Below are 55430 nucleotides of genomic sequence, written 5' to 3'. Positions count from 1 at the left end.
CAGGTGCATGCCGAGCAGGCCGAGCTTGCCGAACTCGCGGGCCAGTTCGCGGGCCGGAACCTGGCCGTCCTCGTACCAGCCGGCGACGTGCGGGCGTACCCGGTCGGCCACGAGCCGGCGCACGACGGCGCGGATCTGCCGCTCCTCCTCGCTGAGCGACGCGTCGATGTCGAGCAGGTCGAGAGGAGTCATGGCGTCACCTTAACCAAGGCTCAGGGAGGCGTCACTCGCCCTGGTCACCGAGCACGAGCACCCGCGCGTGGATCTGGTTGCGCTGCTGGAGCGCCGCGCGCAGCGCCCGGTGCAGGCCGTCCTCCAGGTAGAGGCCGCCGTTCCACTGGACGACGTGCGGAAAGAGGTCGCCGTAGAAGGTGGAGTCCTCCGCGAGCAGCTTGTCCAGCGCGAGTTCGCGCTTGGTGGTGATGAGCTGGTCAAGCCGCAGCGGGCGCGGCGGAATCTCGGCCCACTGCTTCAGCGTGAGGTTGTGCTCCGGGTAGGGACGCCCGTCCCGGACCGCCCTGAAGATCACGGCGTGCTCTCCTCCCCAGGCCAGGCTGACAATGTGGATGTCAGCCTAACCGCTCAGGTCCACCGTCCCCGCCGCACCACATCCTGCACCGGACGCCGCCCCCGGCGCAGCGACGGTGACCGGTGGTCGACGGCTCGGTAACCTACTGTGATCGCACCGATCGGGTGCAGTTCCGGCGGTACCCCGAACGCCTCCCGGTACGCCCCGACGCGCTGCGGCGGGATGCCGAAGAAGCAGGCGCCCAGCCCTTCGTCCACGGCGGTGAGCAGCATCAGCAGGGCCGCGAAACCGGTGTCCACGTACCAGTAGGGCACCGGCCAGCGCTCCTCGGCGCGGTCCGACCAGCCCTTGTCCGCCTCGGCGTAGCGGTCCAGGTAGGCGTCGCGGTTGGCGTGCGGCACCACGATCAGCGGGGCCCGGCGCATTCCGGCCAGCCAGCGTTCCCGGCCGCCGCCACCCGGTGTGGTCGCGGTCCAGAACCGTTCCCGGTCCTCGGGTTCCTCCAGCACCAGGAAGCCCCAGCCCTGGGAGAACCCGGCCGACGGTGCCCGGACGGCGTGGTCGAGCAGCCGGTCCACCACCTCCGGCGGCACCGGCCGGTCGGGGTCGTAGTTGCGCACCATCCGGCGGCGCCGGACGACCTCGGCGAACTCCACGCTCAGACCTCCGGGCGGACGCCCCAGGCGCCCCGCCAGGTCTGCCCCGGCTCCAGCATGATCAGATCCTTGCCGGAGCGGAACGCGTCGGGCGGGCAGGTCATCGGCTCCACCGCCACGGACCGGCGGTGCCGTTCCCCGCCGAGCGTGTCGCCGGTGAACACCTGCCACCAGCCGAACTCGCGGTCCGCCCAGATCCGCAGCCCGGACGAGCCGTCCGGCGCGCTGAGCACCACCGCCGAGCCGCCGTCGGCGTCCCGCTCGACGTCACCGAACGCGGTGTCGAGCACCAGGTCGCCGATCGGGCGCGGGCTGGTGAAGTCGAACTCGGAGCCGGTCACCTCGGCGGCGGCGACCGGCAGCAGGCGGCTGTCCACCAGCACCCGCCGCCGGGCCGGCAGGTGCAGCCGCAGCTCGTCCACGCCGACCTTCGGCAGTTGCAGGTAGGGGTGCACGGAGAAGCCGAACGGCGCCGGCTCGTCGGAGAGGTTCGTCGCCTCGTGCTCGGCCCGCAGGCCGTCCGGGCCGACGCTCCACCGGGCCCGCAGCCGCAGCGCCCACGGGTAGCCGGGGCTCGGCGGCAGGTCGTAGCCGATGGTCACGCTGTCCGCCGACTGCTCGATCGGCTGCCACCGCACCCAGTTCACCAGGCCGTGCAGGGCGTTGTGCCGCTCCGGCTCGGTGAGGTCGAGCTGCAACGACCGCTCCCCGACCGTGTAGACGCCGTCCCGGATGCGGTTCGGCCAGGGCGCCAGCACCTGCCCGGCCGAGCCGGGGCAGACCTCGTCCTCGGCGTACCCGTCGAGGTGGTCCACGCCGTCGTAGCGGTAGGCCCGCAGCCCGCCGCCCACCTCGACCACGACGGCCTCGTGGCCGTCGGCCGCGATGGTCCACTGTGTACCGGAAGGCGGCTGCACGTCGATCCCCATGTCGGCGACCCTACCGTCAGCGGCGCTCCTCGGCGGGGGTGGTCGAGCGATAGCGCAGCAGCGCCGGGAACGCCACCACCAGCACCACCGCGAGTACGGCGGCGGCCAGGCCGCCACCGACCATGGCGAAGCCGGTGCCGAAACCGGCGGCCGTCGCGCCGGCGCGCAGATCGCCCAGGCGCGGGCCACCGGCCACCACCACCGTGTTCACGCCCTGGAGGCGGCCACGCATCCGGTCCGGCGCGTAGACCAGCAGCATCGACTGGCGCAGCGTGGCGCTGACCAGGTCGGCGGCGCCGGCGACGCCCAGCAGCACCACTGCCACCCACAACTGCCCGGCCAGCCCGGCGAGCGCGATCGCCACGCCCCAGCCGACCACCGCCACGGTGAGCGCGAGGCCCTGGCGGCGGACCCGGCCGATCCACCCGGAGGTCAGGCCGCCCAGCATCGCGCCGATGGCGATGGAGCTGTAGAGCCAGCCCACCGCCGAGGCGCCGCCGAAGCGTTCCTGCGCCAGCTCCGGGAACAGCGCCCGCGGCATGGCCAGGATCATCGCGATCAGGTCGATGGCGAAGGAGAGCAGCAGCACCCGCGTGGTCGCCAGATAGCGGAAGCCGTCGACGATGCTGGCGAACCCGGCCTTGCGGACGCCGCCGTCCGGGTCCGGCGCGGGCGGCATCGCGGGCAGGCGCAGCGTGGCCCAGAGCGACGCGGTGAACAGCAGCGCGTCCGCCGCGTACGCGATGGGCAGCGCCACCCCGACCTGCCAGGCGGCGAAGATCAGACCCGCGGCGAGCGGGCCGAAGACGGCGGCGGCGGTGAACGTGGTGAAGTTCAGCGTGGTGGCCGCCGGGACCAGCTCGGCCGGCACGAGCCGGGGCAGGATCGCGCTGCGGGCCGGTGAGGTGATCGCGAAGGCCGTCGACTGGAGGCCGACCAGCAGCAGGAGCAGCAGCGGGCTGCGCGCGCCGGCCAGCGACTGCACCAGCAGCCCGAGCGTCGAGGCCCAGAGCACGCAGCCGCCGACGAGCAGCACCCGGCGGCGGTCCCGGGCGTCGGCGACCGCGCCGCCCCACAGCCCGAAGATCAGCAGCGGTACGAAGCCGGCGATGCCGAGCAGGCCGACCCAGAACGAGCCGCCGGTCAGGTCGAACATCTCGACCGGCACCGCCACGGCGGTGAACTGGAAGCCGAACATGGCGATCGCGTTGCCGGTCCAGACCCGCCGGTACGCGGGCACCCGCAGCGGGCGCAGGTCGATCGCCCAGCGGCTCGCGCCCCGCCGCCGGGCCGACGTGACGTCGGTCACGGCGCGAGCCGCTCGACGACGAACACCCCGTCCCCGGTACGCCGGAAGCGCAGCCGGTCGTGCAGCCGGCTGGCCCGGCCCTGCCAGAACTCGACAGTCTCCGGACGGACCCGGAACCCGCCCCAGTACGGCGGCGCGGGGATCGGGTCCACGTCGGCGAACCGCTCGGCCGCCGCCCGGTACGCCGCGTCGAGCGCGGCCCGGTCCGGCACCACCGTCGACTGGGCGCTGGCCCACGCCCCGAGCTGCGAGCCGCGCGGCCGGCCGGCGAAGTACGCCTCGGTCTCGGCGCGGCCCACCTGCTCGACCCGGCCGGTCACGATCACCTGCCGCTGCATCGGGAACCAGGGGAACACCAGGCTGGCCCACGGGTTCCCGGCCACCTCGGTGCCCTTGCGCGAGCCGTGGTTGGTGTAGAAGACGAAGCCCTCCGGGTCGTACCCCTTGAGCAGCACGGTGCGCCCGCTGGGCCGGCCCCGGTCGTCGGCGGTGCCGAGCACCATCGCGTTCGGCTCCGGCAGCGGATGGGCCACCGCGTCGGCGAACCAGCGGGCGAACTGGGTGTGCCAGTCCGGCGCCAGATCCGTCTCGGTCAGGCCCAGGTCGGCGGCGTACTCGTTACGCATACCGGCCGGGGCGGGTGTGTCGCCTGTCACTGTGGTAGTCCCTCTCCCGGGCGTGCCGGCGTCCCCCGACGCTGGCCAGGCCCCGGTACCCAGTCTTCTCCCTCTCTCACCGACGTCCAGCGGCGGGGATGTCGCGTGGCGCACAGTGGCTGTGGGTCGCGCAGCTTGTTACCCAGCGGGCAAGATGTTCCGAACCACATCCCTGAAGGGTCGCCTGAGCTGCGGGGCTCGATCAGCCCGCCCGGGCGCGCCGAGCCGAAGCCAGGAGACGACATGTCCGATTTCAAACCGGGCCTGGAGGGCGTCGTAGCCTTCGAGACCGAGATCGCCGAACCCGACCGCGCGGGGGGTTCACTGCGCTACCGGGGCGTGGACATCGAGGACCTGATCGGCCAGGTCTCGTTCGGCAACGTCTGGGCGCTGCTGGTGGACGGCCGGTTCGGCCCGGGCCTGCCGCCGGCCGAGCCGTTCCCGGTGCCGGTGCACTCCGGTGACATCCGCGTCGACGTGCAGTCCGCGGTCGCCATGCTGGCCCCGTACTGGGGGCTCAACCAGCTTCTCGACATCTCCGACGAGCAGGCCCGAGAGGACCTGGCCCGGGTGTCGGTCACCGCGCTGTCCTTCGTCGCCCAGTCGGCGCGCGGCCTGGGCCTGCCGGCCGTGCCGCAGAAGGAGATCGACAAGGCGGAGACCATCGTCGAGCGGTTCATGAAGCGCTGGCGGGGTGAGCCCGACCCGCGGCACGTCAAGGCCGTCGACGCGTACTTCATCTCGGCCGCCGAGCACGGCCTGAACGCCTCCACCTTCACCGCCCGGATCGTCGCCTCCACCGGCGCGGACGCCGCGGCCTGCATCTCCTCCGGAATCGGCGCGCTCTCCGGCCCGCTGCACGGCGGCGCCCCGTCCCGGGTGCTCAGCATGCTGGAGGCGGTCGAGCGCAGCGGCGACGCCGACGGGTACGTCAAGGGCGTCCTGGACCGGGGCGAGCGCCTGATGGGCTTCGGCCACCGGGTCTACCGGGCCGAGGACCCGCGCGCCCGCGTGCTGCGGCGTACCGCCAAGGAGCTGGGCGCGCCGCGCTTCGAGGTCGCCGAGGCGCTGGAGAAGGCCGCGCTGGCCGAACTCCAGGCCCGCCGTCCGGACCGCGTCCTCGCTACCAACGTCGAGTTCTGGTCGGCCGTGGTGCTGGACTTCGCCGAGGTGCCGGCGCACATGTTCACCTCGATGTTCACCTGCGCCCGGATGGGCGGCTGGTCCGCGCACATCCTGGAGCAGAAGAAGCTCCAGCGGCTGGTCCGGCCGTCGGCCACGTACGTCGGCCACGGCCCGCGCAAGCCCCAGCAGGTCGAGGGCTGGGACGCCATCCCGCACGGCGTCTGACGTCTCGCTCGGGCCCCGCTCCCACCCTCGGTGGAGCGGGGCTCCGGCATTTCCGGGACCGGCACGCCGCGCGTGTGGCGGACGCCTCACCGACCGGGGTGGGACAGCCCGCCGGACGCGCCCGGGCAGGTGCGAGGATGGCCGTGGCAGTGTCGCCGGAACGGGCTCGGACGCCGCCCGCCGCCACGCGGCAGGACATCGTCCGCGCCTGCCAGCTCACCTCTCGCCCATGCGGAAGGATCTTCAAGACCGTGGCTGACGCACCGACCATCCGGATTCCCGACGAGATCAGGCCCGCCGACGGACGATTCGGCTGCGGCCCGTCCAAGGTCCGTCCGGCCGCGGTCTCCGCCCTCTCCGACGTCGCCACCAGCTACCTGGGCACGTCGCACCGGCAGAAGACGGTCCGCGACCAGGTGGCCCGGCTGCGCCGCGGCCTGGCCGAGTTCTTCTCCCTGCCCGAGGGGTACGAGGTGGTGCTCGGCAACGGCGGCACCACCGCGTTCTGGGAGGTCGCCACGTTCGGCCTGATCCGTGACCGGGCCCAGTTCGCCAGCTTCGGCGAGTTCGGCGCCAAGTTCGCCAAGTCGGTCAAGGACGCGCCGTTCCTGGGTGAGCCGACCGTCCGCAAGTCCGACGCGGGCAGCGCCCCGGCGCTCGTGGCCGAGGCCGGCGTGGACGTCTACGCCACCCCGCACAACGAGACCTCCACCGGCGTCGCGGTGCCGATCAGCCGGGTCGCGGGCGCCGACGAGGGCTCGCTGCTGCTGGTCGACGCCACCTCCGGCGCGGGCGGGCTGGACGTGGACGTCGCCCAGACCGACGTCTACTACTTCGCCCCGCAGAAGTGCTTCGGCTCCGACGGCGGGCTCTGGCTGGCCCTGATGTCGCCGGCCGCGCTGGCCCGGGCCACCGAGGTCAAGGAGTCGGGCCGCTACATCCCGGCCTTCCTCGACCTGGTCACCGCGATCGACAACTCGCGGCTGGAGCAGACGTACAACACCCCGGCGCTGGCGACCATCTTCCTGGCCGCGGAGCAGACCGACTGGATGAACTCCCAGGGCGGGCTGGCCTGGGCGGCCAAGCGCACCGCCGAGAGCGCCGGCATCGTGTACGGCTGGGCCGAGCGCTCGTCGTTCGCCACGCCGTTCGTGTCCGACCCGGCGCTGCGGTCCAACGTGGTCGCCACCGTCGACTTCGCCGACGGGGTGGACGCGACGGCGATCGCCAAGGCGCTGCGCGCCAACGGCATCGTCGACACCGAGCCGTACCGCAAGCTGGGCCGCAACCAGCTTCGGGTGGCGCTGTTCCCGGCCGTCGAGCCGGCCGACGTCGAGGCGCTCACCGCGTCCATCGACTACGTGGTCGAGCGACTCTGACCACTTGGTCACGGTGCGTGGCCGTCGGGGCTCCGGCGGCCACCCACCGTGATCATTACCGCAGCTCAGTCACGACATGCCGGGGTGTCGCAGTCCCCATCGGCGGGTAGATGAGCGTACGGTGGTGCGAGACGCCCGGGTGGCCGGCTCCCGTGGCGTGACGGCCAGCGAAGCGGGACGGAGGCAAGCCCATGCGCCCAGTACGCTTCGTCGCCCTCTCCGAGGACGGCCAGGCCCTGGTGCTCGCCGACGAGGTGGGGCGCCTGCTGGCGCTGCCCATCGACGAACGGATCGCGTCGGCGCTGCACGCCGAGCCGGGCGCCCCGCCGCTCGCGGTGGTGCCGAGCGCCACCGACCCGACGCCGTCGCTGTCCCCACGGGACATCCAGGCCCGGATCCGGTCCGGCGAGTCCGCGGAGGACGTCGCCCGCATCGCCGGTGTGCCCGTCGACCGGGTGCTGCGCTACGCCGGCCCGGTGCTCCAGGAGCGGGCCATGCTCGCCCAGCACGCCCGCCGCACCCGGCTCAAGGGCGCGGAGAAGCCGACCCCGCTGGCCGAGGTCGTCAACGGCCGGCTGGCCCAGCACGGCATCGACACCGAGAAGATCTCGTGGGACGCCTACCGCCGCGACGACGGCACCTGGCGGATCATCGCGACCTGGCCGTCCGGCAAGGCCACCGCGCAGGCGGTGTGGGATCTGGACAAGACCCGGCAGCACGTCGCCCCGCACGACGACATGGCGCAATACCTGTGCGCCGAGCGGCCCACGCCGATCCTCGGCCAGGAGCCGGCTCCGGAGCGGGGCGGTCACGCGCTGCCCGGCCCGTCGCGCGGTGAGCCGAGCCGGGGTGGGCACGGCCTGCCGGCCGCCTCCGACCACGCCCGTCCGGGGCGTGACCCGATCCGCGCCGGCCGGGACGCGCTGCTCGCCTCGCTGGACCGTCCGCTCGGCGGCACGTCCGGGCGGGGTCTCGACACCCGCTCCCCAGCCGCGCTGGCCGGTCAGGAGGCGCCCCGTCAGCGGGCCGTCGCCGGTGGTGCCGCCGCGCTGCTCGGTGGTGGGCAGGGTTCGGCCTTCGACGACGACTCGGACGCGCCGAAGGAGATCCCCGCCGTACCCTCGCTCGCCGTGCTGCGGCCCCGCCGCACCGGCGCCGCGACGGCGACCGGCGGTGCGGCCGCCGAGTCCACCGAGGCCGGCGGCAAGCCGCGCAAGCGGCTGCCGAGCTGGGACGACGTGCTGTTCGGCACCGGCCCGGCGGCCCGCGAATCATCCTGATCCATCGCTCCACCCTGGCTCGTTGAGAGGGCACTCGAAGTGCCGGCGTGCCAGGGTGGAGTCATGGAGTACACGAACCTGGGACGCACCGGTCTGTCCGTGAGCCGCCTCTGCCTCGGCACGATGAACTTCGGTCCGCAGACCGACGAGCCGGACAGCTTCGCCATCATGGACCGGGCGCTCGAACACGGGATCAACTTCTTCGACACCGCGAACGTCTACGGCTGGAAGCTCGGTGAGGGCGTCACCGAGCAGATCGTCGGCCGCTGGTTCGCGCAGGGCGGCGGGCGCCGCGACAAGGTCGTCCTCGCCACCAAGGTGTACGGCAAGATGGGCGAGTGGCCCAACGAACAGGGCCTGAGCGCCCGGCACATCATCCGGGCCTGTGAGGACTCGCTGCGCCGGCTCCAGACCGACACGATCGACCTCTACCAGATGCACCACATCTCCCGGACCACGCCGTGGGAGGAGATCTGGCAGGCGATGGAGACGCTCGTCGCCCAGGGCAAGGTGCTCTACGTCGGCTCGTCCAACTTCGCCGGCTGGCACATCGCGCAGGCGCAGGCCGCGGCCGGCAAGCGCAACTTCCTCGGCCTCGTCTCCGAGCAGTGCATCTACAACCTGCTGACCCGGTACGTCGAACTGGAGGTCGTGCCGGCCGCCCAGCACTACGGGCTGGGCATCATTCCCTGGTCGCCGCTGCACGGCGGGCTGCTCTCCGGCATCATCCGCAAGATGGCCGACGGCAGCGCGGCGCGCGGCACCACCGGCCGCTCGGCGGACGCCCTGGCCGAGCACCGGAACACCATCGAGGCGTACGAGAAGCTCTGCGCCGACCTGGGTCACGACCCGGCGGATGTGGCGCTGGCGTGGCTGCTGTCCCGGCCGGGCGTGACCGCCCCGATCGTCGGCCCCCGCACGATGGATCAGCTGGACCGCAACCTGGGCGCCCTCGACGTCCACCTGGACGAGCCCACCCTCACGCGCCTGGACGAGCTGTTCCCGCCCGTGGGCAACGGCGGCCCCGGCCCCGAGGCCTGGGCCTGGTAACCCCCGCCCTGCCCGGCCCCTCGCCCCCACCCCCACCCTCGCCCCCACCCCCGCGCCCGCGCCCGCGCCCGCGATCTTGCAGTTTGCGCCTCGGCTCTAGGCGGTTTTGGGCTTTTCGCCCGGGCCGAAACTGCAAGATCGCGGGCGAGGGGGCGCGGGGGCGAGGGGGCGCGAGGGCGCGGGTGAGGGCGGAGGGCGGAGGGGCGGCTAGAGGGGCCAGGTGGTGAGTCGGGTGTGGCGGGTGGGTGGGCCTGGATTGCTGTGGACCAGGGTCAGGCGGTCGGCGGGCCACTCCGGGCCGGTGTAGTCGCCCAGGGTCGCCAGGTCGGCGCGGAGGTCGGCCTCGGGCACCCGGTCACCGGGACGGGCGATGGTCAGGTGTGGCCGGAACGGCTTGTCGTCGCAGGGCAGCCCGGCCCCGCGCAGCCGGTCGCGGATCGACCGGGCGAGCGCGTCGAGCGCGTCGACCTCGCCGCGGACGTCGACCCAGAGCACGGTGGACCGGCCCTGACCGAAACTGCCGCCACCGGCGAGGCGCAGTCGCGGGGAACGAGCCGGCCGGGCGGCCGAGGCGAGCGCCCGCTCCACATCGGGCAGCCGGACGTCCGGCACCTCGCCGAGGAAGGCGAGCGTGAGGTGCAGGTTCGCCGGGTCGGCGAGCCGGGCGTGGCGGGCGGACGCGACCCGCAGGCCCTTGATCCGGGCGGTCAGGTCCGCGACGGCCACGGCAGGCGGGTAGATCGCCGCGAAGAGACGCACCCGGTCAGCGGTGCCGCTGGTGGTGCGCGGCGCGGGCGGCCGGCAGCGTCAGCCCGGCGGCGTGCAGCAGCCCTTCGACGCGTACCCGTTCGATCTCCCGGTCGACGCCGTCCAGTTCGGCCAGGTGCTCGGCGATGCCGAGCGCGTGGCAGGCGGCGCGCAGCCGTTCGTCGTACGCCTCGATGACGGCGCCGTGCCACACCACGCTGCGGTCGGCGGCGGCGAGCCGGTGGCCGCCGAGCCGACGCAGGTCGGTGGCGAGTTGTTCCAGCGGACGGCGGCCGTCCTTGTCGAACTCGGTGAGGTCGATGTCGCGGGTCAGCGCCTCGGCCTCGATGGCCCGGTCGAGTCGCGCGATGGTACGGCGTTCCCGGCGCTGCTCCCGCCACTCGGCCCATCCGCAGGCGACCCGATCGATGATCTCGTCGGCGCAGAACAGCAGCGCGAACAGGACAGGCAGGCAGCAGACGGCGAGGATCGCCAGCGCCAGCAGCAGCCCCTGCCCCACTTCCACACATCGACGCTAAGCCCTGCCGCACCGGCCCGCCACCCGTTTGGGTAATCGGGCCGGTACGACCGGCTATCGGGGCTACTTGGCTCCGGGCGACACCACGTAGAAGCGGGGCATCGGCAGCACCCGCATCCGCAGCCGGGCGCCGGAGCGGCGCAGCTGCCAGGCGAGCGCCAGCAGCGCGGCGGTGAGCGAGATCAGGCCGCCGGCCCAGATGCTCGCGCCCGCGCCGTACGTCTCGGCGACCCAGCCGATCAGCGGCGCGCCGACCGGGTTGGTGCCCAGGAACACCAGCACCCACAGCGCCATCACCCGTCCCCGGAAGGACGCGTCGACACCGAGCTGCACGCGCTGGTTGGCGGCCTGGGCGAAGTAGATCATGAAGAACCCGGCGGGCAGCAGCAGCGTCACGACCAGCCAGTACGCCGGGGCGAGCCCGACCAGCGTGCCGAAGACGGCGCAGCCGATCGCGGCGCCGAGCACGAGCCAGACCGAGGGCCGGCTGCGCCGTCCGGTGCCGGCCAGCGCACCGACCAGCGCACCGACCGCGAGGGCGGTGCTGAACAGGCCGAACGAGGCGGCGCCGGTGTTGAACACGGTCTTCGCGAGCGCGGCGAGGGTGAGCTGGAAGTTGAACAGGCTCATCCCGATCACCGACATGAGAACCATCGGCAGCAGGATGTCGGGCCGCCGCGCCACGTACCGGAGGCCGTCGACCACCCGGGCCTGGTCCCGCTCGCCGACCGGCGGCAGTTCCTTGCGGTGCAGCTCGTCGGTGCGCATCCGGACCACGTTGACCAGCGGGGCGATCGAGCTGAGCGCGGTGACCAGGAAGACCGGGCCGACGTCGACGACGGCGATGGCGAGGCCGGCGACGGCCGGGCCGACGATCCGGGCGGAGTTGAACACGGCCGCGTTGAGCGAGAGCGCGTTCGGCAGCAGCGGCATGCCGACCAGTTCGGAGACGAACGCCTGCCGGACCGGTGTCTCGACCGCGTTGGAGACGCCGAGCAGGGCGGCGAACGTGAAGACGTGCCAGAGCTGCACCAGGCCGGTGAGGACCAGGATGCTCATGGCCAGCGCGAGCACGGTCCAGAACGCGTTGGCGACGAAGAGCAGCATCCGCTTGTCGTAGCGGTCGGCGAGCCGGCCGGACAGCAGCGTGAGCAGGAGTACGGGGGTGAACTGCAACGCGGTGACCACGCCGAGCGCGGTCGCGGAGTTGTCGCTGAGCTCGAGGACGAGCCAGTCCTGGGCGATGAACATCATCCAGACACCGATCAGTTTGATCAGCTGTCCGGTGGCGAAGAGCCGGTAGTTACGGACTCGTAGGGACTGGAACATCGTGCTCAGCTTGGCCTGCACTCTAGGTGCGCCTCCTCGCGTCGGTACGCTTCATCCACAACTGACGAAGCGAACCGCGGGCGGCGGTGTCAGGCGCGAGCGATGCCCTGGAGGATGTCCGCGGCCCGCCGTAGCGTTTCGCGTTCGTCCTCGGTCAGCGCGGCCAGCCGGGTGGCCAGCCACTCGTTACGGGCCCGCTCGAACTGGTCGAGTACGGCCCTTCCCCCTTCGGTCGCCGCCAGGATGACCTGCCGTCCGTCGGTCGGATGGGGAGTGCGCTGCACGAGGCCGCGCTCCTCCAACTTCGCGACGATCTTCGTCATCGTGGGCGGCTGCACCCGTTCGACATCAGCCAGTTCCCGCGGCGTGAGGGCGCCCGCCAGATTGAGGCTGGTGAGCGCCGACAGCTGGGTGACCGTGAGGTCGCCGACCGGCCGGGCCTGTCGGACCCGCCGGTTGAGCCGGGTGATCGCATCTCGCAGCTGAGGAGCCAGCTGCGCCGGTGGCACGCGTTTCGCCGTCACCGTCCGCTCCGTCACACTAGTTAGCTTAACTAATGAGCCTGGCTAACGACATGCGTTATGACCAGGCTCACCAGCGTCAGAGCACCACGGACTCGATCGGCCCGCGCAGGAAGTACAGGATGAACAGCGCGGCGACCGCGTACAGGAGCGGGTGGACCTCCCGGGCCTTACCCTTGGCCACCTTCAGCAGCACGAAGCTGATCACGCCGGCCCCGATGCCGTTCGAGATCGAGTAGGTGAACGGCATCAGCGCGATGGTGAGGAACGCCGGGATGGCGATCTCGTAGTCGGTCCAGTCGATCGTGCGGACCGCCGTCATCATCAGGAAGCCGACCACCACCAGCGCCGTCGAGGCGGCCTCGAACGGCACGATCAGCGACAGCGGCGCCAGGAACATGGCGAGCAGGAACAACGCGCCGGTGACCAGGTTGGCCACACCGGTCCGGGCACCCTCCGCGACACCCGCGGCGCTCTCGATGTACGACGTGTTGCTGGACACCGAGGCCGCGCCACCCGCGGCGGCGGCGATCGAGTCGACGAGCAGGATCTCCTTGGCCTTCGGCGGGGTGCCCGTCTCGTCGAGCATGTCCCCTTCCTGGCCGATCGCGACCATCGTGCCCATGGTGTCGAAGAAGTCGGTGATCAGCAGCGTGAAGATGAACATCAGCGGCACCAGCCAGCCGACCCGGCTCCACGAGTTCAGCACGTTGAACTGGCCCAGCAACGACAGGTCGGGCAGGTCCACGATCTGCTTGGGCAACTCGGGCACGTTCAGCGCCCAGCCCTTCGGGTTCGGCTTGCCGTCGACGAACGACGGGCCGACGTTGGCGACCGCCTCGACCACGATGGCCAGCACGGTGGAGGCCAGGATGCCGATCAGGATCGCGCCCCGGACCCGGCGTACCACCAGGACCAGCGTGACCAGCAGGCCGACCACGAAGACGAGCATCGGCCAGCTGACGATCTTGCCGTTGATGCCCAGCCCGACCGGCACGGTGGAGTTCGCCGCGTCCGGCACGCGCCGGACGAAACCGGCGTCGACCAGGCCGATGATGGTCAGGAACAGACCGATACCGACGCCGATCGCGGTCTTGAGCTGCGTCGGCACCGAGCGGAACACCGCGGTACGCAACCCGGTGAGCACCAGGATGCCGATCAGCACACCCTCGATGACCACCAGTCCCATCGCGTCCGCCCAGGTCATCTGCGGCGCGATCTCGTAGGCGACGAGCGCGTTCACGCCCAGGCCGGCCGCGAGCGCGATCGGGAACCGGGCCACCACGCCCATCAGGATGGTCATCAGGCCGGCGACGAGTGCGGTCGCCGCGGCGAGCGCCGGAATGGCCAGCGAACGGCCGTCACCGTCCTTCCCGCTGCCGAGGATCAGCGGGTTCAACACCACGATGTACGCCATCGTGAAGAACGTGGCGAAGCCGCCTCGCAGCTCCCGGCTCAGCGTCGACCCGCGCGCCGAGATCAGGAAGAAGCGGTCGAAGGCGTTTCGTGGATGCGCGGGATCGGGCGGCGTGCCGTCATCCGGCGGCGGAGCAATGGACATCGGTTCCTCATCTAGGTCATCGGCCGGGTTTTGTCGCGCGCATCGTCCCAGATCACCTGGCGGACAGGGAAGAACGATCACGTACGCTGGGCCGGTGTCACAGGAGCAACAGCCGCGGCCGGAGCCGCTCGACCCGCCGATGGTGCCGTTCGCCGTCGCAGGGCTGATCGCCTGGGCGGTGGCCGGCTTGGTGCTACTGGTCTTCTTCCGGGACTGGCTCACCGAATCCGGGCGTCAGAACTGGCTCTGGACCTGCCTGGCCGGTTTCCTGTGGGGCTTTCCCGGCCTCGCGGTGATGATGCGGCACGACGCAAACCGGCGTCGCCGACGCGCGGCTGCCGCGCAGCGACAGCGCTGACCCGTCAGGGGTGGCCGTACGGCTCCGCCGGCTCGGCCGCCTCCACCGAACCCGGGGCCCGGCTCACGGTCATCGCCTCGACCGCGCTGTCGTCGTAGACGGTGGGCAGCTCGTCGACGGGCGTCTCGGCCGACTCGATCATCGTTTCCGAGTGCGCGCCGCACCCGTGGTCGGCGCTCACCACGCGGCCGTCGTCCGGGGCGTAGAAGTTGCCGCAGGCGCCGAACGCCAGGCGCAGCGAACCGGCGAGCGGCAGGTAGAAACCGCAGGTGCCACAGCGGGCGGCGGCCGGCGCGGCGACCGAGATCGCGGCGTCCGGGCCGTGGTCGCCGTCGTACCAGCGCTGGGCGGCCTCGGCGCGGCCCTCCCGGGACAGCACCCGGGGCCGGCCCAGGCCCAGCTCCCAGGCGGTCTCCTCCACTGCGGGGTCGTCGGAGAGCAGGTAGCCGGGGGCCAGCCGCTCGTCGTCGGCCGGGGTGGGCAGCAGGTCACCCGGGCCCAGGTCGCCCGGCTTGAGCCGCTCCTGCCAGGGCAGCCAGCCGGGAGCGAGCAGCGCGTCCGGGCCGGGCAGCAGCACCGTCTCGCAGATGGTGACGTGCCGGCTGCGCGGCACCCGGGTCACCGTGACGGCCCAGCGCCAGCCGCGGTAACCGGCCATCCGGCATTCGAAGTAGTGGGTGACGACCCGGTCGCCCTCGGCGACCGCCTGGAGATGATCGCCGATGTCGGTGGACTCCACCTCGGTGATCGCGTCGCGGGCCACCTCGACGGCGGCGGCGCAGACCTGGTCGAGCCGGGGAGCGCGGGCGGAGGCGGGCCTGGTCACCGGACCATTGTTCCCCATGCCCGTCCACGGGCGACAGGCACTCCCCGGAGTCATTCTCTCCGGGTGATGCGGCACACGCGGATCGGATGGGCGAGGATGGGACGCATGGCGCTGTCCTCCCGCTCCGGCCGCTCCTTCCTCGGGCGGACCGTCGGCACCGGCATCCGCGCCACCCGGCTGCTGCTGCGGGGCTCGCTGCACGGCGGGCGCTGGATGACCCGGCGGGCCGGCACCGCCCGGGCCCGCAGCGCGGGTAACGAGGTGGGCATGGTCCGCCTGTTCGACCTGCACGCGCTCTCCTGCGCCGGTGACACGCTCATCGCGATCGGCCTGGCCGGGACGATCTTCTTCGACGTGCCGCTGGGCGAGGCGCGCAACAAGGTGGCCCTCTACCTGCTGGTGACCATGGTCCCGTTCGCCATGCTCGCCCCGGTGGTCGGCCCGCTGCTCGACCACTTCCGCCACGGCCGGCGGTACGCGCTGGCCACCACCATGCTCGGCCGGGCGTTCCTGGCCTGGCTGATCTCCGACTACATCGGCGGGTTCGGGCTCTACCCGGCGGCGTTCGGCGTGCTCGCGCTCTCCCGGGCGTACGGGGTGGCCCGCTCGGCGGCGGTCCCCCGGCTGCTCCCCGAAGGGCTGGGGCTGTCCCAGGTCGGGGCACGCGCGAGCGTCTACGGCACGGTGGCCGGTGCGCTCGTCGCGCCGATCGGGCTGGCCGCGTTCTGGTTCGGGCCGCAGTGGCCGCTGCGGGTCGCCTCGGTGATCTTCCTGATCGGCATGGTGATCTCGTTGCGGCTGCCGCCGAAGGCCGACTCCGAGCCGCCGGAGCGGATGCCGCACCCGCTGCGCGCGATGCGCCGCCGCGACGGCGAACGCCCGCTGGGCCGGGGCCGCCCCAGCGGGCGGCTGGTGATCGCCACGCTGATCGGCGCGGCGGCGCTACGCGGGCTCTACGGCTTCCTGCTGCTGTTCCTGGCCTTCGCGATCAAGGCCGGTGACCTGACAACCGACTTCTTCGGCCGCGACCTCGGCGCCCAGGGCGCGCTGGGCCTGGTCGGCGGCGCGCTGGCGGTCGGCACGTTCCTGGCCACCGCGCTCGGCACCCGTCTGCGCATCCACCGGCCGACAGCGCTCCAGTCCAGCGGCACGATCGTGGTGGCCGGTGTGGCGGTGCTCGCCGCGCTGAAGTTCTCGCTGCCCATGGTGGCGCTGCTCTGCCTGGTGGCCGCGATGATGAGCGGGATCGCCAAGCTCGCGGTGGACGCCTCGATCCAGGAGCGCATCCCGGAGCGGCTGCGCGCCAGCTCGTTCGCGCACTCGGAGACCGCGCTGATGCTCGCGTTCGTGGCCGGGGGCGGGCTCGGGCTGGTGCCGTTCACCGGCCTGATCGGCGTGAGCGTCGCCGCCACGGTCGCCGCGCTGGTGGCCGTACGCGGCGTGCTGGTCGCCGGCAAGCTGCGCGGTGAGCACCTGGCCGGCCGGCCGCTCGGCGACGAGGAGCTGGCGGCGGAACAGGCCACCCGGGCCGACGAACCGGCCGTCACCTCGTTCGACGACCCGGCGCCCACGTCACCGGCGCCCCAGCGTTCCGGGCCGGCGGACGACGACGGGCTGGCCCCGCCCGGCTTCCACATCTACCGGCCGTCCTCCTCGGTGGGCGGGCCGGGCGGCGTCGAGGACACCGAGCGGCGCGACCCCCGGGGGCCGGTGGCGTGACCGGTCTGCTCGTGGTCACGGCCGTGCCGGCCGAGGCCGAGGCGATCCGCGCCGGCCTCACCGCATCGACCGCACCGGCGCCGCCGGACGTGACAGTGCCGCCGGATGTGACGGTGCTGCCGGTCGGGGTCGGCCCGGCCGTCGCCGGGGCCGCCACGGCACGGCTGCTGGCGCTGGCCGAGGCGGCCGGGCGGCCGTACCGGGCGGTGGTCAGCGCCGGCATCGCCGGAGGGTTCGCCGGCCGGGTCGCGGTGGGCGGCACGGTGCTCGCCGATCGCAGCGTCGCCGCCGACCTCGGTGCCGAGTCACCGGCCGGTTTCATCCCGGTCGAGGACCTGGGCATGCCGCCCGAGCTGCTGGGCGGCGGCCGGACCGTGCTCGCCGATCCGGCCCTGCTGGCCCGTCTGCGCGCCGCGCTGCCGGGGGCCACGGTCGGCACGGTGCTCACCGTCAGCACGGTGACCGGCACCGCCGCCAGCACGGCGGCCCTCGCCGAACGGCACCCGGACGCGGTGGCCGAGGCCATGGAGGGGTACGGCGTGGCGGTCGCCGCCGCCCAGGCCGGCGTGCCCTTCGCCGAGCTGCGGACGGTCTCCAACCCGATCGGCCCGCGCGACCGGAGCGCGTGGCGGATGCGGGAGGCGTTCGCCGCGCTCACCGCCGCCGCTGCCGCCCTCCACTGATCTCGTCCACCTGTGGACAACCCTGTGGACAACTCGCCGGGCTGGGGACGGCGGCCTCAGATCGTGATGACGACCTTGGCTCGCGCGTGCTCGCCTTCGAGGTAGCGGATGGCGTCGGGCACCTCGTGCAGCGGATAGGTGCGGTCGACGACCGGCGTGAGGCGGCCGGCTTCGGCGTGCTCGCGGAGCGCGTCGAGGTGCGCCCGGCCGGGTGAGGTGGCGAGGACGACGACGCGTTGCCGGACGAACGGTGCCGTCAGCCGTCCGCGGGCGAGCAGCCCGATCGGGCCGAGCAGGCTGCCGCCGCGGTAGACGCCGCCGCCGGAGAGCACGAGCGTTCCGGTCGGCGTCAGCGCGCGCCGCAACGCCGTGAGGGAACGGTTGCCGACCAGGTCGAACACCACGTCGTGGCGGCGGTCGTCACGGGTGAAGTCGTCGCGGGTGTAGTCGACCACCTGGTCGGCGCCGAGTGAACGGACCAGCGCGACGTTGCGGGTGCGGCACACGCCGGTCACCGTCGCGCCGAGCGCCTTCGCGAGCTGGACGGCGAGCGTGCCGACACCGCCCGACGCCCCGTTGATCAGGACGCGGTGACCGGGCCGGACCTGTCCGGCGTCGCGGAGCCCCTGGAGCGCGGTGACGCCCGCCAGCGGCAGGGCTGCCGCCTGCGCCGGCGTCAGGTTCGCCGGCCGCGGCGCGACCAGGTGCTCGGGTACGCGCACGTACTCGGCGAACGCGCCGTCGGCCTCGCCGAGGTCACCGAAGACGGCGTCGCCGGGGCGTACCTGCCGCACCTGGGCGCCGACGGCCTCGACCCGGCCGGCGAAGTCGCGGCCACGGACGCGGGCCCGGGGCCGCCCGAGGCCGAACGCCAGCCGTGACAGCCGGGGGTCGCCGCGCATGGCATGCCAGTCCCACGCGTTCAACGCGGCGGCCTCGACCCGGACGAGGAGGTCGCCGGGGCCGGGCTCGGGCGTCTCGACGTCGGCCAGCGCGAGTGTCTCCGGAGGGCCGTACCGGTCCTGCACGATCGCCTTCATGTCCCTGCTCCCTCCCAGGTGTACGGCGTATACCGCGATGAGACCAGGCTAGGTGTACGGCGTACACCCGTCAAGACGGTTACTGTGTCAACGGCCACCGGGAGGGACTGGGGACGACATGGCTGAGCAGGTGGAGACGGTGCGCCGGACGCCGCTGACCAGGGACCGCGTCCTGCGTGCCGCCGTCGCGCTCGCCGACCAGACCGGGATCGAGTCGCTCAGCATGCGCAACCTCGCGCAGGACCTGGGCGTCGTGCCGATGGCCCTCTACAAGCACGTCGCCAACAAGGACGAACTGCTCGACGGCATGATCGACATCGTGGTCGGGGAGATCGACCCACCCGTGGCCGGCGACTGGAAACAGGCGATCCGCCGGCGCGTCCTGTCGGCGCGGCGGGTGCTGCTCCGCCACCCCTGGGCGTCGCTGGCGATCGAGTCCCGGACCACCGCCACACCGGCCGTGCTCGCCTACCTCGACTCCACAGTCGGCGCGTTGCGGGCGGGCGGATTCTCCGCCGACCTGGCCCACCACGTCATGCACGCGCTGGGCAGCCGGGTGCTGGGCTTCAGCCAGGAACTGTTCGACGCCTCCCGGCAGGCCGGCCGGTCCGGCGCGACGGTGCCCGAGGCGCCCGCCGATCTGCCGCCGGAGGCGGCCGCCCGGTTCCCGAACCTCGCGGCCATCGCCACCGCGGCGTCCCACGACGGCGACTCGGTCGTCGGGCCCGGCTGCGACGACCAGTTCGAGTTCGAGTTCGCGCTGGACCTGCTGCTGGACGGCATCGAGCGGCTGCACCGGGACGGCTGGACGTCACACCGGACGGGGTGACGGGTCAGCCGGGCGCCGGGGTTACGGTGGGACCGTGGCGCTCTCCCTGGCGATCTCCCCCTGCCCCAACGACACGTTCGTCTTCGACGCCCTGGTGCACGGCCGGGTGCCGGGCGCGCCGCCGGTCGAGGTGACCTACGCCGACGTCGACGTCACCAACACCGCCGCCGAGCGGGGGGCGTTCGACCTGGTGAAGGTCAGCTACGCCGCGCTGCCGTGGCTGCTCGACGACTACCACCTGCTGCCCTGCGGCGGCGCGCTCGGCCGGGGCTGCGGCCCGCTGGTGCTGACCCGGGGTGACCGGACCGACCTGTCCGGCGCGACGGTGGCGGTGCCCGGCGAGCGGACCACCGCGTACCTGCTGTTCCGCCTCTGGGCGGCCGACCAGGCCCCGGCGCGCATCGAGGTGGTGCCGTTCCACGAGATCATGCCGGGCGTGGCCGCCGGCCGGTACGACGCGGGCCTGGTCATCCACGAGGCGCGCTTCACCTACCCGCGGCACGGGCTGACCGCGCTGGTCGACCTGGGCGAGTGGTGGGAGGGCGACACCGGGCTGCCGATCCCGCTCGGCGCGATCCTGGCCCGCCGGGGCGCTGTCGACCCGGTCGAGGCCACCGCCTGGATCCGCGAGTCGGTACGCCAGGCGTGGGCCGACCCGGAGGCCAGCCGGGAGTACGTCCTCGCGCACGCGCAGGAGATGGAGCCCGACGTGGTGGACCGGCACATCGGCCTCTACGTCAACGAGTTCACCGCCGACCTGGGAGAGGCCGGCTTCGCCGCCGTGGAGGCGCTGCTGGGCCGGGCCGCCGACGCCGGGCTCGTCCCTCAGACCTCCAGCTCGCGCGCCACCGCGTGGACCAGCTGAGCGATCTTCTGGGCGGTCTTCCGATCCGGGAAGCGCCCCCGGCGCAGGTCCGGCTGGACCTTCGCCTCCAGCACCTTGATCATGTCTTCCACCAGGCCGTGGAGTTCCTCGGCCGGCCGGCGGCGCAGCTCCGCCACGGACGGCGGCGCCTCCAGCAGCTTGACCCCCATCGCCTGGGCGCCCCGACGGCTGTCGACCACGCTGAAATCGACCCGCTGGCCACCCTTCAGGTCGGCGACACCCGCCGGTAGCGCGCCCTTCGGCAGGAACACGTCGCCACCCTCGTCACTGGTGACGAACCCGTACCCCTTGGCGGCGTCGTACCACTTCACTCGACCCGTCGGCACCTGTTGAACCCCGCTCCACTCGAACCGTCTACCCCTCCAAGGCTAGCCCGATGATCCGGTCCAGCGCCGCCGGGAATTCGACGAGATCATCAAGCACCACACGGGCACCGGCCTCGGTCAGTTCGGCGGCGGAGCACGGGCCGGTCGCCACTGCCACGCCCGGGATTCCCGCAGCCCGCGCGGCGGCCATGTCCGCCACGTGGTCGCCCACGTAGAGCGTCGCGCCGTGCTCGCGCAACGCGACCGCCTTCTGCTCGGCGAACACGTCCCCGGCCAGCTCGTCCACGGGTAGCCCGAGGTGGTCCAGGTGCAGCTTCGCCAGCCGGCCGATCTTCGCGGTCACCACCATCGTCCGACCGCCGCGCGCCTGCACCGCGCGCAGCGCGGCCTCCGCACCCGGCATCGGCACGGTCGGGGTGATCGCGTACGCCGGATACAGCTCCCGGTAGACAGTCACCGCCTCCTCGACCCGCTCCGGCGGGAACCAGTGCGCCAGCTCGGTACGCAGCGGTGGGCCCAGCCGGGAGACGGCCAGTTCCCCGTCGACGTGCACGCCCGTGCGCGCGGTGAGCGCCCGGAACGCGGCGGCGATCCCGGGGCGGGAGTCGACCAGGGTCATGTCGAGGTCGAAGCCGACCATCAGCGGAGACATGCCGAGAACCTACCCAGCGGGCTAGCGTGGTACGACGATGACCACCTCACTCGCCGACCACCTGCGGGCCCTCCCCGACGAGTCGCTTGCCGCCCTGCTCCAGCTGCGGCCGGACCTCGTCGTGCCGGTGCCGGCCGACGTGTCCGCCCTCGCCCTGCGCGCCCAGTCCCGGGTCTCCGTGGCCCGGGCGCTCGACGGGCTGGACCAGTTCACCCTCCAGATCCTCGACGCCGCCCGGCTCACCCGGGGGCCCGAGGGCGCCACCTCCACCGACCAGATCCTGGCCATGGCCACCGCCGGGCCGCAGCCGCCCGCACCGACAGCGGTCCGCGCCGCCGTCGACCGGCTCCGGGCCCGGTTCCTGCTGTACGGCCCCGAGCACGACCTGTGCGTGGCCGGCGGCATCGACGAGGTGTCCCCGTACCCGGCGGGGCTGGGCCGACCGGCGGCGGAGCTGGACCCGCGCGCGGCGGCACTCTGCGCGGACCCGGCGAAGCTGCGGCGGACGCTGCTGTCCGCGCCGCCCTCGGCCCGGGCGGTCCTGGACCGGCTCGCCGCCGGGCCGCCGGTCGGGACCGTGGCCCCCGGTGCGCTGGAGGCCCCCGCCACCGGCGCCGAGGACGTGCTCCCGCCCGACCTGGTCAACGGCGGCGCGCCGACCGGCTCCCCGATCCGCTGGCTGGTCGAGCACCGGCTCCTGGTCCGGATGTCCGGCGGCCGCAACGGCACCGTCGAACTGCCCCGCGAGGTGGGGCTGGTGCTGCGCCGCGACGCCGGCCCGCTCGGCCCGCTGCGCACCAGCCCGCCGGTGGTGTCCGGCCCGCCGCGCGAGGTCAAGTCCGTCGACTCGGCCGGAGCCGGGCAGACCATGGAAATGGTCCGGCACACCGAGGCGATGCTCGAGGCGCTGACCGCGGAACCGGCGCCGGTCCTGCGCTCCGGCGGCGTCGGCGTACGCGACCTGCGGCGGCTCGCCCGTGGCCTCGGCCTGGACGAGCCGACCACCGCGCTGCTGTTCGAGGTGGCGTACGCGGCCGGGCTGACCGGCGAGATGGAACTGACCGGCGCGGCCACCACCCGGTACGGCGGCGACCAGCAGATCCTGCCCACCGGCGGGTACGAGGTGTGGCGCGCGGTGTCGCTGGCCCAGCGATGGGAGCAGCTCGCCCGCGCCTGGATGTCGATGCCCCGCCAGGCCGGTCTGATCGGGCAGCGCGACGACCGGGACCGGCCCATCTCGGTGCTCTCCGCCGAGGCGGAACGGGCCGGCGCGCCGGCCGCCCGGCGTGCGGTGCTGGCCGTGCTGGCCGACCTGCCGCCCGGTACCGCGCCGACCACCGACGAGGTGCTGGAACTGCTGGACTGGCGCGCGCCCCGGCGGGCCCGGGGGCGGGAGGCGGCGCACCGGGAGGTGCTCGCCGAGGCCGCCACGCTCGGCGTGACCGGGCTCGGCGCGCTCACCACGTACGGGCGGCTGCTGCTCGCCGAGCTGACCGAGGCCGACGAGCGCGGTGACGACCCGCTCGGGCTGCGCTCCGACGCCGAGTCGGGCGACGCGTCGACGACCGTACGGGCGCTGGACGGGCTGCTGCCCGCCCCGGTCGACCACGTGCTGGTGCAGGCCGACCTGACGGTGGTGGTGCCCGGCCCGCCCGACCCGGCGCTCGCCGCCGAACTGGACGTGGTGGCCGAGCACGAGTCGGCGGGCGGAGCCAGCGTGCACCGGGTCACCACGGCGAGCATCCGGCGGGCGCTCGACGCCGGCTACACCGCCGACGACCTGCACGCGCTGTTCCGCCGCCGGTCGCGTACCCCGGTGCCGCAGGGCCTGACCTATCTGGTCGACGACGTGGCCCGCAAGCACGGCGGGCTGCGTGTCGGAGCGGCCGGGGCGTACGTGCGCAGCGACGACGAGGCACTGCTCACCGAGGTGCAGGCGGACCGGCGACTGGAGCCGCTGGCGTTCCGCCGGCTCGCGCCCACGGTGCTGGTCACCCCGTACCAGGTCAACCGGATGCTCATCGCGTTGCGCGACGCCGGGTACGCCCCGGTGCCCGAGGACGCCGGCGGTGCGACCGTGCTGGCGCGGCCGAAGACCCGGCGGGCGCCGGCCCGTACCGCGATCGGCCGTGCGGTCGACCCGCTCGCCACGCCGAAGCTGCCGATGCCCCGCCTGCTCGGCGTGGTGGAGCAGATCCGCCGGGGCGAGGCGGCGGCCCGGGCGGCACGGCGGGCCCCGGCGGTGGTCCGCGGCGCCCCGGCGGCGGGTGGTCCCACGCCCGTGTCCGGGCACGGCGACGCGCTGGCGGTGCTCCAGCAGGCGGTACGGGACAAGGCGCTGGTCTGGGTGGGCTACGTCGACGCCCACGGGGCGACCGCGTCCCGGCTGGTCCGCCCGGTGTCCATCGGCGCCGGCTACCTGCGCGCCGAGGACGACCGGACGGAGATGCTGCACACGTTCGCGCTGCACCGGATCACGGCAGCCGTGCTGGAGGAGTGAGCTACTCCCCGTTGCGGCGCAGCGTGCCGATCACCGACACGGCCAGCAGCAACGCGAACGCGGCACCGGCCGCCTCACCCACCGAGTCGACGAAGCCCTGCTGCTGCACCAGCAGCCCGAACAGGAACCAGCCGAACACCCCCGCGGCGGCGGTCGCGTAGGCGAGCAGGACCGCCGTGGGCACCTCCTGCTGCCGCGTCCGCTCGTCCTCGGGAAGCACCTCCTGGTCGACGGTCATGACAGTCCCTCCCCGTCCCGGCATGGACCCGGCTTCCAGGGTTACACCAACCGGAGCGCGCGGACAGGGGTTAAAACCCTGATCCGGGCGCTCCGGTCACGGGTGGGGACGGGTTCCAGGGCTCAGGTGCCGGGGCGGCGGCCGATCACGACCACGCGGGTGCCGACCGAGCCCAGCTCCCACAGACGCACCGCGTCGCGGTGCAGCAGATTCACGCAGCCGTGCGAGCCGATCGCGCCGTTGTGCAGGTAGGTGGTGGTCTCGTGGAAGCCGATCCCGCCGTTGAACTGCTGCCAGTACGGCAGCCACACCTCGTACGGGTTGGACCACTCGCGCGGGTTCTTCCGGCCCACCGAGTACGTGCCGGCCGGGGTGGCGTAGCCGGACATGCCGGTGCGGGTGACCGTCGGTCCCATCACCACCTTGCCGCCGCGCATCGCCCATACCGTCTGCCGGGTCAGGTCGACGCAGAAGGTGAGCCGGGAACCGGCCTTGCAGCGCGCGGTGTCGGTGGCGGCCAGCCGCTTCGCCACGTCGTACGTGGTGGGCCCGGCGCGGCCGGAGGACGGGCTGATCCCGTACCGGATCTGGAACTTCTTGATCGCGGCGCAGTCGGCGGCGGACTGCTCGCCGTCCACCGTCGGCGTCCCGAAGCCGCCCAGCCGGGCCAGGTACGTCTCCACGGCCCGCTGGTGCTCCCCCTGCGGGCACCCGGCGGACGCGCTCGGCTTCGGCTTGGGCTTCGTCGTCCTCGTCGCCTCGGGCGACCGGGAGGGTTTCGGCGAGGCCGTCCGGCTCGGCTGCGCCGACGGGGACGTGACCGGCTGTTCCGGCGTGGGCGACGCGCTCGCCCCCGATGCTCCCTCCGTCAGCCCGACCGGGCCGGGGGTGCTCCCCCCGGCGCCTTCCGCCTGCGGATCGAGCGCGCAGGCGCCGACACCGACCAGCACGACCACCGCCAGGGCGGTGGCCCGGGCGAGAAACCGGACACGCTGCATGGGCCCTCCCTGGACAGTCGTCCCGCTAGCTAGACGTGTGGGACGAGTATGACGTTGCCTGTCCACCGAGACTTTTTTGCGGCGCCCTCCGGCGTGCAACACTGGATGGTCGGCCTGCGGCAGGTCAGCCGGGGCGCGGACGGGATGCCGGGCGACCGGTTCCGGGCGACGAGTTTCCGGGCAGCGGGTTCCGGGCGATGCGAGAGGACGCTGGCGTGAGCGGTGGACCACTGATCGTGCAGTCGGACAAGACGCTGCTGCTGGAGGTGGATCACCCCGACGCGCAGGCGTGCCGGATGGCGATCGCGCCCTTCGCCGAGCTGGAACGTTCCCCCGAGCACGTGCACACGTACCGGCTCACGCCGCTGGGCCTGTGGAACGCCCGGGCCGCCGGCCACGACGCCGAGGGCGTGGTCGACTCGCTGATCAAGTACTCGCGCTACCCGGTGCCGCACGGGCTGCTCGTCGACGTGGCCGAGACGATGGACCGGTACGGCCGGCTCCAGCTCGCCAACGACCCGGTGCACGGCCTGGTGCTGCGCGCCCTGGACCGGGTGGTGCTGATCGAGGTGGCCAAGAGCAAGAAGCTCGCCGGCATGCTCGGCGCCAAGATCGACGACGACACGATCGCGGTGCACCCGTCCGAGCGGGGCCGGCTCAAGCAGGCGCTGCTCAAGCTGGGCTGGCCGGCCGAGGACCTGGCCGGGTACGTGGACGGCGAGGCGCACCCGATCGAGCTGGCCGAGTCCGGCAAGGACGGCGGCAAGCCGTGGACGCTGCGGTCGTACCAGCGGGAAGCCGTCGAGGCGTTCTGGGCGGGCGGGTCCGGCGTGGTGGTGCTGCCCTGCGGCGCCGGCAAGACGCTCGTCGGCGCGGCGGCCATGGCCGAGGCGAAGGCGACCACGCTGATCCTGGTCACCAACACGGTGGCGGGACGGCAGTGGAAGCGGGAACTGATCGCCCGCACCTCGCTGACCGAGGAGGAGATCGGCGAGTACTCCGGCGAGCGCAAGGAGATCCGCCCGGTCACCATCGCCACGTACCAGGTGCTCACCTCGCGGCGCGGCGGCGCGTTCACCCACCTGGACCTGTTCGGCGCCCGCGACTGGGGCCTGGTCGTCTACGACGAGGTGCACCTGCTGCCCGCGCCGATCTTCCGCTTCACGGCGGACCTCCAGGCCCGTCGCCGGCTCGGCCTCACCGCGACTCTGGTACGCGAGGACGGCCGGGAGGGCGACGTGTTCAGTCTGATCGGCCCCAAGCGGTACGACGCGCCGTGGAAGGACATCGAGCAGCAGGGCTGGATCGCCCCGGCGGAGTGCACCGAGGTACGGGTGACGCTCACCGACGCCGAACGACTCGCGTACGCGACGGCGGAGGCGGAGGAGCGCTACCGGATGGCGGCGACCGCCCGCACCAAGCTGCCGGTGGTGCGGGCCCTGGTGGACCGGCACCCGGACGAGCAGGTCCTCGTCATCGGCGGGTTCCTCGACCAGTTGCACCAGCTCGGCGAATACCTGGACGCGCCGATCGTGCAGGGCTCCACCACGAACAAGGAACGCGAGCGGCTGTTCGACGCGTTCCGCTCCGGCTCGTTGCGGACGCTGGTGCTCTCGAAGGTCGGCAACTTCTCCATCGACCTGCCCGAGGCGGCGGTGGCGATCCAGGTGTCCGGTACGTTCGGCTCCCGGCAGGAAGAGGCGCAACGGCTCGGACGCGTGCTGCGGCCGAAGGCCGACGGCCGGCAGGCGCACTTCTACACGGTGGTCTCCCGGGACACCATCGACACCGAGTACGCCGCGCACCGGCAGCGGTTCCTGGCCGAGCAGGGGTACGCGTACACCATCGTGGACGCCGACGACGTGCTCGGGCCGCCGCTGCCCACTGTCGACTGACCGGCGTGCCGGGCGGACCGCTGCGATGCGGCCCGCCCGGTCTCGCGGTCAGCCCTTGCCGCTGGCGCGGAACGCCACCCAGGCGTCGCTCATCCGGTCGGCCTGGCCCGGCGTGAACATGTTCATGCAGGAGTCCTGCGTGTAGTCCATGAAGTTGTGGATCGGGTCGAGCCCCGGCGCGGTGCAGGTGTCCGCCCCGATCGGGCAGTTGAACTGCGGTGCCGCCTCACGCGGCGTGTCCGCCACGAAGTCGCCGGACGCGGAGCAGCCGTGCGCGAACGTGTGCTCCAGCATCAGCCAGTGTCCGACCTCGTGCGTGAGCGTGTCGCCGAGCGCGTACTTGCCGGCCGTGCCGCCCGGCATCGACTCGTCGAGCATCACCACGCCGTCGATGTAGTCGCGGCCGTTGTTGTAGCCCTTCGGGAAGTACGCCCAGCCGAGCAGCCCGTCACCGATGTTCGCCGCGTAGACGTTCAGGGTGCGGGAGTCGCCGGTGTAGAGCGCCTTCTTCATGTCCCGCTCGTTCTTGCCCGGCACCACCGTGTACCAGGCACTGTTCACGGTCCAGGTGGTGTCGACGAGCGAGAAGCGGAACGGCGTGTCCGACGCGTCGGCCGCCGTACGACCCGCGAACGAGTCGTTGAGCACCGTCATCTGCGCCGCGATGAGCGTGTTCCAGCGGGCCTTCTCGGCGGCGCTCAGCTCGTGGTCCGAGATCATGTGGAAGATCGTCGGCACGGTGACGCTGCCGTTCGCCAGGCGCGGCGAGTCCTTGATGACGCCGTACGCCTTGGCCTCGTTCGTCGAGTAGAGCGCCGGCTCCTGGGCGGTGGCGCCCTCGCGTACCCGGGCGGCGCTGTGCGTGTCGGTGCCGGGCTCGCACTCGGCGGCGGCGGGAGAGGCGGTCACGGGTGCGGCCGTGGCCGCGACGGGGGCTCCGCCGGCGGTCAGGAAGGTGGCTGCGGCAGCGACGAGCACTGCCAGGTGGATCGTCGGTTTCCTGTGCATCGTTGCACCTTTCGAGAGGCATGAAAGGAGTACCGACGCGGGGTTGTCAAAGCTGCGGGTCGATGACGTCGTCGTCCCGCCATAAGACCACGTCAACGGCCGTCCGCAACAGACCCCGGCGAGTCCGTCGACGTCATGACGTCGGCGATGGCGCGCGCCACGCACTCGTAGTCGCGTACCAGCCGCCCGACCAGCGCACGGTCCGGCTCGAACGCGGCGACCAGCCCGCGTACCAGATCCTGGGTGCGCTGGTCCGGGCTGAGCCGCCGCCCCCGGTGCCGGCGCGCGACGCTGCGCCAGCGACGCATGCCGACGTCGGCGAGCCGTTCCTGGTGCTCGGGCGCGGGCACCGGGCAGCCGCTCGCCCACAGGTCGGCGAGGGCCCGCACGATCGCCGCCCGGGTCGGGTCAGTCATGCAGGTAGCGGGCGCGGCGGCCGAAGTCGCGGAAGCCGAGCCGCCGGTACAGCCCGGCGGCCGGGTTGTCGTCGTTGACGCAGAGCCACGCGGCGTCCGCGCCCGCGTCGGCAAGGCCGCGCAGCACGCGCGCCACGAGGTACGCGCCGATCCGTCGCCCGCGCCACCCGGGCACGACGCCGACCTGGTCGATCCAGTCGTCGAGCACTGTGACGAAGCCGGCCGCCTCACCGTCCGGGCCGCGCGCCAGCAGCGTCAACTCCGGTCGGAAGTCGTCGTCGTCACGCAGGTCGCCCAGCCACTCGCCGGCCTCGGGCTCCACGAATCCGGGCCGGTCGGCGAACGACGCCCGGTAGGTGGCGAACAGCTCCGGCCCCAGCACGGCCTGTTCCACAGTCACGCCGTCCGGCGCCGTGACCTCGGGCGACGCGTGGAGGTCGTGCCGCAGCACCCACTCCAGGAACGTCCGCGTGTAGCCACGCGCCGCGAACAACCCCTCCGCGCCCGCGTTCCACGTCTCGGTGGTGACCAGCAGGCCCGCGTCGCCCGCCTGCTTCTCCGCCCAGTCCAGCAGCGCGCCGCCGAGCCCGCGCCCGCGCCACGCCGGGTGCACCAGGCCGGTGGCGGTGGCCGGCGTCCGCCCGGTCCCGACCCCGACGGCCGCGACCAGGTCGCCGCCGGACCAGGCGCCGTGGGTACGCGTCTGCAGCAACCGTGCCCGCGCCAACGGGGTACGCCCGAACAGCGGCAACCCGCCGTCGGCGGCGAGGCACGCCTGCGCCAGCCCGGTCAGCGCGGGCAGGTCGTCGTCGCCGAACTCCCGCCAGAACAGCCCCTCGATCCCGCCCACGCCCACTCCCGCCACCACCGAGCCCGACCGCCACGGTCCGGCACACCCGACGCAGTAGGCCCCACCCCTCTCCCCCAGGTCAACCACATTCCCCACCCTCCCGCCCCGACCAGTCCACGTCGATCTTGGAGTCACGGCGCCTCAGATGTTGCGGGCAGCGCGGACGAGAGCCCCGCGAGGCCGCCCTCGCCGCTCGAACCGTCTCCACTGCCTGAGACGGTCGTTTCACGAGGCGAGACACGCGGAGATCTTGGAAGGAAAGTGCCCCTAAGAGGGCCGTTTGGCTCCAAGATCTCCTTGCCGATCGACGGGAGGCGCCACCGGGGACGGCTCGCCGAACGGCCATGGGGCTTCCCCAAGGGCGCGCCCGACGCCGCCGACCAACGTCCGGCGCTCGCACGGGACGGTCGAGCCGACGACGAGCCGCGCCACAGCTCCCCCCGCACCCATCACCCACTGCGTTGATCTTGCAGTTGGCGCCCCGACAAGAGCCACTGATCCGGCATCGAGAAGGCCGAAACTGCAAGATCAGCGAGAAGGCGAGGGGGTGGGGTTGGCGTGGATCAGGACCGTGGCTCCGGCGGACAACGGGGCCAGGAGCCACTTCAGGGGCTGCTCGTCCTCGGTCGGGTCGATCACCAGGCGGTCGCCGGGGTGCAAGTCGAGCTGGGTGGCGATCTCGGCGGCCAGGCGGCGCCACGCGCCGAAGCTGGTGCCGTCCGGCGTGGCCGGGTCGGACGGGTCGACGGCTGTGTAGTCCGGCGGGTCGGTCGGGTGCCGCAGCACCTCGGCCGACCAGTCCAGCCAGCCCGGCGGCAGCTCGGCGAGCCGGCCCGGCCCGGTGCCCACCAGATAGCGGTGCGTCCCCTGGGGCACGTCCTCCAACCAGTCGTCGAGGCGTTCCGGGGTCACGAACACCGCGTCGTACGGCCGGTCCGCGCCCGGTTCCAGCACCGGCAGCCCGGCCAGCGCGCGCGGCCGGAACGAGACGGACAGCCCGACCGACCAGGCCCCGAGCAGCACCGCGGCGGTACGCCAGTGCGGCGGCAGCAGCACCGCCACCCGGTCACCGGGGCGCAGCCCGCACCCGTCGCGCAGCAGTCCGGCGCTGCGGGCGGTCCACTCGCCGAGTTGCGCGGCGGTGAGGTCGGTGCGTTCCCCGGTCGCGTCGTCGTGGTAGCTGAGCAGCGGGTATCCGACCGCGTCGGGCGTGACGGCGACGGTTGCCTGGTGGGCCATGCGCGAACTCCTGTCTGCCGGTCCGCTCACCCTAGCCCGACGTGCCCGGCCCTCCGGGTCAGCGCACGGGCAGTTCCGGGCCGCCGTCGAGCAGCGGGGCCAGCAGGTCGCCCTGCTTCTCCACCCGCTTGAGCACCTCGCCCGCGGTGTACGGCCGCGTCGACGGCCGCTTCCCCGCCGCCCCGGCCTCCACCTCGTCCCAGGTCAGCGGCGTCGACACCGACGGCACCGACTGCGCCCGCAGCGAGTACGGCGCCACTGTCGTCTTCGCCGCGTTGTTCTGACTCCAGTCGATGAAGACCTTGCCGGGGCGCAGGTTCTTCGCCATCTTCGACACGATCAGCTTCGGGTGTGCCTGCTCCAGCTCCTGCGCGATCCGTTTGGCGTAGTCGGAGACGATCTCGGCGTCCTGCGTACCGGCGATCGGGCAGCAGAGCTGCATGCCCTTCTTCCCCGACGTCTTCGGGTACGCCTCGACACCGTCGGAAGCCAGCCGGTCGCGCATCAGCAGCGCCACCTGGCAGCACTGCTTGAGCGCGGCCGGGGCGCCCGGGTCCAGGTCGACGACCATCATGTCCGGGTGGGCGCCGATCTTCCACTGCGGGGTGTGCAGCTCCAGCGCGGCCAGGTTGGCCAGCCACACCAGTGTGGGCAGTTCGTCGCAGACCACGTAGTCGATGGTCTCCCGCCCCTTCGTCGACCCGGGGGCGGGCAGGTTCTCGGTGCGTACCCAACCGGGGGTCGCGGCGGGTGCGTTCTTCTCGAAGAACGAGCCGCCGTCGACGCCGTTGGGGAACCGGATCCGGGTCAGCGCGCGGTCGCGCAGGTGCGGCAGCAGCACGGGTGCGATCCGGGTGTAGTAGTCGATCACCTCGCCCTTGGTGAAGCCGGCCTTCGGGAACAGCACCTTGTCCAGGTTGGACAGCTCCAGCGAGCGCCCCTCGACCTCGACCTTGAACCGGTCAGACGGCATCGTCGACCTCCTCGGGCGGCTTGTCCGGGCGCAGGCGCAGGATGCGCGGGAAGCGCAGCCGGCCGTCCGGCGTGCGCTGGCCGTACTTGACCTCCACCACGATCCGGGGAGTTACCCAGATCGCGCCCCGGGCATCCTCACGCGGCACCCCGGCGGCGAACGGCGAGTCGGTGGCGCGCAGCGGCTCCAGCTCGCGCAGCAGTTCCCGTTCGATCGCCGCGCCGATCCCGCCGCCGACCCGCCCCCGGTAGACCAGCCGCCCGTCCGGGCCGGGCACGCCGACCAGCAGGCCGCCGACGCGCCGCGCGCCGGGTCGCCAGCCGCCGACCACGAAGTCGGCGGTGACCTCCAGCTTGACCTTCACCCAGTCCGGCGAGCGCACGCCGGGCCGGTAGAGCGAGTCGACCCGCTTGGCCATCACCCCCTCCAGCCCGTGCTCGCCGGCCGCCGCGTAGGTGGCCGGTCCGTCGCCGAAGACCGGCGGCACCGCCCACCGGGCGGCGCCGAGCCCGAGCGACTCCAGCGCCGCCCGTCGCTCCCGCCACGGCCGGGCGGTCAGGTCGACGCCGTCGAGCCGCAACACGTCGAAGATCATGTACGTGACGGGTACCGTCGCCGCCAGCCGCGCCGCCTTGGCCGGGTTGCGGACGTGCATCCGCTCGGCGAGCGCGGTGAACGAGGGCTGCCCGTCGGTGAAGAGGACCACCTCGCCGTCGAGCAGCGCGTCGTCGACCTGCTCGGCGAGGTTGAGCAGTTCCGGGTACGCGGTGGTGATCTCGACGCCGGAGCGGGCGTAGAAGTGCCGGTCGCCGCGGGCGATGTCGGCGAGCGCGCGTACGCCGTCCCACTTGAACTCGTACGACCAGGCGGCGCCGGCCGGGAGCTGCCCGGTCGTCGCGAGCATCGGCTTCAACGGCGCGCCGGGCACCTCCTGACTGTAGTTGCGCACGGAAGCGCGTGCGTCCCGTTCGATCGTTTGCGATTCTGGTGGTCAACCGGGGAGAGGAGCGCGGGTATGCGGGCGATCTGGAAAGGAGCGGTGTCGTTCGGCCTGGTGTCGATCGGGGTGAAGGTCTACTCGGCCACCGAGGAGAAGGACATCCGTTTCCACCAGGTGCACCGTGAGGACGGCGGCCGAATCCGCTACAAGCGCACCTGCTCGGTCTGCGGCGAGGAGGTCACCTACGACGACATCGCCAAGGGGTACGACATCGGTGGCGGCGAGATGGTCATCCTCACCGACGAGGACTTCGCCGACCTGCCGTTGAGCACCTCGCACGCGATCGACGTGCTGGAGTTCGTACCGGCCGAGCAGGTCGACCCGATCCTCTACAACAAGGCGTACTTCCTGGAGCCGGAGGGCTCGGCGACGAAGCCGTACGTGCTGCTGCGCGACGCGCTGTCCGACTCGGAGCGGGTGGCGATCGTCAAGGTGGCGCTGCGCCAGCGGGAGCAGCTCGCCACGCTGCGGGTCCGCGAGGGCGTGCTGCTGCTCAACACCATGCTGTGGCCGGACGAGATCCGCCGGCCGGACTTCGGTTTCCTGGACGAGGACCTGAAGGTACGCCCGCCGGAGCTGGCGATGGCCAGTTCGCTGATCGACTCGATGGCCGGCGAGTTCGAGCCGGACGCGTTCACCGACGACTACCGGGCGGCGTTGCAGGAGGTCATCGACGCGAAGGTCGAGGGCCGCGAGGTGGTGCAGCCGGAGGAGGAAGAGGCAGCGCCGGCAGCCGCGGTGGACCTGATGGCCGCGCTGAAGGCGTCGGTCGAGCGGGCCCGGGCGGCCCGGGGCGAGGCACCGTCCGGTGGCGGTGCCGAGCCGACCCCGATCTCGTCGGCCCGATCCGCGAAGAAGGCCGCGAAGAAGGCGCCGGCGAAGAAGACGGCGGCCAAGAAGACGCCCGCGAAGAAGACGGCGGCGAAGAAGGCCGAACCGGCCAAGAAGACCGCCGCCAAGAAGACGCCCGCGAAGAAGACGGCCGCGAAGAAGAGCGCCTGAGGCGTACGGCGAAGGCCCCGCCCTCGATGGACGGCGGGGCCGCGCCGCTCAGCCGCGGCCGAGCTTCTCGGTGGGCGTCACACGGACGATGACGCGCTCCTCGCCGGGACGGCGCCAGGGGTAGGTGTCCTGGCCCAGGTATTTCTTCGCCAGCCGGTCGATGTGCTCGTCGGCGCCCTCGGTGACGAACTCGACGGTGCCCTTGATCCACAGGGTGCGGAAGTCGTCGGCCTTGTCCGCCACCGACACCGCGACCACCGGGTTGCGGGACATGTTCAGGTACTTCTGCCGGCCCTTGGCCGTGTTGAACACGATGTGCTCGCCGTCGGTGTCCACCCAGACCGGGGTGACGTGCGGGGTGCCGTCGGCCTCGATCGTCGCCACGTGCGCGAGCTGCGGCTCGCCGAGCAGGGCCAGGTCTTCTTCGCTGAGGATCGCCATGGTCGGAAACTACCCCGCGCGGTGCCCTCGTATCGGGCTTCGTGTCCGGATCGTGGCGGCCGTCTGGGCACGCTGGGGGTCCGGGCGGGTACCGTGTGCGCTGGCCTCGGCGGCGGCCCGCCGGGGGCGCACCCACCCACCCTGCAGGGAGTCGACGTGAGCGAGCGTGTGGAGAACCGGTCGGCGGGCCAGGCCCCGGCCACCAAGGCACAGCGGCGGCTGGCCGCCCAGCTGGCCGAGAAGAAGGCAGCCGAGGCGCGTCGCCGCCGGCAGTCGATCCTCGGCGCGGCGGTCGGCGTGCTGGCGGTGGTTGCCCTGGTCGGCGGCCTGGTCTGGCTGAACAGCGGGGACGACGACAAGGCGTCCACCGCCGGCTCCTCGGCCAGCCCCACCGCGCCGGCCGAGCCCACCGCGCCCGCCCAGGAGCTGCCCGCCGGCATGGACCCGGCGCTGAAGACCAAGCCGACCGTGCAGGCGGGCACCGGTGAGCTGAAGAAGCTCACCGTCACCACGCTCGTCAAGGGCACCGGCCCGGCGGTGAAGGCGGGTCAGAACATCACCACGAACTACGTGGGTGTCTTCTACAAGGACGGCAAGCAGTTCGACGCGTCCTGGGACAGCGGCCAGCCGGCCACCTTCCAGATCGGCGTGGGCCAGGTCATCAAGGGCTGGGACCAGGGCCTGGTCGGCGTGCCGGTGGGCAGCCGGGTCCAGCTGGACCTCCCGGCCGAGCTGGCGTACGGCAACGACGCCGCGGGCGGTCGTCCGGCCGGGCCGCTGCGCTTCGTCGTCGACGTGCTGGCTGCGCAGTAGATCACTCCGGGCTTCCGCCCGGTCACCCAGCGGCAGTAGGTTCATGGTCACCACGGGCGGCACGTCCGCCCGTGGGGATCTGCCCACCGACGCGGAGGTGCACGTGGCGGCGCTGGACGAGGCCGGGGTGACCCGGCAGATGTGGACGCTCTACGAGCCGGTCCACGCGGTGACCTACTTCCACCCCCGTGCCCGGGCCGCGTTCGAGGCGGTCGGGCTGCGGGGTTACTGGCGTGGCTACTTCGCCGGCCGGGCCGCGCCGCTCGGGCCGGTCGACGCGCCGACGGTCACGGCCGCGTTCTTCAGCTTCGCTCCGGCCATGGTGGCCCGCGCGCTGCCCTCGGTGTGGCGCCTGGCCTCCCCGGAGGAGGCGATGCGGGCCCGCCTCACCGGTGGCGTGCAGGCGCTCGCCGAGTTCACCTACGAGCTGCCCGAGTCGCACCTGGTCGAGGCCGCCGACCTGCTGGAGGAGGCGGCCGGCCGGGTGGACGTCGCCGGCCGGGTGCTCGGCGCGGTCAACGCCGCGCTGCCCCGGGGCGAGTACCCGCTGGCCCGGCTCTGGCAGGCCGCCACCACGCTACGCGAGCACCGCGGTGACGGCCATGTGGCGGCGCTGGTGACGACCGGGCTGGAACCGGTCGAGGTGGTGGCCTGGCGGTGCCGGGTCGACCAGTCCCGCGAGTTCCACCAGCCGGCCCGGGGCTGGACCGACGAGCAGTGGACCGCCGCCGAGCAGCGCCTGGTGGACAAGGGCTGGCTGACCGCTGACCTGAGCCCCACGCCGTACGCCACCGAGACGTTCCGCGCGGTCGAGGAGGCCACCGACCGGGCCGCGTCGGGGCCGTGGCGGGCGCTGGGCGCGGAGCGTACGGCCCGGTTGCGGGAGCTGCTGGAGCCGATCGCGACGCGCTGCCGCACGATCATTCCGGCCCAGGCCCCGATCGGCCTTCCGGCCCAGCGTTCGGCCGGAGCGGCGCTGCCGCGGTGAGTCCGGCCGCCGGCTGGGGCAGGATGGCGGAATGGTGGACGCGGTGCTCTTCGACCTGGACGGCGTGATCGTGGACTCGGAGCCGGTCTGGGAGGAGGTCCGGCGGGCGTACGTGGCCGAGCACGGTGGCATCTGGCAGCCGGACACCCAGCGTCGGCTGATGGGGATGAGCACCGCCGAGTGGGCCGAGTATCTGAGCGGTGAGCTGGGCGTCGACCGGCCGGCCGAGCAGGTCGCCACCGAGGTGGTGACCGAGATGGCCCGGCGGTACGCGCAGCGCGTACCGCTGATCGACGGCGCCGACGCGGTCGTGCGCCGCATGGCCGCGCGGTGGCCGCTGGGTCTGGCCAGTTCCTCACCGACCCGGCTGATCGGGGCGGCGCTGGACGCGACGGGCCTGGCCGGCGCGTTCGGCGCGACGCTGTCGACCGAGGAGACGGCCCGGGGCAAGCCCGCGCCCGACGTGTGGCTGGCGGTGGCGCAGCGGCTGGGCGTCGACCCGGCCCGGTGCGTGGCGGTGGAGGACTCGTCGAACGGGGTGCGCTCGGCGGCCGCCGCCGGGTGCCGGGTGGTGGCGGTGCCGCACACGTCGTACCCGCTCGACCCGGACGCGGAGGCGCTCGCGGCCGTGCTGCTTCCGTCCATCGGCGCGCTCACGCCCGAGGTGGCCGAGTCACTCGGCCGCCGTACGGCGAATGATCGGTAGGCGGCGGGGTAGCGCCATCACGCGACGACGGTGAGGGGACAGCGATGAAGGCGATCGTGTACGAGCGCAGCGGGGACGCCTCGGTGCTCCAGGTGGTCGAGCGGCAGGTGCCGGAACCCGGACCGGGCGAGGTGCTGGTCCGGATGGCTGTGTCGGGGGTGAACCCGACCGACTGGAAGGCCCGCCAGGCGTGGCCGCTGCCGGCCGGCTGGCAGATCCCGCACCAGGACGGCGCCGGGGTGGTCGAGGCGGTCGGCGAGGGCGTGGACCGGACGCTCATCGGTGAGCGGGTCTGGGTGTGGGAGGCGGCGTGGCAGCGCCCGTGGGGCACTGCCGCCGAGTACACGCTGGTCCCGGTCCGGCACGCGGTGCCGCTCGGTCCGGCCTCGTTCGACCTGGGTGCGGCGCTCGGTATCCCGTTCATGACCGCGCACCGCTGCCTGACCGCCGGTGAGTTCATGCCGGACAAGCTGCACGCGGGCGCGTTGAGCGACCACGTGGTGCTGGTGCAGGGCGGCGCGGGCGCGGTGGGCAACGCGGCGATCCAGCTCGCCCGCTGGGCCGACGCGTGCGTGATCACCACGGTGAGCAGCCCGGAGAAGGCGCAGCTCGCGGCGGCGGCCGGGGCCAGCTTCGTGATCAACTATCGCGAGCAGGACGTGGTCGAGGAGGTCCGCAAGGTCGCGCCCGACGGGGTGCACACGATCGTCGAGGTGTCCGCCGCCCGCAACGCCGCCGCCGACGTACGGATGCTGCGCACCGGTGGGGCGGTCTGCGTGTACGCCGACGACGGTGGCGACGAGGTGACGTTGCCGATCCGGCCGCTGATGGTCCCGAACGCGCGCTGGCAGTTCGTGCTGATCTACACCGCGCCGAAGGTGGCGAAGGCGCAGGCGGTCACCGACATCGCGGCGGCGGTGGCGCAGGGCGCGATCCGGGTCGGGGATGAGGCCGGCCTGCCGCTGCACCGGTATCCGCTGGCGGAGGCCGCCGCCGCGCAGCAGGCGGTGCAGGACAGCGTGGTGGGCAAGGTGCTGGTGAGCACCGCTGACGAGTAGGCGACCGGATTTCCCCGACAGCCGGACAGACGCGAACAACTTTCGCAACAATGACGGTGCGGGTCACCCCGTAACGGACGGGCGGCCCCGGCGCGGTGCGAACGCCGGGGCCGCCCTCTGGGAGGAATGCCCGTTGGAAACGTGTTCCTGCCCGTGTAGGCGACGGTACGCCGCGAAACGTTACGACGCGGTCAGTTCCCGCACGTCGAGCCCGCCGTCGGCGTACCGCGAGCGCACCACCTTCTTGTCGAACTTGCCGACGCTGGTCTTCGGCACCGCGTCGATGAACGCCCAGCGCTCCGGCAACTGCCAGCGAGCCACCGAGCCGGCGAGAAAGTCGCGCAGCTCCTCCGCGGTCACCGAGGCGCCCTCGCGGACCACCACAGTGGCCAGCGGCCGCTCGTCCCAGCGCTCGTCCGGTACGCCCACCACGCACGCCTCCAGCACCGCCGGGTGGGCCATCAGCGCGTTCTCCAGCTCGACCGAGGAGATCCACTCCCCGCCCGACTTGATCACGTCCTTGGCGCGGTCGGTGAGCGTGATGTAGCCGTCCGGCGAGAGCGTGCCGACGTCACCGGTACGCAGCCAGCCGTCCCGGAACTTCTCCGGGTCAGGGGCGTCGTCGCCGATGTACCGGGCGGTCACCCACGGCCCGCGTACCTCCAGCTCGCCCACCGACGTCCCGTCGGCGGGCAGCGGCTCGCCCAGCGGGCCGACGATCCGCGCGGTCACGCCCGCCGGGACGCGGCCCTGCGTGTAGCGGTAGCGCCAGGCGTCGTCGCCGGTCGCGCCGGCCGGCGCCCGGGAGACCGAGCCCAGCGGCGACATCTCGGTCATGCCCCAGGCGTGGATGACGTCGATGCCGTAGCGGTCGTGGAACGCGTGCATCAGCGACGGCGGGCAGGCCGACCCGCCGACGATCACCTCCTTCAGCGAGGAGAGATCCACCTCGTGCGTGTCCACGTAGGCCAGCAGGTCGGTCCAGATGGTCGGCACCGCGCCGGCCAGCGTGGGCCGCTCGGCGGCGATCATCGCGGCGATCGGCTCGGCCTGGAGGAACCGGTCCGGCATGATCAGCGAGGCGCCGGAGAGGAACGCCGCGTACGGCAGGCCCCACGACATCGCGTGGAACATCGGCACGATCGCCAGCTCGCGATCGTTCGGGCCGAGCCCGAAGCCCTCCGGCATGCACACCTGGAGCGAGTGCAGGTAGATCGAGCGGTGCGAGTAGGCGACGCCCTTGGGGTTGCCGGTGGTCCCGGACGTGTAGCAGAGGGCGGCGGCGTCCCGCTCGTCCACCTCCGGCCAGTCGAAGTGGTCCGGACGGTCGGCCAGCAGCGCGTCCCAGTGGTGCACGGTGATCCGGTCGCCGGCCGCGGCCAGCAGCGGGGCCGGGTCGCCGCCGCCGACCACCACCACGTGCGCCACGGTGGTCATCTCGCCGATCACCCGGGCGAGCAGCGGGATGAGCGTGGTGTCGACGAGGACCACCCGGTCCTGCGCGTGGTTGGCGATGTAGGCGATCTGGTCGGGGAAGAGCCGGATGTTGAGCGTGTGCAGCACCGCGCCCATGCTCGGCACGGCGAAGTACGCCACCAGGTGCTCGTTGTTGTTCCACATGAACGTGCCGACCCGCTCGTCGCCGGTCACCCCGCACTCGTCGCGCAGCGCGTGGGCCAGCCGGGCCGCGACGCGCCCGACCTCCGCGTACGTCATCCGGCGGGGTTCGGCGCCGGTCCAGGTGACCACCTCCGCCGCGCCGTGCACGGTGGAGCCGTGTTCGAGGATCCGGGCGACCTGGAGAGGGGCATCCATCATCGTGCTACGCATGGGTAACAACGTAGTGGCGGCGGTCACATCTGCGGAACCCCCCGGAATCGCCGACGTGATCACGGCTGCTGCGTAGATTGTCCGGGTGAGCATCTCCTGGGCCGACTCGTACGTCGGGCAGCTCCGCGCCCTGGCCGGTGACCGCACCCTGATGTTCGTCGGCGCGCGCGCCGTGGTGCGCGACAACGCCGCCCGGGTGCTGCTGATCCAGCGTTCCGACAACGGCCAGTGGGCGTTGCCGGCCGGCGCCATGGAACTCGGCGAGTCGATCGCCGACTGCGCGGTCCGGGAGGTCCGGGAGGAGACCGGGCTGCGGGCGCTGCGGGTCAGCGCGTTCGCGCTCTACACCGGCCCGGACCGCACCCACACCAACATGTACGGGCACACGTACCAGGTCTTCACCACGGCGTTCCGGGTCGACGAGTGGGACGGCGAACTGGCCCGGTTCACCGACGAGACCACCGACTCCGGGTTCTTCCACCCGGCGGACTTCCCGCACCCGCTGTCGTCGAGCGTGCACGAGACGCTCGCCGACCTCGACGTGTTCGAGCAGACCAACCGGCTGATCCTCAAGTAGCCGCAGGTCACAGCATCGTCTGCGACTTCGCCTCCATGTCGGCGGCGGCCTCGTCCTTCGACTCCTTCGTCAGCGGCTTGCCGCCGGGCGCGGGCGCCTTCCCGCCGAGCGGGTCGGCGCCGCCGGTCGCGCCCTGCGGGCCGGTGCCGCGCAACTGGAGGTTCGGCATCGCCAGCGTGACCAGCACGGCGATCACGGCGATCAGCCCGGTGGTCAGGAAGACCAGGTGCAGCGACTCGACGAACGCGGCCTGGACGGCGGCGCGTACCGGGGCGGGCAGCGCGAGGATCGCCGCCGGGTCGTTGATCGAGAAGTCCCCGCCGGCCGTCACCGCGGCCCGCTGCTCCGGCGGAAGCTGCGCCAGCGCGCCCGGCAGCCGCGCGGACATCTCGGCGGTGAGCCGGGACGACAGCACCGCGCCGAGGATGGCCACGCCGAACGAGCCGCCGAGCGACCGGAAGAACGTCGCCGACGAGGTGCCCGCGCCCAGGTCGCGGACGCTCACCGCGTTCTGCACGGCCAGGATCAGCGACTGCATGCACAGACCCAGCCCGACGCCGATCACCACCATGTAGCCGAACGCGACCCAGAGCGAGGTGTCCACCTGGAGCTGCTGGAACAGCAGCATCCCGGCCACCAGCACGGCCGCGCCGGCCACCGGGAACCACTTGTACCTGCCGATCCGGCTCATCGCCCGGCCGGTGAGCACCGAGGTGACGATGACGCCGGCCATCATCGGCAGCATCAGCAGACCGCTGCGGGTCGGCGAGGCGCCCTTGACGATCTGCAGGTAGAGCGGGATGAAGATGATCGACCCGAACATCACCAGGCCGAGCACGAAACCCGCCCCGTTGGCGAGCGCGAACGTGGCGCTGCGGAACAGCCGCAGCGGCAGGATCGGCTCCCTGGTCCGGGCCTCCTGGACGACGAACAGCACGCCCAGCACCGCGCCCGCGGCGAACAGCCCGACGATCACGCCGGAGCCCCAGGCGTACTCGGCGCCGCCCCAGCTCAGCGCCAGCAGCAGACAGCTCACGCCGGCGACCAGCAGCGCCGCGCCGATCCAGTCGACCGTGTGCTCCCGGCGCTCGAACGGCACCAGCCGCATCACGTGCCAGCAGACCACGATGGCGAGGATCGCCAGCGGCACGTTGATGTAGAAGATCCACCGCCAGTTGTTCTCCGCGAAGTAGCCGCCGACGAGCGGCCCGGCCACCGACGACACGCCGAACACCGCGCCGAACAACCCCTGGTAGCGGCCACGCTCCCGGGGCGACACCACGTCCGAGATGATGGTGAACGCCAGCGTCATCAGGCCACCCGCGCCCAGGCCCTGCACGCCGCGCGTGACGATCAGCTGGGTCATGTCCTGCGACAGCCCGGCCAGCAGCGAGCCGAGCAGGAACATCCCGATCGAGAACAGGAAGACCGGCCGACGTCCGTACAGGTCGGCCATCTTGCCGTACAGCGGCGTCGAGGCGGTCGAGGCCAGCAGGTACGCGGTGACCACCCACGAGTAGTGGTTGATGCCGCCCAGTTCGCCGACGATGGTCGGCAGCGCGGTCCCGACGATGGTCTGGTCCAACGCCGCCAGCAGCATCCCGGTCATCAGACCGAACATCAGCAGGCGGATCTGGCGGGCGGGCAACGCGGGACGGGCGGCCTGGGCGGTCATCCCGCTTCCTATCCCACCGGGGGCGGATCATGCCCCCGGTGGGCGTACGAGTTTCATCGGGCGGCGTGCCGCCCCTCGGCGAACTCCTCCACGATCTTGGCGCAGAACGCCGGCAGGTCGTCCGGCTTGCGGCTGCTGACCAGCCCGTTGTCGGTGACGACCTCCTGGTCGACCCAGTTCGCGCCGGCGTTGGTGAGGTCGGTGCGCAGGCTCGGCCAGGAGGTGATGGTGCGGCCCCGCACCACGTCCGCCTCGACGAGCGTCCACGGGCCGTGGCAGATCACGCCGACCGGCTTGCCGGCGTCGAAGAACGCCTTGACGAACCGGACCGCCTCCGGGTCCGTCCGCAGGAAGTCGGGGTTCGCCACGCCACCGGGCAGGACCAGGCCGTCGTACGCCCCGGCGTCCGCCTCCTTGGTGGTGACGTCGACCTGGTACTGCTTGCCGTGGTCGAGGTGGTTGAAGGCCTGGATCGTGCCGGACTCGATGGAGACCAGCTCGACCTGGGCGCCGGCGTTCTCCACCGCCTCCCGGGGCTTGGTGTACTCGACCTCCTCGACGCCGTCGGCGGCCAGGAAGGCGATGCGCTTGCCCTGAAGTGTCGCTGCCATGCTGCTTCTCCTCTCCGGGGTACGTCTGCACGGTTCCCCCGCCCGATGCCGCGAAACCGGACGCATCGGGTGGCCCGCGTCGCGTTTGGCCCGACGGCCCGGGGGGATCCGCAGAGGCATGGCAGGAGCAGCAGCGGAAGAGCGCCGGCTCGCCACAGTCGTGGCGAGCTGGCAGCAGCGTCCCGTGCTGGTCGTCGGGGACGCCATGCTGGACGAGTGGCGGTTCGCCGAGTCGGAGCGGCTCTGCCGCGAGGCGCCCGCGCCGGTCCTCACCCTGCGGCGGCGGATCTCCGCGGCCGGGGGCGCCGCCAACACGGCGGTGAACGTCGCAGCGCTCGGCGGCCGGGCCGCGCTCGTCGCCCCCGTCGGCGCCGACGTGGCCGGCGACGAACTGCACGACTGCCTGGACCGGGCGGCGGTCTGGGACCGTACGGTGAGCCAGCCGGGCCGGCCCACGCCGGTCAAGCGGCGGATGCTCGCCGGCAACCAGATCCTGCTCCGCGAGGACTCCGGCGGCCCGGAGGACGGGCTGGACGCCGACGGCGTGGCCCGCCTGCTGACCGCGCTGCACTGCGCCACCGAGGAGCTGCGCGCGGTGGCCGGCGGGCAGCCGCTGACGCTGGTGGTCTGCGACTACGGCCTGGGCGCGCTGCCGTCCGCGGTGCGCGCGTGGCTGGTCGCCAACCGCGACCGGTACGGCACCGTGGCGCTCGACGCGCACGACCTGGCCGACTGGCGCGGACTGAACCCGACCGTGGTGACGCCGAGCTTCGCCGAGGCGACCCGGCTGCTGGCCCGCGCCGCCGCCGGGTTCGCGCACGCCGAGCGGGGTGCCGTCCCCAGCGGCGACGTGCACCTGAACCACCCGGCCGAGGCCGACGGCCCGTCCGAGCTGATGGTGGGCGCCGCGCCGGGCGGGTCCGGTGAGCGCGTACCCGGCAGCCCGCACCCGACCTCCGGCACGCCCGCCGCCGAGGCCCCCGCCGGCCCGACCGGCGAGCCGGTGCCCGGCGAGGAGCGGGTCGCGCTCACCGGCGACGGGCTGAGCGTCACCGGGACCGGCGTGACGGTGAGCGCGGCGGCCGGCACCGGAGTCGACCGGGCCGTGCTGGCCGAGTCCCGCCTGCCCGAGCTGCGCGCGCACACCGGCGCCGACGTGGTGGCGGTGACCCTGGACACCGAGGGCGCGGTGGTCGGCGGCGCCGAGGGCGAGCCCCGGCGCAGCCACAGCACGCCGGTCCCGGCCAGTCACGCGGTGGGCGCCGGGGACGCGTACCTGGCGGCCATGACGCTGGCGCTCGCCGCCGACGCGGGCCTGCCCACCGCCGCCCAGCTCGCCCAGCTCGCCGCCACCATCACGGTCGCCGACACCGGCACCTGCGTGTGCCGCCGGCAGGATCTGCTGGCCGCGCTCGGCACCGGCGCGGACGAGGGCGCGCACCCGGCCCTGGTCGGCGCCGACGAGCTGGCCGCGCTGGTGGACGAGCACCGGCAGGCCGGGCGGTCGGTGGTGTTCACCAACGGCTGCTTCGACGTGCTGCACCCGGGGCACGTCCGCTACCTGACCCAGGCCCGCGCGCTCGGCGACCTGCTGATCGTGGCGGTCAACTCGGACGGCAGCGTACGGCGGCTCAAGGGCCCGGACCGGCCGGTCAACCCGGTCGAGGACCGGATCGCCCTGCTGGCGGCGCTGGCCTGTGTCGACCACGTGGTGGTCTTCGAGGAGGACTCGCCGGCCCGGCTGATCGAGGCGGTCCGCCCCGACGTCTACGTCAAGGGCGGCGACTACCCGCCGGAGATGGTGCCGGAGGCACCGCTGGTACGGCGGCTGGGCGGGCAGGTGCGCACGCTCGGGTACGTGCCGGACCGCTCCACCTCGGCGATCATCGACCGGATCCGCGCCCAGCAGCACAGCATGAGCGAACGCACCGAGCGAAGCGAGGGCCGTGAGGCCATGCCCAACCGGCACAGCATGAGCGAACGCACCGAGCGAAGCGAGGGCCGTGAGGCCATGCCCAACCGGCACAGCATGAGCGAACGCACCGAGCGAAGCGAGGGCCGTGAGGCCATGCCCAACCGGCACAGCATGAGCGAACGCACCGAGCGAAGCGAGGGCCGTGAGGCCATGCCCAACCGGCACAGCTCCGCCGTGGGCGAGGGCAGGCCGGCGTGACGCGTCCGCTCGACCCGGGCACGCCCGAACGGTTCCGGCAGCACCGGCGGCTGGACGTGCTGATCCCCACCCGTAACCGGCCCGCCGAACTGGCTGTCACGCTGTCCGGGCTGGCCGCCCAGGAGGGCGTACCCGGGTTCGGGGTGGTGGTCAGCGACCAGTCCGACGGCGAGCCCGCGTACGCGCATCCGGCCGCCGCCACGATGGTCCGGGCGCTGCGGCACCGGGGGCACCCGGTGCTGCTGACCCGGCGGCTGCCCCGGCGCGGCCTGGCCGAGCACCGGTCCTACCTGCTGGCCCAGTCGGCGGCCGACGCCGTGCTCTGCCTCGACGACGACGTGTGGCTGGAGCCGGGCGCACTGTCCCGGCTGGTCACCGCGCTGGACGAGCTGGGCTGCGGGTTCGTCGGCAACGCGGTGCACGGGCTCTCCTACGCCGACGACGTGCGCCCGGAGACGCACCGGCACTACGAGGAGTGGACCGGGGCCCCGGTGCCGGAACGGATCATGCCCGGCACGCCGGAATGGCACCGGGCGTCCATCCACCCGGCGGCGAACCTGCTGCACGTCACCGAGAAGCTCGACCTGGCGGCGGGCGAGTGGCGGGCGTACAAGATCTCCTGGATCGGCGGGTGCGTGCTCTACGACCGGGCCAAGCTGGTCGACTCCGGCGGCTTCGACTTCTGGGAGCGGCTGCCCGAGCGGCACCAGGGGGAGGACGTCGCCGCGCAGCTCGCGGTGCTGGAGCGCCACGGCGGCGCCGGTGTCCTGCCCAGCGGGGCCTATCACCTGGAGTCGCCGACCACTGTCACCGAACGCGACGTGGAGGCGTGGGAAGTGGTGCTCAGCGAGTCGCCGGCGGAGGTGTGAGCAGCTCGCGGGCCGCCTCGACCACCTCGGCGGCCGGCACGTCGGCCACGAACGACACCCGGTGCGGGCACTCGCCGTCGCCCGGCCGGTGCGGGTAGATCCCGGGCGTGCAGTCGACGCCGCAGACCGGGCAGTGGGTGGTCCAGGCGGCGATCGGACGGTGCCGCCCGCGCAGCGGCGACGCCCCGTTGATCAGGTTGCCGACCCAGAAGACACCCACCGTCGGCGCGCCCACTGCGGCGGCCAGGTGCAGCGGGCCGGTGTCGTTGGAGACCACGAGCGCGCAGTCCGCGTACGCGGCGGCGAGCGCGCCCAGGCTGAGCGTGCCGACCTGTGGGCGTACCGGCACTCCGGCCGCCGCCACCACCGCGTCGACCGTCTCCTGCTCGGCGGGCGTACCGGTGACCAGCACCTCGTACCCGTCTCCGGTCAGCTCGCGGGCGACCTCGGCGAAGCGTTCCGGTGGCCAGCGCCGCCGTGTGTCGGTCGCGCCCGGGTGCAGCGCGACCCGGGGGCGGGTGGGTTCGCCGAGCACGGCGGCGGCCTCCGCCCGGTCGGCGGCGGTGACCGCGAGCGCCGGGGTGATCGTGGTGGCCGGCGCGCCGACCAGGGCGGCCACCTCCAGGTAGCGGATCACCTCGTGCTGGTAGTAGACGTAGCGCAGCCACCGGTCCAGCGGCGGCGCGCCCTCGGCCCGCAGACCGGCGGTGACCCGGGCGCCCAGCCCGGCCACGAACGGGTTCGAGTTGCCGCCTCCGCCGTGCACCTGCAACGCCAGGTCGAACCGTTCGGCGCGGGCAGCGGCCAGGAAAGCCGGTACGTCACCCGGCGACTCGCCGGGCCCCGGATCGCGGATGCCGGGCGTCGCCGGCACCACGAGCACCCGGTCCACCGGGCCGGGCCGGTCGCGCCAGAGCGCCGCGTGCCACGGCGCGCCGAGCAGCACGATCTCCGCCGACGGGTACGCGGACCGCAGCGCGTCGAGCGCCGGCAGCACGAAGATGAAGTCACCGAGCGCGTTGGCGCGGAGCACGGCGATGCGCTCGACGTCGGGTACGCGCTCGCCGACCGGGCCGAGCACCGACGGCTCCGGGTCGCGGCGCGGCGACGGACGCGCCGAGCTGGAGTCGTCGGACGGGCTGGTCACGCGACCCCTACGGCCTGTCGATCTCGTCGAGCGCGGTGTCCGGGTGGTGCAGCTCCCGGTCCGCGGCCGGGTCGGCGGGCATCGGCGTACGGTCGGCACCCGGCCGCGGGCCGGTACGCCCGACGGTGATGGTGCGCGGCGCGGGCCGGGACGCCCGGGGCAGGCGGACCCGGAGCAGGCCGTGGTCCATCACCGCGTCGATCCGGTCCGGGTCCACGCGGGACGGCAGGTCCACGCGGTACTCGAAGCCCCGTGTGGTGAACCCGCCCGGGATGCCGTGGTCGGCGTTCACCTCGGCCTCCGACCGGGCGCGTACGCACAGCTCCCGGTCGTCCAGCTCGACGGCGACCTCCTCCGGTGCCACCCCGGGTAGCCGGACGACCACCTCCCAGCCGTCGGCCGTCTCGGCCAGATCCACGTCCTGGTTGCCGGACCGTCCGCCGACCAGCCGGCTCAGCTCGGAACGCAGCGACTGGAGCTCGCCCATCGGATCCCACTGCTGGCGGCCACGCCAGCCCCGTCCGCCGCTCTGTTCGGTCATCGCACGTCTCCGATCCGCTGGGTCGCCGAGGGGGGTCGCAGCGAGCTGGGCGCGTCCAGATCGTGCTCCGGGTCGACGCCGACACCGAGCCGGTCCACCAGTTCGCCGCCGAGCCAGGCGCTGACGCCGAGGATCGCCACCGCGACCACCTCGATGGCGATCAGGGCTCCGCCCGCCGCGCGGGAGTCGGCGTTGAGCCGGACCACCCAGACGGCGGCGAACAGCAGGATCACCGCCACGTTGGCGGCGGCGTGGGTGAGCCCGACCCGCTTGGCGCGGGTGCCGGCCGGCAGGGCGAGCAGGTCGAACGCCCCGGCCGCCGCGGCCAGCAGGCCACCGATCAGACCTACGGTGATGTTCCAGTACGCGACCTCGCCGAGGAAGTCCGGCCCGCCCACGGTGTCCACCACATCGAAGATCACCGCGGTCACGAGGAGCGCCACCGGGAACATCACGAGCATCGGATGCACGGGATGGCCGAGCACCTTCAGTCGGCTCTCCATCTCGGCCTCCATCCGTCGCGTCCGGACGCACGCTGCGAACCGGTCCCTACCCGCCGGCCCCGGGGGCAAACCCGGCGCTCGACGCGCTCTCCTAGGCTGACAGTGGCGGATCACGGCCCGTCGCGGGACGGAACCGCCGTCGAGGTCAACGGACGGGGGAGGAAGACGTGACGACCCGGGAAATCACCAGCGAGGCCGACCTACGCGAACTGATCGGCACACCGATGGCGCGGGCAGCCGCCAAGGAGCGCCGTACGCTGCACGAACGCGACCGGGAGTGGCTCGCCGCCTCGCCGTTCTGCCTGATCGCCACCGCCGGCGCGGACGGCACCTGCGACGTCTCCCCCAAGGGTGACCCGCCCGGTTTCGCGCTGGTCCTCGACGACACCACGATCGCGATTCCGGAGCGGCCCGGCAACCGGCGGGCCGACGGCTACCGCAACATCCTGGCCAACCCGCACGTCGGGTTGATCTTCCTGATTCCCGGCCGCACCGACACGCTGCGGATCAACGGCCGGGCCCGGCTGATCGCCGACGCGCCGTGGTTCGCCGACATGGAGGTCAAGGGCCACCGGCCGGTGCTGGCCGTCGAGGTCGCGATCGAGCAGATCTTCTACCACTGCGCGAAGGCGTTCCTGCGCTCCGAGCTGTGGCAGCCGGAGACCTGGCAGCCGGACGTGCTGCCGACGCGGGCCCGGCTGATCAAGGAGGTGGAGGCCCCGGCGGAGAGCCTGGCCGACCTGGAACGCCACTACGGCCCGGCCTACCTGGAGACGCTCTACCGCTGACTCCGTCGCCGACCGCCGGCACCGGACGCGGTGCCGGCGGCCGGCACCGAGCGGTGCGCTTGCGTCACCGCCGGACGTTGCGCTTGCGTTTGCCCCGGCCGGTGTGGACGCGGCCGTCTCCGACCGGCACCGGGCGCGGCCGGGCTGCGCGGTCTCTGCCCGGCCGGGCTGCGCGGTCATCGTCCGGCCGGACGGCGCGTCGGATGCGGGACAGCGTCAGCACCACCCCGGTGCCCAGGGCGGCCAGCCCGACCACGCCGAGTACGCCCTGCACGCGCCCGCGATGCCTGCTGAGCTGCCCGAAGTCGGTCACGAAGTCGCCCGGGTCCGCCGGGTTGACCCAGATCGGCACCTCGGTGCCCGCCGCCCGGCACACCTCGAAGCACGGCACCTCCTGCGAGTGCGTGCGGCCGTCGACCACGTAACTGAAGTACATGGTTCTCGACGAGGAACCCCGGTTACCGCCGCTCTCGGTCACCTGGTCGACCACCGTCGCCCGCGCGGGCGTACCCCGCTCGCGCAGCGTCACCGCCCAGTCGTCGAGCGCCGTCTGGGTGTGGAACGGCAGCCAGAGCAGGGCGGCACCGGCGACCGCCAGCAGCGCGGACGCGAGGACGAGCCAGAGCGGCCGACGCACGATCACGCCGCCATCGTGGCCGGGCGCCGCAACCCCCGGCGCGCTACCCGGCCGGGGTGAAGCGCGCCGGTACGCCCACGTCGGACAGGGCGCGGGCGAGGTGCGGTGCGGTCGTCTTCACGTACGCCGCGCCGATGTGCGAGCCACCCCGGTAGATGAGCACGTTGCCGAACACCACCGGGCACCTGTCGGTCGGGCAGACGGCGTCGAACAGGTCGATCATCTTGACCTTCGGCGCGCCGGACACCGCCTGCCGCTGCATCCGGTAGGCCGGGTCCTGGTCGTGCCGCTCCCTGTCGAACGCGCACCGGGACAGACGCTTGCGGTTCTTGTCGGCGCAGGTCACCGCCGGTCCGGGGCCGGGGTTGTTGGCGAGCACGACGACCTTCGTGCCCACGGCGTCGAGCTTCTTCCACGCGGACCGGACCCCGGCGACCATCGCCTCGACCGTCGGTTCCTCGGCCGCGCTGTCGAAGGCACGCGCCGCGCCCTGCGAGGTGACCAGGTAGTCGGGCCGCTCCTCGACCAGCTTGCGCATCAGCGACCGGTTCCAGTCGATGCAGTCGGTGTAGAGCTTGCTCGGGTCGTCCGCCCGGACCGCGGGCGCGCTGGTGAACGGGCACGACGCCTTCGCGGCGATCAGGATCTTCCAGTCGTTCTGCTCGGCCAGCACCTGGAACGCGGGCAGCCACTGGTCCATCTTCGAGTCGCCGACGAGCGCGACGGTGGTGGACGCGTTCGGGTTGCCGTACGTGCAGGACAGCACCTCGGCACCGTCCACCTGCTGGAAGCACTTGTCCCGGTTCGTGTCCGGCACGTCCATGAAGCCCTGCCGGATCTGCAGCGGATCCGGGGTGATCACGTCGAACCGCTCCGGGACCGGACCGATCGGCGCGGTGCCGGGCGCCGTCGACAGCAGCGCGGCGCCCGGGGCGTACCGGCCCTTGGTGGTGGTCGCGGCGGCGGCCCACGCGCCCATCAGCACCAGGACCATCCCGGCGCAGATGCCGGCGAGCGTGAAGTTGCCGCCCAGGCTCAACGCCAGGCGCGGCGACGTGGAGATCTTCCGCGAGTAGCGCAGCGGGTTCTCCACCAGCCGGAACGTGATCCAGGCCGGAATCACCGAGGCCAGCGCCACCAGCAGGCCCTCGGTCAGCGACAGGTCACCGAAGTGCGCGGCGGCCACCACGAGCATCGGCCAGTGCCATAGGTACAGCGAGTACGACAGGTCACCGATCCACTGGAACGGACGCGTGCCGAGCACCATCACCGGCCCCCGGGGGCCGGCCGCCGCGCCGGCCGCGATCACCGCCGCCGCGCCGAGCGTGGGCAGCGCCGCCGCGTACCCCGGCCATGCCGTCTTCCCGCTGACCAGCAGCGCCGCCGCGACGATGGCGGCGAGGCCGAGCCACCCGAGGACGACCGCCACGGACCGGGGCATCCGGGCGGCGCGGACCGCCAGCAGCGCGATCGCCGCGCCGACCCCGAGTTCCCACAGCCGCGTCGTGGAGACGAAGAACGCCCGCTGCGGCGAGTTCGCCGTCTCGACGATCGACCAGACGAACGACGGCACCGCCAGCACCGCGAGACCCGCCCACAGCACCGGCCGTACGTTCGCCCGCCGGAGCTTGCGCGCGGCGAGGATGGCCAGCACGATCAGCAGCGGCCAGAGCAGGTAGAACTGCTCCTCCACGGCGAGTGACCAGAAGTGCTGGACCGGGGACGGCGCCACGTCCTCGGCCAGGTAGTCGACCGCGCGGTCGGCGAACCGCCAGTTCACGACGTACGTCGCCGCGGCGGCGATGTCACCGCCGACGACCTGCCACTCACCCCGGGGTACGAACAGCCGGACCGCGACGGCGGTGGCGGCCAGCACCACGGTGGCCGCGGGCAGGATGCGCTTGGCCCGGCGCGCGTAGAAGCCGACCAGCGAGACCCGCCCGCTGCGCTCGATCTCGGAGATGAGCTGCCCGGTGATGAGGAAGCCGGAGATCACGAAGAAGACGTCGACGCCGACGAAGCCACCGGGGATGAACGGCAGTCCGGCGTGGTAGAGCAGCACCAGCCCCACGGCGACGGCCCGGAGCCCGGCGACGTCGGCCCGGAACCGGCTCGGCGTCGCCTCCTTGCCCGGCTCACGTCCGTTCGCCGTCCCGGCCGGCTCCGCGACCGGTGAACCTTCCCGATCGGCAACTCTCGTCAACGGCGGGGAAGTCATCGCGATCCTCAAACTCTGCGGCTGGGGGCGAGGGAACGATAGCGGCTGGTCGCTCGGCTGGACAATCACGCCGCGTCGGTACCTCACCGGCGCGTGGCCTCGAACCCCGATGCGGTTGAATCGGCTGCGTGGCGAAGACCCTGACGATCACCACCCGCAACGCGAGTTTCCAGCAGTGGCAGGCGCTGCTGACCAACCGCACCAAGCGGCAACGTTCCGGGGAGTTCCTGGTCCAGGGGGTACGCCCGATCACGGTGGCCCTGGAGCAGGGCTGGGAGATCCGCGCCCTCCTCCACCCGGACCGGCAGCCGCTGTCCCGCTGGTGCCGCGACCTGCTCGACCGCGCCGACGCCAGGCGGGTCGCGCTCGCGCCGGAGCTGATGCGGGAACTGAGCGGCAAGGAGGAGGAGTCACCCGAACTGCTGGCCGTCGTGGCGCAGCCCGCCGACGACCTGGCCCGCATCCCGGCCGGGCCGGCGATGCTCGTGGTGGTCTTCGACCGCCCCAAGACCCCGGGCAACATCGGCACGCTGATCCGCTCCGCTGACGCCTTCGGCGCCTCCGGCGTGATCATCACGGGCCACGCCGCCGACCCGTACGACCCGAAGGCGGTCCGGGCCACCACCGGGTCGCTGTTCGCCGTACCCGTGGTGCGCGTCGCCGGCCACCGCGACGTCCTCGACTGGGTCGCCGCGGTGCGCGCGGACGGACTTCCGCAGGTCCAGATCATCGGTACGGACGAGCACGGGGACGTGGACGTCGCCGAGCACGACCTGACCGGCCCCACTCTCCTGCTCGTCGGCAACGAGACGCACGGGCTCAGCAAGGGCTGGCAGGAGGCCAGTGACCGGATGGTGCGCATCCCGATCGCAGGGGCGGCGAGTTCACTGAACGCGGCGGCGGCCGGGACGGTGGCGCTGTACGAGGCCGCCCGGCAGCGCGCCGGGCGCCGGTAGCGGTCGCGCCGCCACCGGCGTCGTCGGCGAGCACGTCGACCCGCCGTACCCTGGTGTCGTCGTGCCGCACCGGTGGCGGTGACCGGTCACCGGCGGCCCGCGAGCACCGCCTCCGCCCGCTCCCAGAGTCGGTCGGCGGCGGCCGGGTCGACGGCGTGGGCGGCCACCCCGCCGGTCGCCTCCGGGCCGCCGGCGACCACGTCGACTTCCTGGTTGTCGTCGAAGTAGCGGCCGGTGACGCCCTCGACCAGCGGCGACGCGGCGAGCAGCACCGAGGTCGCCGCTCCCTGGGCGAGCGTCTTGTAATTGGGCTGCTCGATGCGGTTGCCCGCCTCGTCCATCGCCCCGAAGGCGCGCAGTGTCTCGTCATCCATGTGCCGCTGGAGGTTGGTGGTGATGAAGCCCGGGTTCAGCGCGTTGGCGGTGATCCCGTCACCGCTCCACCGTCGCGCGATACCCACCACGAGCAGGACCGCGGCGGTCTTCGACCGGCCGTATGCCGCCCAGCGGTCGTACGGCTGCCGCTCGAACTGCGGGTCGTCGAAGTCGAATGCCTCCCGCAGGTGCGCCCCGGAGCTGACCGACACCACCCGCGCCGACCCGGCCGCCCGCAGGTGCGGGTGCAGGCCCCGGGCGAGCGCGAAGTGGCCCAGGTAGTTGGTCGCCAACTGGAGTTCCCAGCCCTCGGCGGTGAGCTGCCGGGTGGGGATCGCCATCACCCCGGCGTTCGCCACCAACGCGTGCAGCGGACCGTCCCAGCCGGCGAGGAACGCGTCCACCGAGGAGAGGTCCGCCAGGTCGAGCGCGGCGGCGTGAACTCGGCCGGCGAACTCCGCCACCAGCGGCTCCGCCCGGGCCGGATCGCGGGTGGCGACCGTGACCTCCGCCCCGGCGCCGGCGAGCGCCCGGACGGTCTCGGTGCCGATACCGGAGGCCCCGCCCGTGACGATCATGCGGCGTCCGGTGAGGTCGACGCCGTCGAGGATCTCGGCCGCCGTGGTGCGAGCCGTGAACGGGGTGCTCAGTCGGTTGGTCTCTGTCATGACATCCACGCTAGGAGCACGAGCGTTGGACTGTCCGTACTCTGGAGTCCACCACTCTTCAGCGTGCGTCCAAGGAAGGTGATGGGGTGGATCCGCTGGACGACGTGCTCGCCCTGCTCGGCGCGACGAGCCACGTCTCGGCCGCCCTGACCGCCGGCGGGCGCTGGGCGGTGCGCTTCGACCCGCCGACCGGGGTGAAGTTCAACGCCGTACGGCGCGGACGCTGCCTGCTGCGGGTGGACTCCGCGCCGGAGCCGGTGCCCCTCGACGCGGGCGACTGCTTCCTCCTGACCCGGCCGGTGAACTACACCCTGGCCAGCGACCTCGACGTGCCGGCCGCACCTGCCGGACCGATCTTCCAAGCGGCGTCCGACGGGGTGGCCCGGACCGGCTCCGGCGACGATGTCCTCCTCGTCGGCGGCGCCTTCTCCTTCACCGACCGCTCCCGTGACTTGCTGCTGGACAGCCTTCCGCCGGTCATCCACGTGCCCGCGGCGACACCGGAGGCGGAAACCGTCCGGTGGGCGGTCGGGGAGATCGACGCCGAACTCCGGCAGGGTCGCCCGGGCGGGCGGCTGGTCGCCGACCATCTCGCGCTGGTCATGCTGATCCGGATCCTGCGTCTGCACCTCGACCACGGAACCCCGTCGGGCTGGCTGGCGGGCCTGACCGACCCGGCGGTCGCCCCGGCCCTGCGCGCGATGCACGCCCACCCGGAACGTCCGTGGACCGTCGCGGCCATCGCCCGATGCGCCGCGGTGTCCCGCTCGACCCTGGCCGCCCGGTTCAAGCAGGTGGTCGGCTACGGCCCACTGGAATACCTCACCGGATGGCGGATCGAGCTGGCCGCCGACCGGCTCCGCCGCTCCGAGGACACGATCGCCACCATCGCCCGCGCCGTCGGGTACGGCTCGGAGAGCGCGCTGAGCGTGGCGTTCAAGCGGGTCACCGGACTCTCGCCCCGGGCGTACCGCAAGGCCCGCCGCCGGCCGGAGCGGAAAGCTGCGCCGCCCGCTCCTCCCGAGCCGCGGTGAGGTGGCTACCGGGCCCCGAGCTGATCGCCCTGCCCGAGCACTCACGAGCTGTCACGCGTCTCGATTGCGGAACTCCATGACTGCTCCTGTTCCGATCGCCGCGACCCATGTGAGGAGAACGAGCACGCCGGTGCCGGACGTCAGCTCGGCAGTGGTCTGCGGGTGGTAGAGGAGGCTGCCGGCCTGGTCGGGTAGGTACTGGGCGTAGCTGGTCAGGGTGCTGAGCAGGGGCGAGACGATGAGCACGAGGCTGAGCATCGCGACCAGCGGTGGGACCAGGGAGCGGAGCAGGAGGGCCAGGGCGAGGCCGAGGATTCCGATCAGAACGAGGTACACGCCGGCGCCGATCATCGGCCACGTGTCGGCGCCCATCTCGGTCGGGCGGTCGCGAACGGCGAGGGTGAGCGTGGCGGTGAGCAGGCCGGCGAAAACCGTCGCGGCGCTCGTGGTCACAGCGGCGAGCAGATAGGCGACGCACTTCCCGGCGAGGAATGTTCCCCGGTTCGGCGTGGCTGTCAGCGCCGTGCGCATGTTGCTGCCGGTGTAGTCGGTGCCGATGACGAGCGCGCCGAGGAGGATGAGGCCTACCTGCACGAACGTGATGCTCCGAATGACGACTTGTGCGGGGCTCGTCGTGGTCTCGGAGGCTGCAACGGCAGCAGTCAGGGCCACCGCCGCGGCCACTGTCCCGCCGATTGTCGCGAGGACGACGGGGAGGCTGCGGAGCTTGATCAGCTCGGCAGTGATGGTGTTGATCATGGCGTGCCTCATGCGTCGCGGCGGGTGAAGACGAGTGTCGAGGCGGCGAGGAGCACGATCGCCCAGGCGGCCATCACGAGGCCGCCTGCGAAGGGTTCGAGCGGGTCGTGAACGGCCAGGGAAGACGGAGCCGCGAACAGTCGCATGCCTGCCAGATCGGGCAGGTAGCGAGCCAGCGAAGTCGCCTTGGAGAGCAGCAGCGAGACCGAGATGAGCGAACTGTTGGCGATGAACCAGATGAGCGGGACGATCCCGGTCCGGGTGAACACCGTCACTGCCATGGCGATGAGCGACATCAGCGTCCAGTACAGGGCGACGCCGGCCGCGCGGGCGATTGTGTCGCCCGGGTCATCCTGGCCTTCCGTGGTGCCGAGGACCACGTGCGCCAGGGCGAGAGAGGCAGCGACGGCAACGGCAGTAGTGGCGACGATCAGGACGACGACGACGGCGACCTTGGACAGCAAGAGGATGAGTCGATGTGGGATCGCGACGAGCGTGGCGCCGATCTGCCTGCCGCCGCCGACGTCGGGACTGTTGGCCGTGTACTCGCTACTGATCACGATGACGCCGAGGATGACCGCTCCGACGGTCCCGAGCGGGACCGCGTCGAAGACAACGCCGGCCGGGGTGGCGTGAGCGGTGTGGCCGGGTTGCGCGCTGCTCGACGCGACGATCAGTGAGACGGCGGCGATCGTGCCGAACAGCGCGACTCCGAGCGCCACCAGTGCGGCGGGCAGGGCCAGGGTCTTCCGGAGTTCGCCGTCGATCGCGCGAAGCAGCGTCATCGGGCA

Annotated in this window: 57 protein-coding genes and 1 pseudogene (2 of these 58 cut by a window edge); 22 read left to right on the top strand and 36 right to left on the bottom strand. The window is 73.0% G+C overall.

Annotated features, from left to right (window positions below; translation table 11 throughout):
• The 6 genes in view from V6U82_RS21925 to pdxH are tightly spaced (at most 53 nt apart) and all read right to left on the bottom strand, a layout consistent with a single transcriptional unit that may run on beyond the window.
• On the bottom strand, window positions 1-192 hold the beginning of the coding sequence (locus tag V6U82_RS21925) for an acyl-CoA dehydrogenase family protein (protein ID WP_128137362.1). The gene continues 969 nt to the left of window position 1, outside the view; the window shows 192 of its 1161 coding nt (coding positions 1-192); it begins with the start codon at window positions 190-192; its stop codon lies off the left edge, out of view.
• A 31-nt stretch (window positions 193-223) separates the two neighbouring features.
• The gene (locus tag V6U82_RS21920; protein WP_013283726.1) at window positions 224-529 is read right to left on the bottom strand and encodes a type II toxin-antitoxin system VapB family antitoxin; all 306 of its coding nucleotides are present in this window, start codon (window positions 527-529) and stop codon (window positions 224-226) included.
• A gap of 53 nt (window positions 530-582) precedes the next feature.
• Window positions 583-1185, bottom strand: a complete 603-nt coding sequence (locus tag V6U82_RS21915) for a nitroreductase family protein (protein ID WP_128137361.1) — start codon at window positions 1183-1185, stop codon at window positions 583-585.
• 2 nt (window positions 1186-1187) lie between these two features.
• The gene (locus V6U82_RS21910) at window positions 1188-2114 is read right to left on the bottom strand and encodes an aldose 1-epimerase family protein (protein WP_121685969.1); all 927 of its coding nucleotides are present in this window, start codon (window positions 2112-2114) and stop codon (window positions 1188-1190) included.
• Window positions 2115-2130: 16 nt separating this feature from the next.
• Window positions 2131-3423, bottom strand: a complete 1293-nt coding sequence (locus V6U82_RS21905) for an MFS transporter (RefSeq protein WP_334464063.1) — start codon at window positions 3421-3423, stop codon at window positions 2131-2133.
• Window positions 3420-4049: a pyridoxamine 5'-phosphate oxidase gene (gene pdxH, locus V6U82_RS21900; RefSeq protein WP_334464079.1), complete on the bottom strand. Its 630-nt coding sequence runs from the start codon at window positions 4047-4049 to the stop codon at window positions 3420-3422. Before pdxH ends, V6U82_RS21905 begins: the two co-directional genes overlap by 4 nt.
• A gap of 273 nt (window positions 4050-4322) precedes the next feature.
• Here pdxH and V6U82_RS21895 point away from each other — a divergent pair, with 273 nt between their 5' ends.
• The 4 genes from V6U82_RS21895 (at window position 4323) to V6U82_RS21880 (ending at window position 9138) form a co-directional block, all read left to right on the top strand.
• Window positions 4323-5429: a citrate synthase 2 gene (locus V6U82_RS21895; RefSeq protein WP_013283721.1), complete on the top strand. Its 1107-nt coding sequence runs from the start codon at window positions 4323-4325 to the stop codon at window positions 5427-5429.
• A gap of 251 nt (window positions 5430-5680) precedes the next feature.
• Window positions 5681-6808, top strand: a complete 1128-nt coding sequence (serC, locus tag V6U82_RS21890; RefSeq protein ID WP_121685966.1) for a phosphoserine transaminase — start codon at window positions 5681-5683, stop codon at window positions 6806-6808.
• 191 nt (window positions 6809-6999) lie between these two features.
• Window positions 7000-8088, top strand: a complete 1089-nt coding sequence (gene sepH / locus V6U82_RS21885) for a septation protein SepH (protein WP_334464059.1) — start codon at window positions 7000-7002, stop codon at window positions 8086-8088.
• A 63-nt stretch (window positions 8089-8151) separates the two neighbouring features.
• Entirely contained in the window at window positions 8152-9138 is a 987-nt protein-coding gene (locus V6U82_RS21880) for an aldo/keto reductase (protein ID WP_128137359.1), read from the top strand.
• A gap of 207 nt (window positions 9139-9345) precedes the next feature.
• Here V6U82_RS21880 and thpR read toward each other — a convergent pair whose 3' ends face one another.
• From thpR to V6U82_RS21855, 5 genes are all read right to left on the bottom strand, one after another.
• Window positions 9346-9897, bottom strand: a complete 552-nt coding sequence (thpR, locus tag V6U82_RS21875; protein ID WP_334464055.1) for an RNA 2',3'-cyclic phosphodiesterase — start codon at window positions 9895-9897, stop codon at window positions 9346-9348.
• A gap of 4 nt (window positions 9898-9901) precedes the next feature.
• On the bottom strand, window positions 9902-10411 hold the full coding sequence (locus V6U82_RS21870) for a hypothetical protein (protein WP_334464053.1): 510 nt from the start codon (window positions 10409-10411) through the stop codon (window positions 9902-9904).
• 75 nt (window positions 10412-10486) lie between these two features.
• Window positions 10487-11773, bottom strand: coding sequence for an MFS transporter (locus V6U82_RS21865; protein ID WP_128138002.1), 1287 nt, complete (start codon window positions 11771-11773; stop codon window positions 10487-10489).
• Window positions 11774-11841: 68 nt separating this feature from the next.
• Window positions 11842-12291: a MarR family winged helix-turn-helix transcriptional regulator gene (locus V6U82_RS21860; RefSeq protein ID WP_030274920.1), complete on the bottom strand. Its 450-nt coding sequence runs from the start codon at window positions 12289-12291 to the stop codon at window positions 11842-11844.
• Window positions 12292-12352: 61 nt separating this feature from the next.
• Complete coding sequence (locus V6U82_RS21855) at window positions 12353-13834, bottom strand: NCS2 family permease (RefSeq protein WP_334464044.1); 1482 nt, start codon at window positions 13832-13834, stop codon at window positions 12353-12355.
• A gap of 94 nt (window positions 13835-13928) precedes the next feature.
• Here V6U82_RS21855 and V6U82_RS21850 point away from each other — a divergent pair, with 94 nt between their 5' ends.
• A complete protein-coding gene (locus V6U82_RS21850) occupies window positions 13929-14192 on the top strand; it encodes a DUF2530 domain-containing protein (protein WP_047892542.1) in 264 nt (87 codons plus the stop codon).
• Window positions 14193-14196: 4 nt separating this feature from the next.
• Here V6U82_RS21850 and V6U82_RS21845 read toward each other — a convergent pair whose 3' ends face one another.
• Entirely contained in the window at window positions 14197-15036 is an 840-nt protein-coding gene (locus V6U82_RS21845) for a DUF3027 domain-containing protein (RefSeq protein WP_128138000.1), read from the bottom strand.
• Between the two features lie 87 nt (window positions 15037-15123).
• Between V6U82_RS21845 and V6U82_RS21840 the strand changes: the two genes are divergently transcribed.
• Both V6U82_RS21840 and V6U82_RS21835 read left to right on the top strand, forming a co-directional pair.
• Window positions 15124-16737 carry an MFS transporter gene (locus V6U82_RS21840; RefSeq protein WP_334464036.1) on the top strand — a complete coding sequence of 538 codons (1614 nt, stop codon included), beginning with the start codon at window positions 15124-15126 and terminating at the stop codon, window positions 16735-16737.
• The gene (locus tag V6U82_RS21835; RefSeq protein WP_334464033.1) at window positions 16734-17420 is read left to right on the top strand and encodes a futalosine hydrolase; all 687 of its coding nucleotides are present in this window, start codon (window positions 16734-16736) and stop codon (window positions 17418-17420) included. The genes V6U82_RS21840 and V6U82_RS21835 overlap by 4 nt, the downstream gene beginning before the upstream one ends.
• Before the next feature lie 56 nt (window positions 17421-17476).
• On the opposite strand, the gene V6U82_RS21830 is transcribed toward V6U82_RS21835, so the two are convergent.
• On the bottom strand, window positions 17477-18460 hold the full coding sequence (locus V6U82_RS21830; RefSeq protein ID WP_334464030.1) for an NAD(P)-dependent alcohol dehydrogenase: 984 nt from the start codon (window positions 18458-18460) through the stop codon (window positions 17477-17479).
• Between the two features lie 118 nt (window positions 18461-18578).
• Between V6U82_RS21830 and V6U82_RS21825 the strand changes: the two genes are divergently transcribed.
• Window positions 18579-19289 carry a TetR/AcrR family transcriptional regulator gene (locus V6U82_RS21825; protein WP_334464028.1) on the top strand — a complete coding sequence of 237 codons (711 nt, stop codon included), beginning with the start codon at window positions 18579-18581 and terminating at the stop codon, window positions 19287-19289.
• 34 nt (window positions 19290-19323) lie between these two features.
• Window positions 19324-20154 carry a 1,4-dihydroxy-6-naphthoate synthase gene (locus V6U82_RS21820; protein WP_334464027.1) on the top strand — a complete coding sequence of 277 codons (831 nt, stop codon included), beginning with the start codon at window positions 19324-19326 and terminating at the stop codon, window positions 20152-20154.
• Here the strand turns inward: V6U82_RS21820 and V6U82_RS21815 are convergent.
• Window positions 20115-20501 carry a cold-shock protein gene (locus tag V6U82_RS21815; RefSeq protein WP_026267952.1) on the bottom strand — a complete coding sequence of 129 codons (387 nt, stop codon included), beginning with the start codon at window positions 20499-20501 and terminating at the stop codon, window positions 20115-20117. The two genes, V6U82_RS21820 and V6U82_RS21815, sit on opposite strands and share 40 nt — an antisense overlap.
• A gap of 28 nt (window positions 20502-20529) precedes the next feature.
• The gene (locus tag V6U82_RS21810) at window positions 20530-21153 is read right to left on the bottom strand and encodes an HAD family hydrolase (RefSeq protein WP_334464025.1); all 624 of its coding nucleotides are present in this window, start codon (window positions 21151-21153) and stop codon (window positions 20530-20532) included.
• 37 nt (window positions 21154-21190) lie between these two features.
• On the opposite strand from V6U82_RS21810, the gene V6U82_RS21805 reads away from it, so the two are divergent.
• Window positions 21191-23653 carry a helicase-associated domain-containing protein gene (locus V6U82_RS21805; protein ID WP_334464023.1) on the top strand — a complete coding sequence of 821 codons (2463 nt, stop codon included), beginning with the start codon at window positions 21191-21193 and terminating at the stop codon, window positions 23651-23653.
• Window position 23654: 1 nt separating this feature from the next.
• Here V6U82_RS21805 and V6U82_RS21800 read toward each other — a convergent pair whose 3' ends face one another.
• A complete protein-coding gene (locus V6U82_RS21800) occupies window positions 23655-23891 on the bottom strand; it encodes a hypothetical protein (protein WP_128137788.1) in 237 nt (78 codons plus the stop codon).
• 122 nt (window positions 23892-24013) lie between these two features.
• Window positions 24014-24889, bottom strand: coding sequence for a L,D-transpeptidase family protein (locus V6U82_RS21795; protein WP_334464021.1), 876 nt, complete (start codon window positions 24887-24889; stop codon window positions 24014-24016).
• Window positions 24890-25104: 215 nt separating this feature from the next.
• Here V6U82_RS21795 and V6U82_RS21790 point away from each other — a divergent pair, with 215 nt between their 5' ends.
• On the top strand, window positions 25105-26784 hold the full coding sequence (locus V6U82_RS21790) for a DNA repair helicase XPB (protein WP_128137787.1): 1680 nt from the start codon (window positions 25105-25107) through the stop codon (window positions 26782-26784).
• Window positions 26785-26832: 48 nt separating this feature from the next.
• Here the strand turns inward: V6U82_RS21790 and V6U82_RS21785 are convergent, their stop codons facing one another.
• From V6U82_RS21785 to ligD (V6U82_RS21760), 6 genes are all read right to left on the bottom strand, one after another.
• On the bottom strand, window positions 26833-27792 hold the full coding sequence (locus V6U82_RS21785) for a zinc metalloprotease (RefSeq protein WP_334464015.1): 960 nt from the start codon (window positions 27790-27792) through the stop codon (window positions 26833-26835).
• 92 nt (window positions 27793-27884) lie between these two features.
• Window positions 27885-28208: a hypothetical protein gene (locus V6U82_RS21780; RefSeq protein ID WP_334464013.1), complete on the bottom strand. Its 324-nt coding sequence runs from the start codon at window positions 28206-28208 to the stop codon at window positions 27885-27887.
• Entirely contained in the window at window positions 28201-29058 is an 858-nt protein-coding gene (locus V6U82_RS21775; protein WP_334464011.1) for a GNAT family N-acetyltransferase, read from the bottom strand. The genes V6U82_RS21780 and V6U82_RS21775 overlap by 8 nt, the downstream gene beginning before the upstream one ends.
• A 528-nt stretch (window positions 29059-29586) precedes the next feature.
• On the bottom strand, window positions 29587-30297 hold the full coding sequence (locus V6U82_RS21770) for a TIGR03089 family protein (protein ID WP_334464008.1): 711 nt from the start codon (window positions 30295-30297) through the stop codon (window positions 29587-29589).
• Between the two features lie 58 nt (window positions 30298-30355).
• The gene (gene ligD / locus V6U82_RS21765) at window positions 30356-31270 is read right to left on the bottom strand and encodes a non-homologous end-joining DNA ligase (RefSeq protein ID WP_334464006.1); all 915 of its coding nucleotides are present in this window, start codon (window positions 31268-31270) and stop codon (window positions 30356-30358) included.
• Window positions 31260-32198, bottom strand: coding sequence for a non-homologous end-joining DNA ligase (gene ligD / locus V6U82_RS21760; RefSeq protein ID WP_334464077.1), 939 nt, complete (start codon window positions 32196-32198; stop codon window positions 31260-31262). The genes ligD (V6U82_RS21765) and ligD (V6U82_RS21760) overlap by 11 nt, the downstream gene beginning before the upstream one ends.
• A gap of 87 nt (window positions 32199-32285) precedes the next feature.
• Here ligD (V6U82_RS21760) and ku point away from each other — a divergent pair, with 87 nt between their 5' ends.
• Complete coding sequence (gene ku / locus V6U82_RS21755; protein ID WP_334464004.1) at window positions 32286-33272, top strand: non-homologous end joining protein Ku; 987 nt, start codon at window positions 32286-32288, stop codon at window positions 33270-33272.
• Between the two features lie 48 nt (window positions 33273-33320).
• Here ku and V6U82_RS21750 read toward each other — a convergent pair whose 3' ends face one another.
• Complete coding sequence (locus tag V6U82_RS21750; RefSeq protein WP_128137132.1) at window positions 33321-33713, bottom strand: PPOX class F420-dependent oxidoreductase; 393 nt, start codon at window positions 33711-33713, stop codon at window positions 33321-33323.
• Between the two features lie 156 nt (window positions 33714-33869).
• Between V6U82_RS21750 and V6U82_RS21745 the strand changes: the two genes are divergently transcribed.
• The 4 genes from V6U82_RS21745 (at window position 33870) to V6U82_RS21730 (ending at window position 37278) form a co-directional block, all read left to right on the top strand.
• A complete protein-coding gene (locus V6U82_RS21745) occupies window positions 33870-34526 on the top strand; it encodes an FKBP-type peptidyl-prolyl cis-trans isomerase (protein ID WP_258544821.1) in 657 nt (218 codons plus the stop codon).
• 139 nt (window positions 34527-34665) lie between these two features.
• A complete protein-coding gene (locus V6U82_RS21740) occupies window positions 34666-35514 on the top strand; it encodes an SCO6745 family protein (protein WP_334464075.1) in 849 nt (282 codons plus the stop codon).
• A 31-nt stretch (window positions 35515-35545) separates the two neighbouring features.
• Window positions 35546-36220 (top strand): HAD family hydrolase, encoded by a 675-nt coding sequence (locus V6U82_RS21735; RefSeq protein WP_334464001.1) that lies wholly within the window; start codon window positions 35546-35548, stop codon window positions 36218-36220.
• Window positions 36221-36264: 44 nt separating this feature from the next.
• Window positions 36265-37278 (top strand): NADPH:quinone reductase, encoded by a 1014-nt coding sequence (locus V6U82_RS21730; protein WP_334463999.1) that lies wholly within the window; start codon window positions 36265-36267, stop codon window positions 37276-37278.
• A gap of 180 nt (window positions 37279-37458) precedes the next feature.
• Here the strand turns inward: V6U82_RS21730 and V6U82_RS21725 are convergent, their stop codons facing one another.
• Window positions 37459-39093 (bottom strand): fatty acid--CoA ligase, encoded by a 1635-nt coding sequence (locus V6U82_RS21725; protein ID WP_334464073.1) that lies wholly within the window; start codon window positions 39091-39093, stop codon window positions 37459-37461.
• Window positions 39094-39193: 100 nt separating this feature from the next.
• Between V6U82_RS21725 and V6U82_RS21720 the strand changes: the two genes are divergently transcribed.
• Complete coding sequence (locus V6U82_RS21720; protein ID WP_018785677.1) at window positions 39194-39685, top strand: NUDIX domain-containing protein; 492 nt, start codon at window positions 39194-39196, stop codon at window positions 39683-39685.
• A gap of 7 nt (window positions 39686-39692) precedes the next feature.
• On the opposite strand, the gene V6U82_RS21715 is transcribed toward V6U82_RS21720, so the two are convergent.
• The gene (locus V6U82_RS21715; protein ID WP_128137135.1) at window positions 39693-41360 is read right to left on the bottom strand and encodes an MDR family MFS transporter; all 1668 of its coding nucleotides are present in this window, start codon (window positions 41358-41360) and stop codon (window positions 39693-39695) included.
• A gap of 53 nt (window positions 41361-41413) precedes the next feature.
• Window positions 41414-41971: a type 1 glutamine amidotransferase domain-containing protein gene (locus V6U82_RS21710; protein WP_120572023.1), complete on the bottom strand. Its 558-nt coding sequence runs from the start codon at window positions 41969-41971 to the stop codon at window positions 41414-41416.
• Between the two features lie 118 nt (window positions 41972-42089).
• Between V6U82_RS21710 and rfaE2 the strand changes: the two are divergent.
• Together rfaE2 and V6U82_RS21700 are read left to right on the top strand one after the other, a co-directional pair.
• A pseudogene (rfaE2, locus tag V6U82_RS21705) lies at window positions 42090-43874 on the top strand (D-glycero-beta-D-manno-heptose 1-phosphate adenylyltransferase); the annotation flags it as partial.
• A 266-nt stretch (window positions 43875-44140) separates the two neighbouring features.
• The gene (locus tag V6U82_RS21700) at window positions 44141-45013 is read left to right on the top strand and encodes a glycosyltransferase (RefSeq protein ID WP_334463992.1); all 873 of its coding nucleotides are present in this window, start codon (window positions 44141-44143) and stop codon (window positions 45011-45013) included.
• Here V6U82_RS21700 and V6U82_RS21695 read toward each other — a convergent pair.
• Genes V6U82_RS21695 through V6U82_RS21685 form a run of 3 tightly spaced genes read right to left on the bottom strand, consistent with a single transcriptional unit; the run spans window position 44988 to window position 47204 of the window.
• Window positions 44988-46160, bottom strand: coding sequence for a glycosyltransferase family 9 protein (locus V6U82_RS21695; RefSeq protein ID WP_435123721.1), 1173 nt, complete (start codon window positions 46158-46160; stop codon window positions 44988-44990). The two genes, V6U82_RS21700 and V6U82_RS21695, sit on opposite strands and share 26 nt — an antisense overlap.
• 7 nt (window positions 46161-46167) lie before the next feature.
• Window positions 46168-46701: an Hsp20/alpha crystallin family protein gene (locus V6U82_RS21690; protein WP_128138211.1), complete on the bottom strand. Its 534-nt coding sequence runs from the start codon at window positions 46699-46701 to the stop codon at window positions 46168-46170.
• Window positions 46698-47204 carry a DUF2231 domain-containing protein gene (locus V6U82_RS21685; RefSeq protein WP_128138212.1) on the bottom strand — a complete coding sequence of 169 codons (507 nt, stop codon included), beginning with the start codon at window positions 47202-47204 and terminating at the stop codon, window positions 46698-46700. Before V6U82_RS21685 ends, V6U82_RS21690 begins: the two co-directional genes overlap by 4 nt.
• Before the next feature lie 167 nt (window positions 47205-47371).
• Between V6U82_RS21685 and V6U82_RS21680 the strand changes: the two genes are divergently transcribed.
• Window positions 47372-47992: a pyridoxamine 5'-phosphate oxidase family protein gene (locus V6U82_RS21680; protein ID WP_128138213.1), complete on the top strand. Its 621-nt coding sequence runs from the start codon at window positions 47372-47374 to the stop codon at window positions 47990-47992.
• A 64-nt stretch (window positions 47993-48056) separates the two neighbouring features.
• Here V6U82_RS21680 and V6U82_RS21675 read toward each other — a convergent pair whose 3' ends face one another.
• Together V6U82_RS21675 and V6U82_RS21670 are read right to left on the bottom strand one after the other, a co-directional pair.
• Window positions 48057-48635 carry a DUF3592 domain-containing protein gene (locus V6U82_RS21675; protein WP_258545181.1) on the bottom strand — a complete coding sequence of 193 codons (579 nt, stop codon included), beginning with the start codon at window positions 48633-48635 and terminating at the stop codon, window positions 48057-48059.
• Between the two features lie 37 nt (window positions 48636-48672).
• A complete protein-coding gene (locus V6U82_RS21670) occupies window positions 48673-50847 on the bottom strand; it encodes an acyltransferase family protein (RefSeq protein ID WP_334463989.1) in 2175 nt (724 codons plus the stop codon).
• 128 nt (window positions 50848-50975) lie between these two features.
• On the opposite strand from V6U82_RS21670, the gene V6U82_RS21665 reads away from it, so the two are divergent.
• Window positions 50976-51803 carry a TrmH family RNA methyltransferase gene (locus V6U82_RS21665; RefSeq protein WP_334463987.1) on the top strand — a complete coding sequence of 276 codons (828 nt, stop codon included), beginning with the start codon at window positions 50976-50978 and terminating at the stop codon, window positions 51801-51803.
• An 86-nt stretch (window positions 51804-51889) separates the two neighbouring features.
• Here V6U82_RS21665 and V6U82_RS21660 read toward each other — a convergent pair whose 3' ends face one another.
• Complete coding sequence (locus tag V6U82_RS21660; RefSeq protein WP_334463985.1) at window positions 51890-52846, bottom strand: SDR family NAD(P)-dependent oxidoreductase; 957 nt, start codon at window positions 52844-52846, stop codon at window positions 51890-51892.
• 86 nt (window positions 52847-52932) lie between these two features.
• On the opposite strand from V6U82_RS21660, the gene V6U82_RS21655 reads away from it, so the two are divergent.
• Window positions 52933-53880: an AraC family transcriptional regulator gene (locus V6U82_RS21655; protein ID WP_334463984.1), complete on the top strand. Its 948-nt coding sequence runs from the start codon at window positions 52933-52935 to the stop codon at window positions 53878-53880.
• Window positions 53881-53931: 51 nt separating this feature from the next.
• On the opposite strand, the gene V6U82_RS21650 is transcribed toward V6U82_RS21655, so the two are convergent.
• The 3 genes in view from V6U82_RS21650 to V6U82_RS21640 are tightly spaced (at most 8 nt apart) and all read right to left on the bottom strand, a layout consistent with a single transcriptional unit that may run on beyond the window.
• Window positions 53932-54639, bottom strand: a complete 708-nt coding sequence (locus V6U82_RS21650; RefSeq protein WP_334463982.1) for a hypothetical protein — start codon at window positions 54637-54639, stop codon at window positions 53932-53934.
• Window positions 54640-54647: 8 nt separating this feature from the next.
• Window positions 54648-55424, bottom strand: coding sequence for a hypothetical protein (locus V6U82_RS21645; protein WP_334463980.1), 777 nt, complete (start codon window positions 55422-55424; stop codon window positions 54648-54650).
• Window positions 55421-55430: the end of an ABC transporter ATP-binding protein gene (locus V6U82_RS21640; protein WP_334463978.1), read on the bottom strand. Its footprint extends 707 nt past the window's final position; 10 of the gene's 717 nt are visible here — the last part of the coding sequence; its start codon lies beyond the right edge, outside the window; the stop codon is at window positions 55421-55423. The genes V6U82_RS21645 and V6U82_RS21640 overlap by 4 nt, the downstream gene beginning before the upstream one ends.

It is taken from the genome of Micromonospora sp. CPCC 205554 (assembly GCF_036902745.1).
Classification (GTDB): Bacteria; Actinomycetota; Actinomycetes; order Mycobacteriales; family Micromonosporaceae; genus Micromonospora; species Micromonospora tulbaghiae.
This window is presented reverse-complemented; position numbering and strand designations above follow the sequence as displayed.

Bases quoted from the DNA above. Each gene is read 5' to 3' on its own strand.
- V6U82_RS21910 (WP_121685969.1), bottom strand. From the start codon at position 2,114: ATGGGGATCGACGTGCAGCCGCCTTCCGGTACACAGTGGACCATCGCG.
- pdxH (WP_334464079.1), bottom strand. From the start codon at position 4,049: ATGCGTAACGAGTACGCCGCCGACCTGGGCCTGACCGAGACGGATCTG.
- V6U82_RS21895 (WP_013283721.1), top strand. From the start codon at position 4,323: ATGTCCGATTTCAAACCGGGCCTGGAGGGCGTCGTAGCCTTCGAGACC.
- sepH (WP_334464059.1), top strand. From the start codon at position 7,000: ATGCGCCCAGTACGCTTCGTCGCCCTCTCCGAGGACGGCCAGGCCCTG.
- V6U82_RS21880 (WP_128137359.1), top strand. From the start codon at position 8,152: ATGGAGTACACGAACCTGGGACGCACCGGTCTGTCCGTGAGCCGCCTC.
- V6U82_RS21855 (WP_334464044.1), bottom strand. From the start codon at position 13,834: ATGTCCATTGCTCCGCCGCCGGATGACGGCACGCCGCCCGATCCCGCG.
- V6U82_RS21845 (WP_128138000.1), bottom strand. From the start codon at position 15,036: ATGGGGAACAATGGTCCGGTGACCAGGCCCGCCTCCGCCCGCGCTCCC.
- V6U82_RS21840 (WP_334464036.1), top strand. From the start codon at position 15,124: ATGGCGCTGTCCTCCCGCTCCGGCCGCTCCTTCCTCGGGCGGACCGTC.
- V6U82_RS21830 (WP_334464030.1), bottom strand. From the start codon at position 18,460: ATGAAGGCGATCGTGCAGGACCGGTACGGCCCTCCGGAGACACTCGCG.
- V6U82_RS21825 (WP_334464028.1), top strand. From the start codon at position 18,579: ATGGCTGAGCAGGTGGAGACGGTGCGCCGGACGCCGCTGACCAGGGAC.
- V6U82_RS21810 (WP_334464025.1), bottom strand. From the start codon at position 21,153: ATGTCTCCGCTGATGGTCGGCTTCGACCTCGACATGACCCTGGTCGAC.
- V6U82_RS21805 (WP_334464023.1), top strand. From the start codon at position 21,191: ATGACCACCTCACTCGCCGACCACCTGCGGGCCCTCCCCGACGAGTCG.
- V6U82_RS21800 (WP_128137788.1), bottom strand. From the start codon at position 23,891: ATGACCGTCGACCAGGAGGTGCTTCCCGAGGACGAGCGGACGCGGCAG.
- V6U82_RS21795 (WP_334464021.1), bottom strand. From the start codon at position 24,889: ATGCAGCGTGTCCGGTTTCTCGCCCGGGCCACCGCCCTGGCGGTGGTC.
- V6U82_RS21785 (WP_334464015.1), bottom strand. From the start codon at position 27,792: ATGCACAGGAAACCGACGATCCACCTGGCAGTGCTCGTCGCTGCCGCA.
- V6U82_RS21780 (WP_334464013.1), bottom strand. From the start codon at position 28,208: ATGACTGACCCGACCCGGGCGGCGATCGTGCGGGCCCTCGCCGACCTG.
- V6U82_RS21770 (WP_334464008.1), bottom strand. From the start codon at position 30,297: ATGGCCCACCAGGCAACCGTCGCCGTCACGCCCGACGCGGTCGGATAC.
- ligD (WP_334464006.1), bottom strand. From the start codon at position 31,270: ATGCCGTCTGACCGGTTCAAGGTCGAGGTCGAGGGGCGCTCGCTGGAG.
- ku (WP_334464004.1), top strand. From the start codon at position 32,286: ATGCGGGCGATCTGGAAAGGAGCGGTGTCGTTCGGCCTGGTGTCGATC.
- V6U82_RS21750 (WP_128137132.1), bottom strand. From the start codon at position 33,713: ATGGCGATCCTCAGCGAAGAAGACCTGGCCCTGCTCGGCGAGCCGCAG.
- V6U82_RS21740 (WP_334464075.1), top strand. From the start codon at position 34,666: ATGTGGACGCTCTACGAGCCGGTCCACGCGGTGACCTACTTCCACCCC.
- V6U82_RS21735 (WP_334464001.1), top strand. From the start codon at position 35,546: ATGGTGGACGCGGTGCTCTTCGACCTGGACGGCGTGATCGTGGACTCG.
- V6U82_RS21730 (WP_334463999.1), top strand. From the start codon at position 36,265: ATGAAGGCGATCGTGTACGAGCGCAGCGGGGACGCCTCGGTGCTCCAG.
- V6U82_RS21725 (WP_334464073.1), bottom strand. From the start codon at position 39,093: ATGGATGCCCCTCTCCAGGTCGCCCGGATCCTCGAACACGGCTCCACC.
- V6U82_RS21715 (WP_128137135.1), bottom strand. From the start codon at position 41,360: ATGACCGCCCAGGCCGCCCGTCCCGCGTTGCCCGCCCGCCAGATCCGC.
- V6U82_RS21710 (WP_120572023.1), bottom strand. From the start codon at position 41,971: ATGGCAGCGACACTTCAGGGCAAGCGCATCGCCTTCCTGGCCGCCGAC.
- V6U82_RS21690 (WP_128138211.1), bottom strand. From the start codon at position 46,701: ATGACCGAACAGAGCGGCGGACGGGGCTGGCGTGGCCGCCAGCAGTGG.
- V6U82_RS21685 (WP_128138212.1), bottom strand. From the start codon at position 47,204: ATGGAGAGCCGACTGAAGGTGCTCGGCCATCCCGTGCATCCGATGCTC.
- V6U82_RS21670 (WP_334463989.1), bottom strand. From the start codon at position 50,847: ATGACTTCCCCGCCGTTGACGAGAGTTGCCGATCGGGAAGGTTCACCG.
- V6U82_RS21660 (WP_334463985.1), bottom strand. From the start codon at position 52,846: ATGACAGAGACCAACCGACTGAGCACCCCGTTCACGGCTCGCACCACG.
- V6U82_RS21650 (WP_334463982.1), bottom strand. From the start codon at position 54,639: ATGATCAACACCATCACTGCCGAGCTGATCAAGCTCCGCAGCCTCCCC.
- V6U82_RS21645 (WP_334463980.1), bottom strand. From the start codon at position 55,424: ATGACGCTGCTTCGCGCGATCGACGGCGAACTCCGGAAGACCCTGGCC.